Source organism: Brachymonas sp. KE5, assembly GCF_057773645.1.
This window is the reverse complement of record NZ_CM173463.1, coordinates 678,479-733,968: the sequence shown is the minus strand read 5'-3', so window position 1 is coordinate 733,968 and position 55,490 is coordinate 678,479. Positions and strand designations below refer to the sequence as shown.

The 55,490-nt window shown below is 64.1% G+C and carries 54 protein-coding genes, 1 other RNA gene and 1 pseudogene (2 of these 56 running past the window's edge); 23 read left to right on the top strand and 33 right to left on the bottom strand.

The annotated features are described in order from the left end of the window. Positions 1-844, top strand: the 3' portion of a protein-coding gene (locus tag ACX36O_RS03435; protein ID WP_213359437.1) for a sulfate/molybdate ABC transporter ATP-binding protein. Its footprint begins 188 nt before the window's first position; 844 of the gene's 1,032 nt are visible here — the last part of the coding sequence; its start codon lies off the left edge, out of view; its stop codon occupies positions 842-844. A gap of 248 nt (positions 845-1,092) precedes the next feature. Here ACX36O_RS03435 and ACX36O_RS03430 read toward each other — a convergent pair whose 3' ends face one another. Then, complete coding sequence (locus ACX36O_RS03430; RefSeq protein WP_488360062.1) at positions 1,093-2,376, bottom strand: phospholipase D-like domain-containing protein; 1,284 nt, start codon at positions 2,374-2,376, stop codon at positions 1,093-1,095. 175 nt (positions 2,377-2,551) lie between these two features. On the opposite strand from ACX36O_RS03430, the gene ACX36O_RS03425 reads away from it, so the two are divergent. Continuing rightward, positions 2,552-3,694: an iron-containing alcohol dehydrogenase gene (locus ACX36O_RS03425; protein ID WP_488360061.1), complete on the top strand. Its 1,143-nt coding sequence runs from the start codon at positions 2,552-2,554 to the stop codon at positions 3,692-3,694. Positions 3,695-3,718: 24 nt separating this feature from the next. Here the strand turns inward: ACX36O_RS03425 and ACX36O_RS03420 are convergent, their stop codons facing one another. Then, a complete protein-coding gene (locus tag ACX36O_RS03420) occupies positions 3,719-4,636 on the bottom strand; it encodes a DMT family transporter (RefSeq protein WP_213359423.1) in 918 nt (305 codons plus the stop codon). A 105-nt stretch (positions 4,637-4,741) separates the two neighbouring features. After that, positions 4,742-4,906 carry a hypothetical protein gene (locus ACX36O_RS03415; protein ID WP_488360060.1) on the bottom strand — a complete coding sequence of 55 codons (165 nt, stop codon included), beginning with the start codon at positions 4,904-4,906 and terminating at the stop codon, positions 4,742-4,744. Positions 4,907-5,061: 155 nt separating this feature from the next. On the opposite strand from ACX36O_RS03415, the gene ACX36O_RS03410 reads away from it, so the two are divergent. Continuing rightward, the gene (locus tag ACX36O_RS03410) at positions 5,062-5,298 is read left to right on the top strand and encodes a hypothetical protein (RefSeq protein WP_488360059.1); all 237 of its coding nucleotides are present in this window, start codon (positions 5,062-5,064) and stop codon (positions 5,296-5,298) included. Between the two features lie 12 nt (positions 5,299-5,310). On the opposite strand, the gene ACX36O_RS03405 is transcribed toward ACX36O_RS03410, so the two are convergent. The 11 genes from ACX36O_RS03405 to ACX36O_RS03355 all read right to left on the bottom strand — a co-directional run bounded on the left by ACX36O_RS03405 (position 5,311) and on the right by ACX36O_RS03355 (position 17,277). Continuing rightward, positions 5,311-5,535 carry an N-acetyltransferase gene (locus tag ACX36O_RS03405; RefSeq protein ID WP_488360058.1) on the bottom strand — a complete coding sequence of 75 codons (225 nt, stop codon included), beginning with the start codon at positions 5,533-5,535 and terminating at the stop codon, positions 5,311-5,313. A gap of 274 nt (positions 5,536-5,809) precedes the next feature. Next, entirely contained in the window at positions 5,810-6,088 is a 279-nt protein-coding gene (locus ACX36O_RS03400) for a type II toxin-antitoxin system TacA family antitoxin (protein WP_488360057.1), read from the bottom strand. Positions 6,089-6,288: 200 nt separating this feature from the next. After that, positions 6,289-6,606: a helix-turn-helix domain-containing protein gene (locus tag ACX36O_RS03395; protein ID WP_251708680.1), complete on the bottom strand. Its 318-nt coding sequence runs from the start codon at positions 6,604-6,606 to the stop codon at positions 6,289-6,291. Next, positions 6,603-6,974 carry a type II toxin-antitoxin system RelE/ParE family toxin gene (locus ACX36O_RS03390; RefSeq protein ID WP_285886656.1) on the bottom strand — a complete coding sequence of 124 codons (372 nt, stop codon included), beginning with the start codon at positions 6,972-6,974 and terminating at the stop codon, positions 6,603-6,605. The genes ACX36O_RS03395 and ACX36O_RS03390 overlap by 4 nt, the downstream gene beginning before the upstream one ends. 69 nt (positions 6,975-7,043) lie before the next feature. Further along, complete coding sequence (locus ACX36O_RS03385) at positions 7,044-9,422, bottom strand: TOTE conflict system archaeo-eukaryotic primase domain-containing protein (protein WP_488360056.1); 2,379 nt, start codon at positions 9,420-9,422, stop codon at positions 7,044-7,046. Continuing rightward, the gene (locus tag ACX36O_RS03380) at positions 9,419-10,471 is read right to left on the bottom strand and encodes a virulence RhuM family protein (protein WP_371698294.1); all 1,053 of its coding nucleotides are present in this window, start codon (positions 10,469-10,471) and stop codon (positions 9,419-9,421) included. Before ACX36O_RS03380 ends, ACX36O_RS03385 begins: the two co-directional genes overlap by 4 nt. Position 10,472: 1 nt before the next feature. Then, positions 10,473-10,874: a hypothetical protein gene (locus ACX36O_RS03375; RefSeq protein WP_371698292.1), complete on the bottom strand. Its 402-nt coding sequence runs from the start codon at positions 10,872-10,874 to the stop codon at positions 10,473-10,475. Next, positions 10,874-12,667, bottom strand: a complete 1,794-nt coding sequence (locus ACX36O_RS03370) for an ATP-dependent nuclease (protein WP_488360055.1) — start codon at positions 12,665-12,667, stop codon at positions 10,874-10,876. The genes ACX36O_RS03375 and ACX36O_RS03370 overlap by 1 nt, the downstream gene beginning before the upstream one ends. Positions 12,668-12,710: 43 nt before the next feature. Continuing rightward, positions 12,711-15,422: a DEAD/DEAH box helicase gene (locus ACX36O_RS03365; protein ID WP_488360054.1), complete on the bottom strand. Its 2,712-nt coding sequence runs from the start codon at positions 15,420-15,422 to the stop codon at positions 12,711-12,713. A 3-nt stretch (positions 15,423-15,425) separates the two neighbouring features. Then, on the bottom strand, positions 15,426-17,045 hold the full coding sequence (locus tag ACX36O_RS03360; protein ID WP_488360053.1) for a site-specific DNA-methyltransferase: 1,620 nt from the start codon (positions 17,043-17,045) through the stop codon (positions 15,426-15,428). Between the two features lie 13 nt (positions 17,046-17,058). Continuing rightward, positions 17,059-17,277 carry a helix-turn-helix domain-containing protein gene (locus ACX36O_RS03355; RefSeq protein WP_371698284.1) on the bottom strand — a complete coding sequence of 73 codons (219 nt, stop codon included), beginning with the start codon at positions 17,275-17,277 and terminating at the stop codon, positions 17,059-17,061. 182 nt (positions 17,278-17,459) lie between these two features. On the opposite strand from ACX36O_RS03355, the gene ACX36O_RS03350 reads away from it, so the two are divergent. From ACX36O_RS03350 to ACX36O_RS03335, 4 genes and pseudogenes are all read left to right on the top strand, one after another. Further along, positions 17,460-17,663, top strand: a complete 204-nt coding sequence (locus ACX36O_RS03350; RefSeq protein ID WP_488360052.1) for a hypothetical protein — start codon at positions 17,460-17,462, stop codon at positions 17,661-17,663. Positions 17,664-17,674: 11 nt separating this feature from the next. Beyond that, positions 17,675-17,884 carry a hypothetical protein gene (locus ACX36O_RS03345; protein ID WP_488360051.1) on the top strand — a complete coding sequence of 70 codons (210 nt, stop codon included), beginning with the start codon at positions 17,675-17,677 and terminating at the stop codon, positions 17,882-17,884. Positions 17,885-17,940: 56 nt separating this feature from the next. Next, complete coding sequence (locus tag ACX36O_RS03340; protein WP_488360050.1) at positions 17,941-18,789, top strand: recombinase family protein; 849 nt, start codon at positions 17,941-17,943, stop codon at positions 18,787-18,789. An 89-nt stretch (positions 18,790-18,878) separates the two neighbouring features. Continuing rightward, positions 18,879-19,237: pseudogene (locus ACX36O_RS03335) on the top strand (hypothetical protein). A gap of 18 nt (positions 19,238-19,255) precedes the next feature. Here ACX36O_RS03335 and ACX36O_RS03330 read toward each other — a convergent pair. The 7 genes from ACX36O_RS03330 to ompA all read right to left on the bottom strand — a co-directional run bounded on the left by ACX36O_RS03330 (position 19,256) and on the right by ompA (position 24,617). Further along, positions 19,256-19,918: a hypothetical protein gene (locus ACX36O_RS03330; protein WP_488360049.1), complete on the bottom strand. Its 663-nt coding sequence runs from the start codon at positions 19,916-19,918 to the stop codon at positions 19,256-19,258. A gap of 36 nt (positions 19,919-19,954) precedes the next feature. After that, positions 19,955-20,341, bottom strand: a transfer-messenger RNA (tmRNA) gene (ssrA, locus tag ACX36O_RS03325). Positions 20,342-20,442: 101 nt separating this feature from the next. Continuing rightward, positions 20,443-21,666 (bottom strand): hypothetical protein, encoded by a 1,224-nt coding sequence (locus ACX36O_RS03320; RefSeq protein WP_488360048.1) that lies wholly within the window; start codon positions 21,664-21,666, stop codon positions 20,443-20,445. Between the two features lie 66 nt (positions 21,667-21,732). Beyond that, the gene (locus ACX36O_RS03315) at positions 21,733-22,218 is read right to left on the bottom strand and encodes a hypothetical protein (RefSeq protein WP_213359408.1); all 486 of its coding nucleotides are present in this window, start codon (positions 22,216-22,218) and stop codon (positions 21,733-21,735) included. A gap of 179 nt (positions 22,219-22,397) precedes the next feature. Continuing rightward, positions 22,398-23,090, bottom strand: coding sequence for a phosphoglycolate phosphatase (gene gph / locus ACX36O_RS03310; RefSeq protein ID WP_488360047.1), 693 nt, complete (start codon positions 23,088-23,090; stop codon positions 22,398-22,400). Positions 23,091-23,192: 102 nt separating this feature from the next. Then, complete coding sequence (gene ubiG, locus ACX36O_RS03305) at positions 23,193-23,930, bottom strand: bifunctional 2-polyprenyl-6-hydroxyphenol methylase/3-demethylubiquinol 3-O-methyltransferase UbiG (protein WP_213359403.1); 738 nt, start codon at positions 23,928-23,930, stop codon at positions 23,193-23,195. A gap of 99 nt (positions 23,931-24,029) precedes the next feature. Next, entirely contained in the window at positions 24,030-24,617 is a 588-nt protein-coding gene (gene ompA / locus ACX36O_RS03300; RefSeq protein ID WP_213359400.1) for an outer membrane protein OmpA, read from the bottom strand. Positions 24,618-24,879: 262 nt separating this feature from the next. Between ompA and gyrA the strand changes: the two genes are divergently transcribed. The 10 genes from gyrA (at position 24,880) to lapB (ending at position 37,574) form a co-directional block, all read left to right on the top strand. Further along, positions 24,880-27,555, top strand: coding sequence for a DNA gyrase subunit A (gene gyrA / locus ACX36O_RS03295; RefSeq protein ID WP_488360046.1), 2,676 nt, complete (start codon positions 24,880-24,882; stop codon positions 27,553-27,555). A gap of 77 nt (positions 27,556-27,632) precedes the next feature. Further along, complete coding sequence (locus ACX36O_RS03290; protein ID WP_371686476.1) at positions 27,633-28,202, top strand: DUF2059 domain-containing protein; 570 nt, start codon at positions 27,633-27,635, stop codon at positions 28,200-28,202. A gap of 21 nt (positions 28,203-28,223) precedes the next feature. After that, entirely contained in the window at positions 28,224-29,360 is a 1,137-nt protein-coding gene (gene serC / locus ACX36O_RS03285; RefSeq protein ID WP_371686475.1) for a 3-phosphoserine/phosphohydroxythreonine transaminase, read from the top strand. Between the two features lie 33 nt (positions 29,361-29,393). Next, positions 29,394-30,482 (top strand): prephenate dehydratase, encoded by a 1,089-nt coding sequence (gene pheA, locus ACX36O_RS03280; protein WP_213359390.1) that lies wholly within the window; start codon positions 29,394-29,396, stop codon positions 30,480-30,482. A 23-nt stretch (positions 30,483-30,505) separates the two neighbouring features. Next, positions 30,506-31,390, top strand: a complete 885-nt coding sequence (locus tag ACX36O_RS03275) for a prephenate dehydrogenase (RefSeq protein WP_488360045.1) — start codon at positions 30,506-30,508, stop codon at positions 31,388-31,390. A gap of 10 nt (positions 31,391-31,400) precedes the next feature. Next, a complete protein-coding gene (locus ACX36O_RS03270; RefSeq protein ID WP_488360044.1) occupies positions 31,401-33,503 on the top strand; it encodes a bifunctional 3-phosphoshikimate 1-carboxyvinyltransferase/cytidylate kinase in 2,103 nt (700 codons plus the stop codon). A gap of 221 nt (positions 33,504-33,724) precedes the next feature. After that, a complete protein-coding gene (gene rpsA, locus ACX36O_RS03265) occupies positions 33,725-35,410 on the top strand; it encodes a 30S ribosomal protein S1 (RefSeq protein WP_091816122.1) in 1,686 nt (561 codons plus the stop codon). 170 nt (positions 35,411-35,580) lie between these two features. Beyond that, positions 35,581-35,898 (top strand): integration host factor subunit beta, encoded by a 318-nt coding sequence (locus tag ACX36O_RS03260; RefSeq protein WP_488360043.1) that lies wholly within the window; start codon positions 35,581-35,583, stop codon positions 35,896-35,898. 155 nt (positions 35,899-36,053) lie between these two features. Then, positions 36,054-36,410 carry a LapA family protein gene (locus ACX36O_RS03255; protein ID WP_213359359.1) on the top strand — a complete coding sequence of 119 codons (357 nt, stop codon included), beginning with the start codon at positions 36,054-36,056 and terminating at the stop codon, positions 36,408-36,410. Between the two features lie 3 nt (positions 36,411-36,413). Beyond that, a complete protein-coding gene (gene lapB / locus ACX36O_RS03250) occupies positions 36,414-37,574 on the top strand; it encodes a lipopolysaccharide assembly protein LapB (RefSeq protein ID WP_371686474.1) in 1,161 nt (386 codons plus the stop codon). Positions 37,575-37,608: 34 nt separating this feature from the next. On the opposite strand, the gene ACX36O_RS03245 is transcribed toward lapB, so the two are convergent. Next, entirely contained in the window at positions 37,609-38,355 is a 747-nt protein-coding gene (locus ACX36O_RS03245) for an SIMPL domain-containing protein (RefSeq protein WP_250130962.1), read from the bottom strand. A 57-nt stretch (positions 38,356-38,412) separates the two neighbouring features. Further along, positions 38,413-38,760, bottom strand: a complete 348-nt coding sequence (locus ACX36O_RS03240) for a hypothetical protein (RefSeq protein WP_213359352.1) — start codon at positions 38,758-38,760, stop codon at positions 38,413-38,415. A gap of 262 nt (positions 38,761-39,022) precedes the next feature. Here ACX36O_RS03240 and ompR point away from each other — a divergent pair, with 262 nt between their 5' ends. Then, positions 39,023-39,760 (top strand): osmolarity response regulator transcription factor OmpR, encoded by a 738-nt coding sequence (ompR, locus tag ACX36O_RS03235; RefSeq protein ID WP_371686473.1) that lies wholly within the window; start codon positions 39,023-39,025, stop codon positions 39,758-39,760. A gap of 134 nt (positions 39,761-39,894) precedes the next feature. Next, positions 39,895-41,370: a sensor histidine kinase gene (locus ACX36O_RS03230; RefSeq protein ID WP_371686472.1), complete on the top strand. Its 1,476-nt coding sequence runs from the start codon at positions 39,895-39,897 to the stop codon at positions 41,368-41,370. 66 nt (positions 41,371-41,436) lie between these two features. On the opposite strand, the gene ispF is transcribed toward ACX36O_RS03230, so the two are convergent. Beyond that, complete coding sequence (gene ispF / locus ACX36O_RS03225; protein ID WP_371686471.1) at positions 41,437-41,940, bottom strand: 2-C-methyl-D-erythritol 2,4-cyclodiphosphate synthase; 504 nt, start codon at positions 41,938-41,940, stop codon at positions 41,437-41,439. 69 nt (positions 41,941-42,009) lie between these two features. Further along, on the bottom strand, positions 42,010-42,762 hold the full coding sequence (gene ispD / locus ACX36O_RS03220) for a 2-C-methyl-D-erythritol 4-phosphate cytidylyltransferase (protein ID WP_488360042.1): 753 nt from the start codon (positions 42,760-42,762) through the stop codon (positions 42,010-42,012). A 213-nt stretch (positions 42,763-42,975) separates the two neighbouring features. Between ispD and mfd the strand changes: the two genes are divergently transcribed. Then, positions 42,976-46,554 (top strand): transcription-repair coupling factor, encoded by a 3,579-nt coding sequence (mfd, locus tag ACX36O_RS03215; protein ID WP_488360041.1) that lies wholly within the window; start codon positions 42,976-42,978, stop codon positions 46,552-46,554. 2 nt (positions 46,555-46,556) lie between these two features. Here the strand turns inward: mfd and ACX36O_RS03210 are convergent, their stop codons facing one another. From ACX36O_RS03210 to ACX36O_RS03175, 8 genes are all read right to left on the bottom strand, one after another. Continuing rightward, positions 46,557-47,084, bottom strand: a complete 528-nt coding sequence (locus ACX36O_RS03210; RefSeq protein WP_488360040.1) for a nitrous oxide reductase accessory protein NosL — start codon at positions 47,082-47,084, stop codon at positions 46,557-46,559. Between the two features lie 5 nt (positions 47,085-47,089). Then, a complete protein-coding gene (locus tag ACX36O_RS03205; protein ID WP_488360039.1) occupies positions 47,090-47,716 on the bottom strand; it encodes a nitrous oxide reductase accessory protein NosL in 627 nt (208 codons plus the stop codon). Between the two features lie 72 nt (positions 47,717-47,788). Next, positions 47,789-48,796, bottom strand: coding sequence for a hypothetical protein (locus ACX36O_RS03200; RefSeq protein WP_488360038.1), 1,008 nt, complete (start codon positions 48,794-48,796; stop codon positions 47,789-47,791). Further along, positions 48,797-49,474, bottom strand: a complete 678-nt coding sequence (locus ACX36O_RS03195) for an ABC transporter ATP-binding protein (RefSeq protein WP_371686924.1) — start codon at positions 49,472-49,474, stop codon at positions 48,797-48,799. 10 nt (positions 49,475-49,484) lie between these two features. Beyond that, entirely contained in the window at positions 49,485-50,621 is a 1,137-nt protein-coding gene (locus ACX36O_RS03190) for an ABC transporter permease (protein ID WP_371686925.1), read from the bottom strand. Continuing rightward, positions 50,618-50,902 (bottom strand): hypothetical protein, encoded by a 285-nt coding sequence (locus ACX36O_RS03185; RefSeq protein WP_488360037.1) that lies wholly within the window; start codon positions 50,900-50,902, stop codon positions 50,618-50,620. Before ACX36O_RS03185 ends, ACX36O_RS03190 begins: the two co-directional genes overlap by 4 nt. Next, positions 50,902-51,510 (bottom strand): SCO family protein, encoded by a 609-nt coding sequence (locus ACX36O_RS03180; protein ID WP_488360036.1) that lies wholly within the window; start codon positions 51,508-51,510, stop codon positions 50,902-50,904. Before ACX36O_RS03180 ends, ACX36O_RS03185 begins: the two co-directional genes overlap by 1 nt. Positions 51,511-51,693: 183 nt before the next feature. Next, positions 51,694-52,074 carry a DUF2946 family protein gene (locus ACX36O_RS03175; RefSeq protein WP_488360035.1) on the bottom strand — a complete coding sequence of 127 codons (381 nt, stop codon included), beginning with the start codon at positions 52,072-52,074 and terminating at the stop codon, positions 51,694-51,696. A 251-nt stretch (positions 52,075-52,325) separates the two neighbouring features. On the opposite strand from ACX36O_RS03175, the gene ACX36O_RS03170 reads away from it, so the two are divergent. The 3 genes from ACX36O_RS03170 to ACX36O_RS03160 all read left to right on the top strand — a co-directional run. After that, on the top strand, positions 52,326-53,453 hold the full coding sequence (locus ACX36O_RS03170; RefSeq protein ID WP_213359288.1) for an NAD(P)/FAD-dependent oxidoreductase: 1,128 nt from the start codon (positions 52,326-52,328) through the stop codon (positions 53,451-53,453). Between the two features lie 163 nt (positions 53,454-53,616). After that, positions 53,617-54,315: a phosphoserine phosphatase SerB gene (serB, locus tag ACX36O_RS03165; protein WP_213359284.1), complete on the top strand. Its 699-nt coding sequence runs from the start codon at positions 53,617-53,619 to the stop codon at positions 54,313-54,315. A gap of 247 nt (positions 54,316-54,562) precedes the next feature. Then, positions 54,563-55,490, top strand: the 5' portion of a protein-coding gene (locus ACX36O_RS03160; protein ID WP_213359281.1) for a mechanosensitive ion channel. The gene runs 638 nt beyond the window's last position; only the first 928 of its 1,566 coding nucleotides appear in the window; its start codon is at positions 54,563-54,565; the stop codon falls past the right edge of the window.

Here is a 55,490-nt window from a genome sequence, read left to right as displayed (position 1 = left end):
GCGCGACGTGACCTGGGCCGACGTGCGCAGCCGCAACATCGGCTTCGTGTTCCAGCACTATGCGCTGTTCGCCCACATGACGGTGGCGGACAACGTTGCCTTCGGCCTGACGGTGCTGCCTGCTTCGCAGCGCCCTTCGAAAAAGGAGATCGCCGAGCGCGTGGCCCATCTGCTGGAGAAAGTGCAGTTGGCCCCGCTGGCCAAGCGCTATCCGCACCAGCTCTCCGGTGGCCAGCGCCAGCGCGTGGCCCTGGCGCGGGCCCTCGCCACCCAGCCCAAGGTGCTGCTGCTGGACGAACCCTTCGGCGCACTCGATGCCAAGGTGCGCAAGGAACTGCGCCGCTGGCTGCGCCAGATCCACCACGACATGGGGGTGACCAGCATCTTCGTCACGCACGACCAGGAAGAGGCGCTAGAAGTGGCCGACCGCGTGGTGGTAATGAACGCCGGCCGCATCGAGCAAGTCGGCACGCCGAACGAGGTGTACGAGCACCCGGCCACGCCGTTCGTGATGGAGTTCCTCGGTGATGTGAACCCGCTGCACCCGCAGGGCAGCGCCACGCCCACCTACGTGCGCCCGCACCAGATCGAGGTGCTGCCGGCTCAGCCCGGTTCCCTCGCCCCACAGGATGGCATTGCCGCGGTCTGGAAACAGACGCAGGTGGTCGGTCCCTACACCTATATGGAGTTCGAACGCAGCGACAGCGCCCAGCTGATCGACGTGCAACTCACGCGCAGCGAGCATGAACAGCTGGCGCGCCGCATGGCCTTCGACGCCGGCACGCCGGTGTGGCTGCGGCCGACACGCATCACGGAGTTTGTCGAGGCGGGCGCCGGAATCTGACGCGATCCTTGTCGCTTGCGCGGGCATGCGCAAGCATCCGGACGGCGTCGGCCGGCCGCCGTAACAGGTGCACGAACCCGAGCCAGCTTCTATAATGCGCAACGCGGTCTTGGTATCGCGTTTATCGGTCCTTCGGTAGCCCGCAAGACCACGCTGCTCTCCGTCATCGGCACCGTGCACCGGCGCCACCCCTGCGTGCGGTACGTGCAGTGTGGCTGCGCGCATGAGCAACAGCCCTCTACCAGGCCTTACAGCTGCGACTTGATCGGCAACACGAAGCGTTCAATCAGCTTTTCCTTCAGCGGCCGGTTCAACCAGTCCTGGTGGGTGTAGGGGCGCGAGTGCTTCAGGTCCTCCTCGAACACGCCCGTCATCTTCGCCGCAAATCCTTTGTCGTACACATTCAGGCTAGCTTCATCGTTCAGGCGGAAAGAGCGCGAGTCGAAGTTGGTCGATCCCACCGACACCAGTTCCCGGTCCACGATCAGCAGCTTGTTGTGCATCATCGTCGGCAGGTATTCGTGGATTTCCACGCCCTGCTCCAGCAGTGGCCCCCACGACGCCTTGGACGCCAGCCGCACCGTGTCCGAATCGATATGCTCGCCCGGCACCAGCACGCGCACGCGTACCCCGCGCTTGCGCGCCTCCTGCAATGATTTGATGATGAGCTCATCGGGAACAAAGTACGCAGCCTCCAGGTCGATACTGCGATCGGCTGCTGCAATCGCCATCAAATACATCAGGTGCATGCTCTCGCTGCCGCCGGAGGGCGAGCTGATGAACATGTGGGCATCCATCTCGCCCGCCACCGCCGTCGCCGGAAAATAGGCCTCGCCGTTCAGCACCTCGCCAGTGGCCTTGATCCAGTTGTCATTGAAGGCCGCCTGGAATTGCGTGACTGCCGGCCCGCGCAACTCGAAGTGCATATCGCGCCAGTGCTCCGGATCCTGCGCCTGCCCTTCCCACTGGTCGGCAATGCCGACGCCACCCGTGAAGGCTACCTGCCCGTCCACAATCAGCAGCTTGCGGTGCGTGCGGTTGTTCATGCGTGCGAGGTTGTACCAGTGCAGCGGGCGGTAGCGGTGCACCTTGACGCCCGCCTGCTGCATCAGGTCGAGCAGATCCTGTTCCATTTTCAGGCTGCCGACCCAGTCCAGCAGCACGTTCACGCGCACGCCGGCCCTGGCGCGTTCGGCCAGCAGTTCCGCCATCTTGCGGCCGATATCGCCGGACCAGTAGATATAGGTTTCGAAATTGATGGTGTGCCGGGCAGCGCCGATCGCCGCCAGCATGGCGGGGAAGATTTCGGCACCGTTCTGCAGATCACGCACCTGGTTGCCGGGCACGATGGCGGGGCCCAGCAACACGCCCATTTCGCGCCGGAACTGGGGATCAGACAGCACATAGCGATGTGCCAGCTTGCGCTCCAGTTTCTTTTCGGGCGTGGCAAAGTTCAGTGCCAGCACCCCGGCAAGCAGGGTCAGGACAATGGTGACAATGACGGCCCAGAACACTTTGCGTTTTTTCCACATGGCGAGGTGGCTGAAGGGATTTGCAGCGCAGTGTATGCCCGTCCGGCAAGCGGGTGTGTCGGAAAATATCCCGATGTAACGTAGATTGCCACATAGGGAAGTTGCGGAGGAGGATCAGGGCGGAAGCGGCTTACAGTGGCTTTCCCGAGCGCTTATCCGTTTTTTGCTGCCCCCCATGGCCCTGATCCAGTACATCACCCACATCCACCTGGCGCATGGCGCCCTATCCGAGCTCCCCGCCGAAATCGCCCGCATCGGCATGCACAAGCCACTGATCGTGACCGATCCCGGCGTGCGCGCCGCGGGCCTGCTCGACAAGGTGGAAGCCGTTCTGCGAGAGCAGCCATTTGCCGTGTTCGACCAGGTCAGCTCCAACCCCACCGAGGCCTCGGTGCTCGCCGGCACCGAGATGGCACGCACCCAGGGCTGCGACAGCCTGATCGCCGTCGGCGGCGGCTCGGCCATCGACTGTGCCAAGGGCATTGCCATTGCGGCCACGCACACCGGCCCGCTCACGCACTACGCCACCATCGAAGGCGGCTCGCCCCGCATTACCGACGCGGTGCTGCCGCTCATTGCCATCCCCACCACCAGCGGCACCGGCAGCGAAGTGGCGCGCGGCGCCATCCTGATCGTGCAGGACGGGCGCAAGCTGGGCTTTCATTCCTGGCATCTGGTGCCGCGTTCGGCCATTTGCGATCCCGCCCTCACGCTCGGCCTGCCGCCAGCACTGACGGCGGCGACCGGCATGGATGCGATTGCCCACTGCATCGAGACATTTCTCGCGCCCGCCTTCAATCCTGCGGCCGACGGCATTGCGCTGGAAGGCTTGCGTCGGGGCTGGTCACACATCGTGCGCGCTACCAGCGACGGGCTGGATCAGGATGCGCGCCTGAACATGATGACGGCCTCGATCCACGGCGCGCTGGCATTCCAGAAGGGGCTGGGCTGCGTGCATTCGCTCAGTCACAGTCTAGGCGGTATCAATCCGGGACTGCATCATGGCACGCTCAACGCGATCTTCCTGCCGGCAGTGGTGCGCTTCAACAGCACGGCGGAGTCCGTGCGCAACGAAAATCGCCTGGATCGGCTGGCCCAGGCGATGGGCCTGGCCAACGGCGATGCCGTCGCGCCGGCGCTTGCCGCCATGGTGCATACACTCCAGCTGCCGGCCGGACTGGCGGCACTGGGCGTGGCGCCAAGCCAGTTCGATGCCATCATCACCCACGCTCTGGCCGACCATTGCCACAAGACCAATCCGCGCGAAGCCAGCGCGCAGGATTACCGACAGATGCTGCAGGAATCGATACAGTTGTGAGTGCGCTTGCAGCCAGTGCGTGGCTCAGCCCCTGGTGAAGGCGCGCGGCAGCCAGGCCTGCCCGTTGACCAGCAGGATGCCCAGCAGCACCAGCACAGCGCCGAGCACAAAGCCCGGCTCGAGCGGGTCATTCAGCAGCCATACGCCCAGCGCGACGCCAAACAGCGGCGTCATGAACGAGAACACCCCGAGGCGCGAAGCCAGGTACTTGCGCAGCAGCCAGAACCACACCAGGTAGCTGGCAAACGACACCAGAATCCCCTGGAACAGCACACTGCCCCAGGCCAGCGGCGTATGGTGAATGGTGCCCAGCCCCATCAGCAGGCTGGCCGGCAACAGCACGACGAAGGCGCCCACCAGCTGGTACTGCAGCGTGCGTGTAGCCGGTGCATTGGCCAGACTGGTCAGGCGCACCGCCACGGTCGTGCCCGCCCAGCCCATGGCGCCCAGCACCACCAGAAAGTCGCCCAGCAGGCTCGCGCCATTTCCCGCCGCGTTGGCACCGCGCCAGAGAAACGCCAGCGCCACTCCGGCGAATGCCAGCAGGATGCCCACCCACTGCACCCGATTGAGCCGCTCCGACGGCAAACGCCAATGCAGGGCCAGGGCCACGAAAATGGGCGCGGTGTAGAGAAACACCGCCGCATGGGAAGCCGTGGTGTGCCGGATCCCCTCCGCCACGAACAGAAACTCCACCGCAAACAACAGCCCGACCAGCAGGCCGGGCTTCAGGTCACGTCCGCCAAGATCCAGCCGTTCGCCGCGCCAGCGCATCAGCAGCCAGACCAGCACTGCCGACATGCCCGAGCGCAGCGCCACCTGCATCATCGGCGTGATATCCACCGCTGCCGCCTTGAGCAGCACCTGCTGCAAGGCCCAGATCGAGCAGAGCAGCAGCATCAGGCCGGCGGCCTGGGTATCAATCGGTTTGCGTGGATCCATGGGGGGCTGTCAGAGCGATGCGTGAAAAATCGAACACGCATCATAGCCTGCAGCCGGTACCGACAGGGTCGGCTTCAAAAGCAACCCTGTCACTGATTACGCATTTCAGACCGGCGCGTTGCCGTCGGGCGGTATCGCCACATCGGTATCTGGGGAGGTCTTGGTCTTGTCCTTCTTGCAGCACAGGGACGGGCACATCGCCCTGCATTCGTCGCGGAAGACATACCCGACTGCCGCCAGCACGGCGGCGAGGATGGTGAGCTTCTTCATGGTCGTTTCTCCTTTGGGAAACAGGGAATGGATCATCCATTGTCCCGGTCTGAGCAAAACCTTCCCGTCGGCATTGGGACTTGGCGTTTGTAGGCCCAGGCCTTTTCTCGCCGCGGGCGCGGCTATTGGGACAAGGGCCGCTACCTCGAAGGCAGGTGATCGAAGGCTCCTACGTCCCGGCCCTCACGCCCGACGCCATGAGCGAGCGTGGCTGGACCAAGGAACACCTCGTGCAGTTCTTCCGCACCGGCATGGCACCCCAGGGCTCGATGACCTTCCGCATGTACCCCGTGCTGGAACACTCCACCTCGCGCATGCCCGAAGCATACTTGAAGGCCATGGCCGGCCATGCACCGGTACGCCAAGCGCTGTGTGCAACAAGAAAGGCTTGACCGCCCCCTCTGTCAGCCCAATAGTTCCTTCAGATCCTTGAGCATCAGGAACAGGTGATAGGGATCCGTCGGGCTGGGCTCGAATTCCCACGACGCGTACCAGCGCCGCGCCGCATCATCCTTCGCATGCACCAACAGGCAACGAATTCCCGCAATATCGGCGGCCTGGGCCGCACGCAGCAGCGCATCCTTCAGCAAGGCCTGGCCCAATGCTTTGCGCTGATGCTCCTTGTCCACCGCCAGCCGTGCCAGATCATGACCGGAACCGGATGGCGTGCAAGCCCCTTCATCACGCGTGCAGGGGCAGTATGCGGATCAACGCTGCCAACGGCGAGACTGTAGAAGCCAACCACCACCTCCCCTTGACAGCAAACGCACGTCTGCGCGCTACTGGCTTTCTGGTTCACCAAGGCATAGCGCTGCAGAAACTGGTTCAGTGCAGCCTGCCCACAATCGAAAGCATCGACCTGATCCGTTGCAAGCAGTTTACGAACGGGCGCGTAGCCGTGACTCAATCAAGTACCCCGGGCTCACGCAGCAATTTCTTCAGACGCGGCTTGGCCGCAACCGGGCGATCCAGCGCTTCGTGGAACGCAGCCCAACCTGCTTCATCAAGCACGAACTGGCGACGATCCGCCAGCGTCTGCGCAGCCGCCGTCACCCCGGCATCCAGCAGAAATTCGCTGACGCTCTTGTGATAGGCACGTGCCGCATCCTGCAGCAGCTGTTTGACTGGGGCACTTGCGCGCACGTCGATGCGTTCGGTCTTGGAAAAATTCAGGGTGCTCATGATGTCCCTCCGCAATGGCATGGGGCCCCTAGACTATATTTGTCCGGACATTGTCATGACAAGCTCTTTTCCAGAAAACAAAAGGCCTCCGCCGATTTTCAGCGGAGGCCTTTGAATGTATGGTGGCGGACGGACGCCGGTTCAATTCCGTCTCCGTCGCTTGAATAGCAATGCAGCGGGCGTGAGCGGCAATGGGCGGATCAAAGAACCGCTTCCAGTCCCTTGCGCTCGAGGATGTCCAGCAGCTTTTGCGACGGACCGCTGGGGCGCTTGTCGCCCACCTCCCACTTGCGGACAGTGGACGTGCTGGTGTTCAGCACGCTGGCCAGCACGGCCTGACTCAGGTGCAATCGCTCGCGCAGCGCCTTGACCTTTTCGGCGTCGTAGTCCCGCACCGGTTCCAGGCACAGCGCGTCGTATTTCTGCATCTTGCGCTTGTCGATGAATCCCAGGCGATGCAGATCGCTGGCCGATTCGTGAACGGCCTCGAGGATGCGACTCTTGGTCTTGGTGGTCATTGGCAAATCTCCTGCAAAGCGCCGTCGGCAACGGCTTCATCCAGTTGCGGGCCTGTTCGAGCCAGCAGGTCGGCGGCGATGGTCTGCAAGCCTTCGAGTTCCTCGTCGCTGACGTTCGCCCGTTCGTTCTTCTCGAAGCCGAACACGAAAAACCAACGGTTGCCCTTGTTGGTGGCGACCAGCGTGCGCACGCCGCCACGCTTGCCACGCCCCGCCAACCCGACGCGTTTCTTCACCACGCTGCCGCCGAGGTCAGCGTCGATCAGGCCGGCCGCCATCTCCTGAACGGCCCTGCACAGGACGGCATCGGTGAGCTCCGTCTTGCGCATCCATCGTTGGAAGTGGCGAGTTTTGAATACTCGCGTCATTGGAAATATTGTGCCACCGAGTGGCATAGATTGTCTACACGGCTGTTCAGGCACCCTGCCCAGCCGACATCACCATTCGAAACGGCCTACGGACGGCGCACCCGAATCGACGCGATACCCCATCGCCCGATAGCCACGCTGGCGCTTGTCCCACATCCGCAGCAAGGCCGGATGCCCCGTGTCGACGAAGTCGATGATGCGCACGTCGGTCTTGCTGGCGTGTTCCCGGTGCAGGCGCCCGGCGTATTGCTGCAGCGTGCCTTTCCACGAGACGGGCATCGCCAGCACCAAGGTGTCCAGTGGTGGATGGTCGAAGCCTTCGCCAACCAGCTTGCCGGTGGCCAGCAGCACGCGCGGCGCGTCCGGCGACAAGGCATCGAGCGCGGCGATCAACGCGGCGCGCTGCTTTTTTGACATCCGGCCGTGCAACACGAACGGCTCCGGCACCTGATCGGCCAACGCGGCGCGAATGGCGTCGATGTGCTCGGTGCGTTCGGTCAGCGCCAGCACCTTGCGGCCTTGCCGGAAGGCGTTGGTGATCGCACTGGCGATGGCTGCCGTGCGGGCCGCGTCTTGTGCCAGATGCCGGAACACATCCTGGATGCCCGCCTCCGCTGGCAGAGCGATCAGCGACTCGATGAACTGCGGCATCACCGCCAGATCGTGCGGCGCGTCAAGCGGCTGCGCCGCCTTGTGCCGGATCGGTCCGCATTGCATGAAGATGATGGGCTGTTGCCCGTCGCGGCGAATCGGCGTTGCCGTCAGGCCGACCACGTGTTTCGCCCCTGCACGCCGCAGGATGGCATCGAAGGACGCCGCGCCGACATGGTGGCATTCGTCCACGATCACCTGTCCATAGCTTTCCACCAGTGGATCGACCTCGCCTTGACGCGAAAGCGATTGCATCACCGCGATGTCGATCTGGCTGGTGGGCCTGTTCTTGCCGCCGCCGATGACGCCGATCACATCCTTGCCTGCATCCAGGAATGCGGCAAGGCGCACCTGCCACTGCTTGAGCAGTTCCGTGCGGTGCACCAGAACCAAGGTGTTGACGCCGCGCCGGGCGATGATCGCTGCGGCCGTCACCGTTTTGCCGAAGGCCGTTGGCGCGCACAGCACACCAGCATCGTGACCCAGCATCGCCGCCACGGCGGCTTCCTGGTCTGGGCGCAGCGTGCCGCTGAAGCCAACGGCGATGGGTGTTCCGGCGTGGCGCTCATCGCGCTGGTCGAGGCGAATGCCGTTGTCCGCCAACAGGTCACGCGCGGCGTCGAAACACCCGCGCGGCAGCGCGATGTGCTGCGGAAAATTTTCGGCGCAGCCGATGATGCGCGGCTTGTCCCACACCGACATCCGCATCGCCTGCGCCCGATAGAACTCCGGATTCTGAAAGGCTGCCAGTCGGATCAGGCGATTGGCCAGCGCCTGCGGCAGTTGCGCCTTCTCGAAATAGATCTGATTGGCCAGGATGACGGTCAGCGATTTGGGCATCAGACCGGCCAGCTTGGCTGGCTTGTTTTCCCGCTTCCACGGCGTGGCCAGATCCTCGTCGTCGATGAAGGTCACGTCCAGCGGATGCGCGCCGCCCGTGGCGCGCAGGATGGTCGGTTCGATGTCGTGCGCTGGCATCCGCGCAACGGATGCGAGAAACGTCCACTGGTCGGGATACGGCTGCAGACTGGCATCCACGAATACGCTGAACCCCCGCTCGCGCGGATGCTTCTGCAAGGGCAAGGCAATCAGATTGCCAAAGCCGCCCTTGGGCATCGTGTCCTGATTCGGGAACAGCCGGTCGTAGGACGTCAGTTGTAGTTGGCGGGTGCGCGTGCAGGCGTGGCTGATGATGGCCGTACCCAGACGACGCGCATCGCGCGCCGATACCGCACCGGCGAAGAACACCCAGGCGTGCGCGCCCTGGCCGGAGCGGGATATCTCCAGCGCCGCCGACACGCCCAGTTCGGTGCAAGACTGGCTGAAGGCCTGGGCATCCTCGCGCCAATCAGCCTCATCGAAATCGACGGCCAGGAAATGGCAGGTGTCGCCTTCCAGCAGCGGATAGACGCCGATGGTGTGTTCACCGGCCAGATGGTCGTAGATCACCGCATCGGTCAGCGGCTGCAAGACGCGGTGAGCGCAGTCGCCACACTTGATGCGCGGCTTTTCGCAGACGCCCGCTCGCCACTCGTTGGCGCAGGCCGGGGCGTAGCCAGACTTGCCGCTGGTCTTGCCTTCCCAGCGGATCGGATACACATCCGTGCGACCACGAAACAACGTTCGGAACAGTGCCACCTTCTCAGCAGTGGACAACCGGGATAGTTCTGACTCCTGCACGGCAACAACTGGCTGTGCCGGCACCCGCCATTCGATTCCGTGAGATTCGAGCAGCGCGATCAGGCGCGCGTTCTCGGCTCGCAATCCAGATAGTTCATCGCAATCCAGCACCCTCATTTCCTTGTCTTGTCGGGCTTCGGTAATGCCTTTGCTGCTGCCTCCAAGGCTCGTACATTGACCTCGGCCCCTTCCGCCTCAAGGAATGCCCGACGCTGAGCTGCAAACTGCTCGTACTCGCCCTCTGCATGGGCGTCGGCTTGTTTCTTGGAAACCCGGCCCGCACCATCCAATACGTTGCGATCGTTGAACTTCAAAAATGCATCAAGTTTTCCGGCCCAATCCTTGAGAAATACTTCTTTCCGCCGCCGCGCCTGATCTTCTGCGAAGTCCAGCCACATCGTGACGATGCGATTAAGCTCGTTGATCTCTGGTTCGTGCAGGTAGTTTTTGGCCACAGTCACGTCGGCCTTCTGTACGCTGCCCGATTTCCAGGTGGTCAGGCCCATGTTCGGACGGTTGCTGTCAGCGCGCTCGGCAATCAGCTCGGCGGCGGTCTTGCCGGTCACGGCGAAGTGCAGCTTGTTCTGGATGAATCGGAAGAATTTGGTGGTTTCCGGCAGCGATGGAGAATAGTCTGCCGCCATCGCAAAAATCTCGCGCACGCGCAGGTACATCCGGCGCTCGCTGGCCCGGATGTCGCGGATGCGATCCAGCAACTCGTCGAAGCGGTCCGGTACCGCCGAGCCAGCGACGGGCGGGCTTTTCAGGCGTTCATCATCCAGGGTGAAACCCTTGACCAGATACTCGCGCAGCCGTTCGGTGGCCCAGCGACGAAACTGCGTACCGCGCGGCGAGCGGACCCGGTAGCCCACGGCCAGGATAGCGTCGAGATTGTAGAATTTCACCGTGCGCCGGACCTGCCGATCTCCCTCCGACCGAACTTGTAAGTAACTCTTACAGGTTGCCTCAGTGGCAATTTCCCCTTCCGAGTAGAGCGCCTTGAGGTGCAGCGTAATGTTCTGCGGTGAGGTCTGAAACAGCTCTGCCATCATGGCCTGAGACAGCCAAAGGGTATCCTCAGCGAAACGGCATTCGACCCGGGTGCGACCGTCCTCGGTTTCGTAAAGTAAGAATTCTCCGGGGTTAGGTGCTTGTATTTCGGTCATATCAGGGCCACATCCGCTTTCGCATCACGTACGGCCTGTCTGCCCAGGCAAACTGGAAGAACTCCTTCATATCAGGTACGTCAGGCATACCCGACCTGCCAGCAGGGCTTGCTTTCCAGGCACTATCACACAGTGAATCGATCACTTCGCGCAGGGCAGCGATCAATGTCACCAGCGCATAGATGGCATGCCGAGCCGCCGAATCCAGTTCCGAAGCGCGAGTGAACAAGCGAGCGACATCCATCTGCTGTTGATTCATATCACTGATCAGGCTGGCAGCGGCGTCACCGAAGGCTGCGGATGCCAGCTGTCCGTTCAACTCAGCACGTTTGCGCTGACCCGGCGTGGCTTGGGCCAGTAGCCCCTCTTGCTCCAAAAGAAACCAAGTGGCGCTGAAGACCATCAAACTGCCCTCCCGGGATTCAGGAAAGCGGGAAGTGGGCTGCCGAGCGGCGCATCGGGAGCACCAGTCTTGCTGGCGAGCGCCAACGCCTCGCAGAACTTGGCCTTCAGCGCTGTGAGTTTGTCACCCGTCAGGCCACCTGATTCAAGCTCACGGAGGACCTGCACTGGCTTTTGGTCATTGCGCCCCGGCAATGCCTTGCCAAGGAAGGACTCCATATGCGTCGGGATGAACACGGCTGGCGCAAGGCGATGCTGCCCAGTCTGATTGCGCAGCATTTCGTTGACCGCCTTGTGGTGCTGCTTGTCCAGATCGTCGTCAAGCATCAGACCGTAGGGAATGCCGAACTGCTCCAGCAGCGCCGTGTAGCGGTGGAAGTTGAACTTGCCCATCACATCGACCACGACGATGCGGTATCGGGTCAGTTCATGCCAGTCCCGCGCCAGCAGCCAACCGAACAGCGCTTTTTCCGTGGCCCCTTCGACCAGCAGAACGCGATCGGCAAAGAACATCGAGGCGCGTTCGGAATCCAGCCACAACTGATACCGGAAGCGTTCCTCCTGTGTGGCGATTTCCTCATCGGGTTGCGCTGCTTTCAGGAGATCCCGGGCATCCTTCTTCTGATCGTCATGAATTGCAGTGTCATTCACAAAGCCTTCCAAGCACTTCCGAAACGCCAGCCCTTCTGCAAAGACGTCCTTGGCGATCACCCTACCGATCTGCCCCAAGGCCGTGATTCCACCTTCGCGCCGCGCCCGGACGATCTGGCAAAGATCATCGGCTACCTTGCCAACAAAAATTGGAGAGTGACTGGTGATGACAACCTGCTGTCCAGCTCCCGCACCCAGGCGGCGCAGGTGGAAAGCCATGTTTTCCTGCTGGGCCGGATGCAGGAAGGCTTCTGGTTCCTCAAACAGAATCAGCGTGAAGTCCGGATCAAATTCTTTCTTCTCGCTTGTTTTGGTGTCCGCGAATGACGGCGCGAGTTTGATCAGCTCATATAAAAATGAGCGTTGGAAACCGTGCCCATAGCGATCCAGCGCAAACGCGGTATCGCCCAGCATGGCATCGGCAAACGCGTGCTTGACCAGATTTTTTGTGATGTCATCCGGCGATACTGCATTGACCGACATATCAAAGCGCACGCCCCAGTGGCCGATGGCTTCGTTGATCGGTTTTGCGATTTTGGCAAGGAAACCATCGTCGCCACGGGCCTCTTCATTGAGTTTGCCGAAAGCTTCCTCCACAGCCTTATAGGCCACGCTTTCCGACACCACACGCTTGAGCATGAAATTGAGCATGTCGCGCAGCGGTGACGGGCCGGAGGTTTTCATCTGATCGGCGGCCGTCGTCTGCGCAGGGATGTAGATGACGCGCCCCACCTTGGCCGTGCCGATATTCTTGGCACCGTAAAAATAAGAATCTTCCGGCTCACCTTTGACCAAACCATAGATGTTGCTCTGATTTGCCTTGACGCGATCCTTAGAAACAAAGTAGCGCCGCACCGTCAGGGTCTGGTCCGTCACACCCTCCTTGTACTTGTCCGCCAGGCTGATCCATTCCGCATCGGTCAGCGCAAATGCCAATTCGATCCAAGTCTCGTCGGAACTCTTGCCCACTTTGGGAACGTCCTCGGCGGACCATTTGACGTCTTCGTAAAACGCCCGCAGCGCCGCCAGTACATTACTTTTGCCTGCGTTGTTGGCACCGACGATCATCGTATAGTCGTGAATCTCAATGTCCGCCTCGATAATCGAGCGGAAATTGTGAATGCGCAGGCGGCGTAGCTTCATCAGATGCTCCTGATTTGGATTTTCTGCGTGCTGGTTTTCGGTTTCACTTCAGCACCTCCTCAACCCAATCCCAGCGCTTGTCCTTGACCATCACGAATCGGCAACGGCCTTCCGACAGATTGGCCCACAGGCCACCGATCAAACGATCATCTTCAGCACCGTTCCAGCGATCAGCCCCCTTGTACTCCACCGCCAAAATCACTCCGGGCTTGTCTGCACTGCCTGGCAACTGGCACAGAAAGTCCGGGTAGAAACGGCCATCTGCCTTCTGCAAGAAGAAGGAACTGCCTTCGCGCCGAACCAGGTTGCGCACCCAGAACTGGATACGGCCCTGCTGCGCCCACATATCCAACTGGCAGGCGCATTCGAACTCTTCCTTGCTGTCGAAGTCGCCCATCCGTCCGTAGAAGTGCTTGCGGAAATCGAAGTGCCCGAAGCGCCCGTCGTAGTCACGGCTGGGCGCGTAGGCCTGGGCGTGGAACTCGAAGGCGTATTGATCGGTCACCGCCACGCGCGTGGCCGCATCGTCACCAAATAGTGCCTGCTGGAAAGCCTTGCCGACGGCCTGCTTGCGCAGTTCACGAATGCGCGCCTCGACCAGATTGCGGATCAAGAACTTCTGCAAGTTGGCGCGTGCCAGCGTGAAGCCTTCCCGGCGCAGCAAATCGGTGAGCCACGCGGCGACAAACGTCTGCTTGCTGGCGTGGGTCAGCGACGGCTCGGGCAGGTTGCGGCACAGCCAGGTGGCAATGCGGACTTCATCCCAGTTTTCTGGTTGATAGACGAGGCCCAGATCGCGCTGCAAATCGGGCAAGAAGCGCGACACCACGTGACCGCCAGCATCGATGTCGATCTCGCCACCTTCCGACACTTTCAGCGCCGCACCCAATGCGGTCAGGTCGTCGGCTGTCGGTGCAGCATCGTAGGGCGAAAGGTCCCATGGATACTCCAGCACCTCCGGGTCATCAAACAGCGCCAATTCACCTTGACTGCCCTGCACGCGCAAGGCCAGTTGGGGCACACGGAAGCGCTCGCCCAATTCGGCGGGTGTCTGGAAGAATTCAATCGCTGTGGTGCGGCTGACTTCGGCGGCCTCCACAATGGCCGCTGCCGCTGTTTCGGAGGTCACCGAGGCCTTGAGCACCTCGGCTTCATCTTCGGTCAGTGGGGTGCTGATCGTCAGGGTGTTGAGCTTGCCGTCCCAGCTGACCTTGTCACGCACCGGCTTCGGTACGCTCTTCAGGTCGGGCTTTTCGGATAACGTAATCGCAACTGGCCGAACGATGACGCGCCCGGCGTGGCCCTCCAGGTCCAGCCGTGCCTGCTCTGCCTTGGCGGCAGTAACGAACTCCGTGACTTCGCGCCGCTCGAAACCCGCACCGGCTACCAGACGGTCGCGCAAAGCACCCGCCGTTTCGGCAAAGTTGCGCGACACCACAAAGGCGTAGGACTGGTTCAAGGCCTTCGCCTGACGATGGCTGGCACCGGGCTGCCGCAGCACGCGCCCCAGCAACTGCTCCACCGCCGTGGCCGATGACAGCGAAGCCATGCTCACCAGAATGTAGGCAAAGGGGCAGTCCCAGCCCTCGGCCAGCGCCTTCTGGGTGATGACAAACTTCACCGGGCAGGTCGGGTCGGCTATGCCCAGCTTGTAATCGGCGTCGATCTGCTCCAGCCCTTTTTCTTCGCCCGTGGCCACCACAATTTCGCTGGCCGGGATGCCGTGGTTGGTGATCAGCTCGTTCTTCACCTTCTCGAAATCCAGCGTCTCGATTCCGGCGCGGCGTGGTTCCGACTGAATCAATACCAGCGGGCGCAAATACGCAGCCCCGGCACGTCGTTCCTCATCGGCCAACTTGTGCAAGGCATCGCGTCGACCAATGGCATCGGCCAGGCACTGTTGCCAGTTCGGCTCGGTTTCCAGGACAACGGGCAGCTTGATCATTTCCTCCGCCTTCAACTCGGCGGCGGACACGCTGTGCAGCACATTGCTGGGTGTCCGCTCTAGGTCGGGTGTGGCGGTTAGCTCCATCACGCCGCTGGGGCGGAAGCGCGCCAGCATGTCAAAAGCCAGTTCGGTGCGGCTGTTGTGCGCCTCGTCCACCACCACGAACGGTCGGCGCAGACGCAACACGTTGGCCAGCGAATACGGGGTCGTGCGCTCGCTGCCCTCACCATCGGTCAGCAATTCATCACGCTGGCTGGGGGACAGATTGTCGAAGTGGTGCATCAGCGCGCCGCTGGACTGGTACACCTTGCGGCACTCTTCGTCTTCCACCTGAAACGCCTGCCGCGTGGCAACGATGACGGTAGTCGAGGTATCCAACGTGGCGCGGGTGACGCTCTTGGCTTCCTCCAAATCCAGCACCGTGATCGGGCCAGCCTCGCGCAGTGCGGCGTGATACGGGTGACTGCGATCCTTCAGCGCCTTGATGGTCTGCTCACGAATCGGCTTGCTGGGCACCAGCCACAGAATCACGCTGTGTTCGCAGCGCAGCAGGTGGGTGTTGACTCGTGCCACGCTCTTGGCCGCCAACCAGGTCTTGCCGCCACCGGTGGGTACGCGCAAGCAGAAGTACGGCATGTCAGCCGGAAAGCCAGACAGCGGGTTGTAAGACAAACCGCGCCCCCACAGGCGTTCGGTGGTGGCGGTGAAGGCAATTGACGGTGACGGCAGTTCGTGGCAGGCCTTGAAATAGGCTTCCACGCTGTCGAGCACTTGCTGTTGATAGATTTTCGGTGCGAATCCGGACATGGCTTACACCTCCAACGCGTAAGGGGTTTGCTTGAAGGTGACGCCCTCGCGTGCAGCGCGGGCACCCATGCGGTTGGCGGCGGCGTAGATCACTTTCGGGCCAGCGAATTTAGGCAACACCTCAAACACCGGGCCGGTCAGCACATTGCCACCGCCCACAGATTTGTCCTTGAGGATGCCGTTGTAGAGCAGATAGATGGCACGGCCCTCGTGCACGCCCAGTAGCGGCGAATCAGCAGTGCCAGTGAAGCCTGTGCCGGTTTCGGCGAACCAGACAAATTCGGCCAGTTGCGCGAACTTCACATCGCTGCGGATTTGGCCGTCGGCGTCGAACAGCGGTTCGGCAGACAGGCGGCAGAACTGGAAGCCGCCGCCGAGGCCCTCTACTGTTTGGCCTTTGGCGTTACTGTAGCCCTCAGCCACCCGTTTAACACGCTCGCGGGTGACGTCCTGGGCGATGTTTTCATCCATTTCCACCAGGATGAAGCGGCGATTGCCGCCGTCCTCGTCGTTTTGTTTCAGTACGGCGTGGGCCGTGGTTCCAGAGCCTGCGAAGCTGTCGAGGATCAGCGATTCTTTGTCGGTGGCAATTTGCAGAACGCGCTGAATGAGCAAAGACGGCTTTGGCGTTGCAAAATCTGAGACAGAAGGAATGTCGTGCAGGACTTCGCGCAGTTCTTTACGCGAACCATCCGTGTGGCCAGCAAATTCGTGCGGCCACAGCGTTTGCGGCACCACCCCATCATTGCGGAGCAAGTGTTTGTAGCGCTTATAGGCAGGCACTTTGCCCTTGCCGTCCTTGCCCCAGTAGATCAAACCCTCTGCCACATGGCGTTGGTGTTCCTCTTGCGAGTAGGCCCAGACACGGGTGCGTTTGGGCCAGATTTCCTCGCCCGTATTGGGGTTGGTGACTGGGTAGTACAGATTGGGGCGCTCTTCGGCTGTCTTGGCGCATGTGTAGTCGCTACTGCGAAATTGACCCTTCTGGTCTTCAAATTTGTACTGACTGTCTTTTTCCTCCCCACGAGGAAGCAGATTGCGCTGCCAACTCGGGGAGCGCTGATAGACCAGCACAAAGTCGTGCATTGGAGCAATGGTTTTGTGGTCGTTAGCTACTGCGTACTTCTTTTGCCAGATAACTGTGCCCACAAAATTACGGGCTTCAAAAATCTCATCCATCAACAACCGTAGCGTCGCCACCTCGTTGTCATCGATGGACACAAAGATCGCACCGTCCTCACGCAGAAACTGCTTCAGCAGCACCAAGCGCGGGTACATCATCGACAGCCAGCGGTCGTGCCGATCCAGCGTCTCGCCTTCCTTGCCGACCACTTCGCCCAGCCAGCGGCGAATCTCCGGGCTGTTGACGTTGTCGTTGTAAACCCAGCCTTCGTTGCCGGTGTTGTACGGCGGGTCGATGTAGATGCATTTGACCTGCCCGGCGTAACGCGGCAGCAGTGCTTTCAGTGCGTGCAGGTTGTCGCCCTGAACGATGAGGTTGCCCGAGTCTTTGCCTTGCGCCGGGCCGCAGGAAAGATCGGCCACCGGCTCCAGCAGTCGAAACGGCACGTCCTTGTGGTGTTTAACGACGGCTTCTTTGCCGATCCAGTTCAATGTTGGCATTCAGCCCATCCCCTCAAGCTTTGCGCGATGGCGCTTGGCCATCGCTGCGTTGTTCTTCATCTGCGCCCCCGGCGCGCACCCAGTCATCGACCTCAGACACCTGGAATTTCCACAGCCGCCCAACCCGGTGCGCGGGCAGGTTCTTGCGGTCGATCCAGCGGTAGATCGAGTCGCGCGTCACGCCCAGATGCTCGGCAATCTGGTCCACGGACACCCAAGGTTCAGCAGTCATCGCAGCACTCCGGCAGCAGGGGTTCGGGTGGCATAAAGTCGGTTTGAATAGCAAAGGTTGCAATTTATCAGGTTGAATGCCTCCAGACGAGGGAGTGATGCTGTGGGCATGATCTTTTTCTTGGCTTCCTGATCGTTCAGCGCGTGAATGGTGACGTCATCCACCAACCAAGGAGCCCCGCGATGAACACCCAGCCCACCGCCCTCGATGCCTATCTCGCCCGCGCCGCTGCCATCCACATCAAGTTGGCCCGGCTGCAGCAACTGGCCGACGACCACTTCGACCACGACCCGGACGCCATCCACTGGGGCCACGTCGGTGACCTCGGGCGGGTCGATCAGGCGCTGGATGACCTGCTGGCGATCTTCGACAGCCAGGCCAACTGAGGGAGGCGTCGATGGACACACTGCCCAAACTCTCCCCAGCGCAAAACCTGCTATTGCGCACCGCTGGCCGCCGTGCCGATGGGCGCGTCAGACCGCCCGACACCCTGCGTGGCGGTGGGCGTGCCAAGGTGCTGACCGCACTACTGCAGCGGGGTTGGATTGAGCCTGCAGGTGATGACCTGGTGCTGACGGACGCGGGCTACGCAGCCATCGGACAGTAGCGCCCCGCACCGGCGAGCGCATCCGCGACAAGATTGCGGCGTCGAAGAAGAAAGGGATGTGGATGGGCGGACCGCTACCGCTGGGCTACGACGTGGTCGAGCGCAAGCTCGTCGTCAACGAGAAAGAAGCGGCGCTGGTACGGCGCATCTTCAACGACTTCGTGAACGTCGGCTCCACCACGTCGATGGCAAAAACCTACGCCGCCGAAGGGCTGTTGAGCAAGGTGGGCAAGCCGTTGACCAAGCAGACGATGTACAAGCTGCTGCACAACCGGATGTACCTGGGCGAGATCAATCACCGGGGCCAGAGCTATCCCGGCGAGCATCAGGCCCTGATCACGCAGGCGCAGTGGGATGCCGTCCACGCGCTGATCGAAACGGACGCACGGCAACGCAAGTGGGTGGCGCGCGGCGAGGTCGAACCCTTGCTGTCGGGGCTGCTGTTCACCGACGACGGCGAGAAGCTGATGCCGACCTACACCAACAAGAAAGGCAAACGGTACGCCTACTACACGCCGGTGCTGCACCGGCGCATGGGTGCTTGGGCCAGTCGGCACGGGTCGTTGCCCGCCGAACCCATCGAAGCACTGGTTATCGAGCAGATCGTGATGGCGCTGCAGGCCCCGCACATCGTGCAGCGGGTTGTGGATCGGATGCACGTCATTCGACCTGACCTGGACGAGCCCCAGGTGGTGCTGCCGATGCGCAACCTCGCGGCGATGTGGCCCACGCTCTATCCCGCCGAGCAGCGGCGGCTGGCGCAGTTGCTGATCGAGCGGGTGGTGCTGGGTGATGCCGGGCTGGAAATCGTCTGGCGTGACCTTGGTTGGCAGGATCTGGCGATGGATCTGCTGCCCGGCACCGTCGGCGCGGAGTTGCAGGAACTGGAAGCGGAGGCGGAGTGAAGAACAAACCCAAGATCGAGGCCACCGGGTTGGCGGTAAGACGCGAGCGGCGCGACGGCGATGAAATCCGGCTGACGACCTTCATCCCGATGAAGATCAGGAAGCGTGGCGGCCGGGCCGTGGTGGTGCGGCCTGCGGTGGCGCAGGTGCAGGCCAAGACGGCCGCCGTGCACGACCAGCCCTTGCTGACGGCGCTGTCACGGGCGTTCTACTGGCAGCAATTGCTCGACGACGGCGTGGTCGAAACCGGCAGTGAGATCGCCAAGCGCGAAGGCTTGCACCATTCCACGGTCAACGAACTGCTGCGGCTGACGCTACTGGAGCCGGACATCGTGAAGGCGATCTATGCCGGGCAGCAGCCCCGGTGCATGAGCCTGCTGTGGTTCCAGCGCAACCCGTTGCCGGTGGACTGGCGCAACGTGCGGTGGTGGCGCGGTTCGATGCGTAACCAGGATCGTCGTTCGCTTCAATCGCTGGATGCGGGCAGCCACTTGATGCCTGCCACACCCAGGTTTTTCTGGCTGATGTGATCACTGAGGATGGGCACGAGGGTCTGCACGTTGGTATCAAAGCTCTGCCGCCACATGGCTTGCAGCTTCTTCAATGCGTTTTCGTTCCGGTAGATGCTGCCGTCCCAGTCGATGACCATCATCGCCACGTCACCGTCGTCCGCCAGCATGCACAGCAGGGCGTCATCAGCGTCCTTGTCGAGCGAGGTCTTGAGTTCGTCCTCGTAGTCGGCCAAAACTTCCACGTACAGATCGATGCTCAGTGGGCTCTGCCCAGATAGGGCTGACTGCAGATCAGCAGCGATTTTCTTTTTGCTTGTCATCGTCGACATTTTCGCCGCCAGGATCCTGCTTGCTCGCAGCCGACCAAATGGGCCACCCAGTGGGAGGTCGTGGCGCGGTTCGATGTTTAACCGGCGGGCGCGGTTGACAGCGAACCAGGGCGCGTAAGTGGTTGATTTTTTGGGCTTCAGGCTGCGACTACCCGCAAGCCAAACAGAGACAGAGACGACTCTGAGCGGGAAAAGTGCCCGAAAAACGCCGATTTTGGAGCCGAGCGGCAGGATGGCTTCCGCAAGCCCTTCGGCCGGAACCCCACGTGGCGCGGGGATTTCAGGCAAGAAAAAGGGCCCGGAGACTATCCGAGCCCTTGTAGATGGTGGAGCTGGCGGGATTTGAACCCGCGTCCACAAGCCTTCTTCGTCCGGTTCTACATGCGTAGCCAGCTGATTTGATCTCGCCCGTCATGCCGCGCAGTGGCACGCTGCACAACAGGCCAGTCCCCTTAGGTCTCGCCACACGTCAAGGAACACGACGCATGGCCAGTCAATGTGAATTAACCTTGCAGCCGGGATCGGTCAGCTTGCGCCAACCAACCCTTGCCCAGCCCATTGACCGACTGTTGCAAGGCCCGCTGGATTAAGCAGCGAGTGCGAAACGTTCGTCGTTTGCAGTTACTTTTTTGAATCGAGATTAACGAGCGTGACCCAAGCTCGACATGCTCCGCAACGCTTCCGAACCCATGTCGAAACCAATGCAGCCCCAAGAGCGTGAATTGTACGTGACACTGTCGCTGCTGTCATCCCCGCCCTGACAGTTGCTTGCAAGCCTTGCATTCTGTCATCAAGCAGCGCAACATCCCCGATCAGGGAGTCAACCCATGCATCCCCGCAAAGCCGGCACGCTCGCGCAGCACATCCTGCCGCTGCACGCAACGCAGCAAGTCGGCCGCCTGCCCCGGATGCTGCTGGCGCCAGGCCCGCACCCCGGCGCTCTGGTACGGGTCGGCAATCGTGTAGCCCACCCGGTCCGTGCAGTTGCCTCCCGCTGCGTCGCACTGCCGCAGCGTGCTGGCATAGATCACCCGCCCGTCGCGCGTGATGCCCGGAAAAGCACTGGCCATCAGCCGCTCGCCCGCGCCCGCCGGCGGTGGCGCCAGATTGAAGGCCTGCTTCAGCGCCCGGCTGTACCACCAGATCTGCCCGCGATATTCGTAGGCCAGATCCGCGCCCTCCCCATTCTGGTGCGGAAAACCGAACACCGTCTTGCCGCTCGCATGCGCAAACGCATCGCGCAGCTCGCACCCCTTGCCGCTCTCGCCAAAGCCGAACACGCGCATGGTCGGCTTGCCCTGCACCGGCATCTGCGGCATCGCCGCATACTCGGTGCCGTCCACCGAAATCATGGGCAGCGCATACATGTTGCCGTCTACCCGCACCCGATCCCGGCACAGGTACTGGATGCCCGTATCGCCGGTCACCCGGTGCTGCTGCGTATCCACCGTGAGCGTGCGCACTGACAGTGCCCCCTGACCCTGCGTCTCGTCATCGCCGCCCGCGTTGGGCCAGCTGAAGGAGCGGATGCGGATCTCGTCCGGACGGTTGCCCGGCAGCTCGGCCGCCGCCGCATAAAAGCCCGTCATGCCACCCCGGAACAGCGGGCGTGCCTTGCCTTGCAGCTGCAGGATATCGGCCAGCCGGTAATGCTCGCCCGTCATGTCCACCAGATAGCGCCAACTGCCCTGCACCGGAAACGCCTCGTTGGACAACGGCGTGCGATAGCCCCGCACCACGGTGCCGGCAAACGCCGGCAATTCCATCAAGCTCACATTGCCCAGCTGCGCGCCGGAATAGGAGCGCAGCACAAAGCGCCCGTCCGGACTGATGCGCTCGTAGCTGCCCAGCGCCGCCACCGTCCTGCCAGCCGCATCGCGCGACGTACCGGCCACCTGGCCCGTCAGTTCGACAAAGGTACTGGGCGCAATGCAGGCCTGGGGCGAGTCCGCCGCCACAGCCAGCGCCAGTCCGGGCGAGCCAGCCCCCAGTACCAGCCCTATGGCGCCGGCACAGCGCGCAAGGCAGCGCTTCATGCTGCTGCCCGCAGCGTCACGCAAAGTCCCTTGAAACAGTCCGGCAACAAGATGCATGCGCATGGATCAATCCGCTTTCGGTTTTCCGGCCTGTACCATGCGCAGGCGGATGCCCTGTCGCCAGTACGGCATCGGCATGGCCGCCACCAGCGGCCGGGGATGGGCACTGCCCTTGCGCACCACCCACGCCGTGGGAAAGTGGCGATAGGCATCCTGCTGCACCAGGTCTTCGTTGCACAGCGGCACGCTGCCGGCCAGCGCATCGGCTGCCGCCGCATTCTGCTGCCGCAAACGCTGCAACGCCTGCGAAACCTCTTCCGCCGGCACGCGATGGTCATGCACCGGCACCATGCGCAGCCCTTCCTGACGCGCCACGGTCTGCACCTGGTCCGCATGCACGGCCGACAGCACCATGCGCGGCGACCACACATACAGCAAGGCGGGCTGCACTTCGGATTGCTGCTGCAACGTCTGCCATTGCGCCTCGTCAAGGCAGGCCGCAGCCCACGCGGCAGGCGCACTCAATACCAGCAGAGCACTTGCGGCAAGCATGCGCCACAGGCGAAGCGCCCGGCCCATTGCCCGCTTTGCCCCCGTTGGCCTCCCTGTCCCCAATGCCCTCTTTGCACCAGGTGCACCACCTGCGCCCCAGGCGTCTCGTGCACTCCCGGCGCCCTTTGTGTCAGCCGCACTGCGCCGGTCACCCATGCCATGGATGCGGTCCATGCCATTCATGCCGCCTGCCCGGCGCATACCATGCCCAGCACGTCCAGCGGCTGCGCCGCTTCGGCACTGGCGCCCCAGCTGGAAATATCATGCTCGCCCAGATAGCCCCAGGCCGCAGCCACGCAGGGCATGCCGGCCGCATGTGCCGCCACCATGTCCCGCAGGTCATCCCCCACATACAGGCACTGCGCCGGCTCCAGCGCCAGACGCCGCGCAGCTTCCAGCAGCGGCTCCGGATGCGGCTTGGCATGTGGCGTGGTATCGCCACAGATCACCACCGCTGCCGATTGCAACACCGGCATCTGCCGGCACAGCGGCACGGCAAAACGCTCCGTCTTGTTGGTCACCACGCCCCAGGCCAGCCCCTGCTGCTGCAATTGCCCCAGCAGCGCTTCGATCCCATGAAAGGCGTACGTCCTGTCCAGCAAATGCGTCTCGTAGTTGCGAAAAAACTCCTCGCGCATCTCGGGAAACAGCGGGTCCTCGGGCGTCATGCCAAAGGCCACACCCAGCATGCCACGTGCGCCGGCGCCCGCCATGGGCCGGTAGTCATCCAGCGGCAGCGAGGGCAATCCACGCGCCGTGCGCATGCGATCCACGGCTCCGCCGAGGTCAGGGGCACTGTCGACGAGCGTGCCATCCAGGTCGAAAAGAACGGCCCGAATACCGGGAAAAAACGCAGTGCCGGATTTATCCATGGATTAACTATCGAATATCAAAACCAGAGTGAATCAGGATATTCCCTGCCCAAAACGGTAATTTGCCACACCCTCATGAAAATCATGACGTGGGCCGCTGATTCAGGCCGGCTTGCGGCAGGCCAGCATGTAGTTCACATCGATGTTGTCGCTCAGCCAGTAGCGCTGCGTGAGCGGGTTGTAGTGAAGGCCACGCGTGGCCTCGGGCACCAGCCCGGCCAGACGGCACTCGCGCATCAACTCGCTCGGCTGGATCATGCGCGCATACTCGTGCGTGCCACGCGGCACCAGGTTGAGCAGGTACTCCGCCGCCACGATCGCCAGCAGGAATGCTTTCGGATTACGGTGGATGGTGGAAAAGAACACCCAGCCACCCGGTTTCACGGCCTCGGCACAGGCGCGCACGACAGAGCCTGGATCGGGCACATGCTCCAGCAGTTCCATGCAGGTCACCACATCGAACTGTCCCGGCTGCTCGCGCGCCAGATCCTCGGCGCTGATCTGGCGGTAGTTCACGTTGTTCACGCCGGCTTCCAGCGCATGCAGTTGCGCCACGCGCAAGGATTCTTCCGCCAGGTCGATGCCCGTCACCTGCGCCCCGACCTGCGCCATGGATTCGGACAGGATGCCGCCACCACAACCCACGTCGAGCACGCGCAGATCCTTCAGACGCTGGAATTCCTGCACCCAGCCCAGCCGCAGCGGGTTGATGGCGTGCAGGGTACGCAGCACCCCGTCACGATCCCACCATTGATGGGCGAGCTCGCCGAATTTGGAGATCTCGGCCTGGTCCACGTTGGCGGCAGGCGCGGCAGAAGAAGTGATGTCCGTGTTTTCCATGAGGCCGATTGTGCCTCAAAAGCTGGCGCGCCCGTGTCCGGTACAGGCAATAAAAAAGCCCCGCAAGCGGGGCTTTTTGCGTCTGCGGAAGCAGAAGGATTAGCGGGTGCCAACCACTTCGATTTCCACGCGACGGTTCTTGGCGCGGCCTTCGGCAGTCTTGTTGGTGGCAACAGGCTGCTTCTCGCCCTTGCCTTCCACGTACACGCGCTCGGCGGCGATGCCCTTGGACACCAGGTAGTTCTTCACGGCGTTGGCACGACGGATGGACAGAGCCTGGTTGTAGGCGTCGGAACCGATGGAGTCGGTGTGGCCGGTAGAGATGATGGCTTCGATGTTCAGGCCCTGGATCTTGGAAACCAGGTCATCCAGCGTGGCCTTGCCAGCCGGCTTCAGCACGGACTTGTCGAAGTCGAAGAAAGCGTCAGCAGCGTAGGTCACCTTGGCAGCAACTGCCTCGGGAGCCTTGGGAGCCTGGGCAACCGGAGCGCCGCAAGCCGGGGAGGCAGCGGTAGCGGGAGTCCAGTAGTTGTCTTGCCAGCACAGTTCGTTCGTGCCGTTCATCCAGATCAGGTTGCCGTGGTTGTTGCGCCAGTTGTCACCGGTCACGGTGGAGGGGGAAGCCACAGCAGCACCTGCCATGGCGACAGTTGCGAACAACACAGCTACTTTATTCAGTTTCTTCATGTTTATCCTCTTGATAAATACCACAGCAGGAGCTGCACGATTATGCGAGTTTCGGATGCGTTTGAGCGTAACCCGTCGAGCCGATTGTGCCACAGCACGCATTCACTGTAACCGCACTCCACGCGCTCGGCACGGGGCCCTTCCGGAAATCACGTTCTTTGTTGCATCATTGCCACATGGGCCGCAGCAATGCCCCCAAATATACAGCATCTGCGGTGAAGCTAAAATGTCATATTCCCACGAATAATCGGCCCTTCTACGCATGACTGAATTCGCCAAAGAAACGCTGCCCATCAGCCTCGAAGAGGAGATGCGCCGCAGCTACCTGGATTACGCCATGAGCGTGATCGTGGGGCGTGCCCTACCCGACGCACGCGATGGTCTCAAACCGGTGCACCGCCGCGTCCTGTTCGCGATGCACGAACTCAACAACGACTGGAACCGGCCCTACAAGAAGTCGGCCCGTATCGTCGGTGACGTCATCGGTAAATACCACCCGCACGGCGACAGCGCGGTGTACGACACCATCGTGCGCATGGCGCAGGACTTCTCGCTGCGCCACATGCTGGTCGACGGCCAGGGCAACTTCGGTTCGGTCGACGGCGACAGCGCCGCGGCCATGCGCTACACCGAGATCCGCCTGGCCAAGATCGCGCACGAAATGCTGGCCGACATCGAGAAGGAAACGGTCGATTTCGGCCCCAACTACGACGGCAGCGAGCAGGAACCGCTGGTTCTGCCGAGCAAGCTGCCCAACCTGCTGATCAACGGCTCGGCCGGTATCGCGGTGGGCATGGCCACCAACATTCCGCCGCACAACCTCAACGAGGTGGTGGATGCCTGCCTGCACATGCTGGCGCACCCGGATGCCAGCATCGACGACCTGATCGAAATCATCCCGGCCCCTGACTTCCCCACCGCCGGCATCATCTACGGCATTCAGGGCGTGCGCGAAGGCTACCGCACCGGCCGCGGCCGCGTGGTGATGCGCGCCAAGTGCCATTTCGAGGACATCGACAAGGGCCAGCGCCAGGCCATCATCGTCGACGAGCTGCCCTACCAGGTCAACAAGAAGACGCTGCAGGAACGCATTGCCGAGCTGGTGCACGAGAAGAAGATCGAGGGCATCAGCCACATTCAGGACGAGTCCGACAAGTCGGGCATGCGCCTGGTGATCGAGCTCAAGCGCGGCGAGCTGCCCGAGGTGGTGCTGAACAACCTGTACAAGCAGACGCAGTTGCAGGATACCTTCGGCATCAACATGGTGGCGCTGGTCGACGGCCAGCCCAAGCTGTGCAACATCCGCGACCTGGTCAGCATCTTCCTGCAGCATCGCCGCGAGGTGGTCACGCGCAGGACCATCTTCAATCTGCGCAAGGCGCGCGACCGCGGCCATGTACTGGAAGGCCTGGCCGTTGCGTTGGCCAACATCGACGAATTCATCCGCATCATCCGCGAGTCCCCCACCCCGCCGGTGGCCAAGGCCGAACTGATGGCGCGCAGCTGGGACAGCTCGCTGGTGCGCGAGATGCTCACCCGTGCGCGCGAGGATGGCAGCGTCGTCAGCGCGGACGATTATCGCCCCGAAGGCCTGGGCCGCCAGTTCGGCCTGCAGGGCGACGGCCTGTACCGCCTGAGCGAAGTGCAGGCGCAAGAGATCCTGCAGATGCGTCTGCAGCGCCTGACCGGCCTGGAGCAGGACAAGATCGTGGCCGAATACAAGGACGTGATGGCCGAGATCGAGGACCTGCTCGACATCCTGGCCAAGCCCGAGCGCGTCAGCACGATCATCAGCGACGAACTGACCGCGCTGAAGAACGAGTTCGGCCAGACCAAGGTCGGCGCGCGCCGCAGCCAGATCGAGCACAACGCGCAGGAACTGGGCACCGAAGACCTGATCACCCCGACCGACATGGTGGTGACGCTTTCGCACACCGGCTATATCAAGAGCCAGCCGCTGTCCGAGTACCGCTCCCAGAAGCGTGGCGGCCGCGGCAAGCAGGCCACCACCACCAAGGACAACGACTGGATCGACCAGCTGTTCATCGCCAACACGCACGACTACATCCTGTGCTTCAGCAACCGTGGCCGCCTGTACTGGCTCAAGGTGTGGGAAGTGCCTACCGGCAGCCGCGGCTCGCGCGGTCGCCCCATCGTCAACATGTTCCCGCTGGAAGACGGCGAGAAGATCACCGTGGTGCTGCCGCTTACCGGCGAGATGCGCACCTTCCCGGCCGACCGCTATGTGTTCATGGCCACCGCCCAGGGCACGGTCAAGAAGACCGCGCTGGACGAGTTCAGCAACCCGCGCAAGGCCGGCATCATCGCCGTGGGCCTGGATGACGGCGACTACCTGATCGGCGCCGCCCTCACCGACGGCGAGCACGACGTGATGCTGTTCAGCGACGGCGGCAAGGCCGTGCGCTTCGACGAGAACGACGTGCGCCCCATGGGCCGCCAGGCACGCGGCGTGCGCGGCATGATGCTGGAAGAAGGCCAGAACGTGATCGCCATGCTGGTGGCCGAGGATGAGTCGCAAAGCGTGCTCACCGCCACCGAGAACGGCTACGGCAAGCGCACCAGCATCGTCGAATACACCCGCCACGGTCGCGGCACCAAGGGCATGATCGCCATCCAGCAGAGCGAGCGCAACGGCAAGGTCGTGGCCGCCACGCTGGTGCACGCCGACGACGAGATCATGCTGATCACCGACCGGGGCGTGCTGGTGCGCACGCGCGTGGCCGAGATCCGCGAGATGGGCCGTGCCACGCAGGGCGTGACGCTGATCGCGCTGGATGACGGTGCCGAACTGATCGGCCTGCAGCGCATCGTCGAGAACGACGCCGGCGAGGAGCAGAACGGCTCCGACGCGGAGGATTCCACCGCCAGCGACAGCCCCGATACCACAGCGGACGACAGCACTACGCCGGACGCATGACAATGCTATGCTGAGAGCCAAAGAGGGTTGTCAGCCGGCAGCCCTGCCAGAGTACTTTTGAACGAAAGCCCGATTTCATGAAACAAGCCCGTTTCCTGTCCCTCCGTTCCACTGCCGCCGGCTGTGCCCTGGCCCTGGCTGCGCTGGCCGTCAGCGCGCCCGTCCAGGCGCAGGACGCCACGCGCAAGGAACTGGCCACGCGCATCGTCAACCTGCAAAAGGCGCACGACATGGATGCGCTGATCGCGCAACTGGCCAGCTCGGCCACGCAGACCGTGGTCTCCACCTGGCTGCCCAAGCTCGACCAGGTGCCGCAGGCACGCCAGAAGGCCGCAGCCGACCTGCTCGACGCCGAGCTGAAGAAGTTCAACGACGACAACGTACGCACCATCAAGGCCAGGAACGAGCGCGTCAGTCTCGACGTGCTGGTGCCGGCCTACGCCGAGCGCTTCACCGCCGACGAGTTGCGCCAGCTGGTCGCCTTCATGGAGTCGCCCGTGATCAAGAAATACTACGCGGCCAACCCGCAGCTGGCCAACATGCTGGCGCAGAAGCTGGTGGATGCCACGCGCGCCGATGTGGAAGCCCGCATCAAGGCGTTCGACACGCGCGCCGCGCAGATCATCGGCACCGCCTCCAAGAAGTAATTTCCGCCCTGCTCCCGCTCCATGACTGATTCCGCGCTTCGTCCCTACAACTTCTCCGCCGGCCCGGCCGCCATCCCCGAGCCGGTGCTGCAGCGCGCCGCTGCCGAAATGCTGGACTGGCCCTTCCCCGATGGCCGCCACAGCGGCATGGGCGTGATGGAGATGAGCCACCGCGGCGAAGCCTTCGGCATCATCCTGCAGCAGGCGCAGGACACGCTGCGCGAATTGCTGGCGATTCCGGACCATTTCCGCATCCTGTTCATGCAGGGTGGCGGTCTGGCCGAAAACGCCATCGTGCCGCTCAACCTGAGCCGCGGCGAAGCGGCCAGCTTTGTGGTGACTGGCGGCTGGAGCCAGAAAAGCCATGCCGAAGCGGCCAAGTTCTGCGAGGCGCGCCTCGCCGCCAATGCCGCAGTGCAGAACCCCTCGGGCGGTCTTTCTTACACGCACATTCCCGCGCCCGCAAGCTGGCAACTCGACAGTGGCAGCCGCTATGTGCATATCTGCAGCAATGAAACCATCCACGGCGTGGAGTTCCAGCAGTTGCCCGATCTGGCGGCGCTCGGCTGTGATGCCCCGCTGGTGGTCGATTTCTCATCCAACGTGGCCTCCCGCGCCATGGACTGGAGCAAGGTCGGCCTGGCCTTCGGCGGCGCGCAGAAGAACCTCGGCCCGGCCGGCCTGACGCTGGTAGTGGTACGAGATGACCTGCTCGGCCATGCCATGCAGCACTGCCCGAGCGCCTTCGACTACAGCCTGGTGGCCAGGAACAACTCGATGTACAACACGCCGCCCACCTACGGCATCTACATCGCCGGCCTGACCTTTCAGTGGATCAAGGCGCAAGGCGGCGTGGCGGCGCTGGAGGCGCAGAACATCGCCAAGGCGCAGCTGCTGTACGACTTCCTCGACAACTCCAGCTTCTTCCGCAACACGGTCGACAAGTCCTGCCGCTCGCGCATGAACGTGCCCTTCTTCCTGGCGGACGAAAGCCGCAATGCCGATTTCCTCGCCGGCGCGCAGGAGCGCGGCCTGCTGCAGCTCAAGGGCCACAAATCCGTCGGTGGCATGCGCGCCAGCATCTACAACGCCATGCCGATGGCCGGCGTGCAGGCGCTGGTCGACTACCTGCGCGAGTTCGAAGCCCGCCACGCCTGATCCCCCTGTTCCACTCCTTTAGCCGTACCTTTCATGACCCGCTCCATCGCCGACCTGCGCGTCGCCATCGACGCTGTTGACCAACAACTGCTGCAACTGCTGAACGACCGCGCGGCGCTGGCCAACGAGGTTGGCGACATCAAGCGCAAGGAAGGCTCGCAGGTGTTTCGCCCCGAGCGCGAGGCGCAGGTGATCCACACCCTGCAGCAGGGCAATCCCGGGCCGCTCAAGGGCAACAACATCGCCAACATCTGGCGCGAGATCATGTCGGCCTGCCGTGCGCTCGAGGCGCCGCAGCGCGTGGCCTACCTGGGCCCGGCCGGCACCTTCAGCGAGCAGGCCGCCGAAGCCTTCTTCGGCGTCAGCATCGACCATGTGCCCTGCGCCAGCTTCGATGAAGTGTTCGATGCCACCACTTCCGGCCGTGCCGACTTCGGCGTGGTGCCGATGGAAAACTCCACTGAAGGCGCCGTCACGCGCTCGCTCGACCTGTTCCTGACCTCGCCGCTGCACATGATCGGCGAAACCAGTCTGCTGGTGCGCCACAACCTGCTGTGCAGCCAGCAGACGCCGCTGGACCAGATCGAAGCCGTCTATGCCCATCCTCAGGCCTTGGCGCAGTGCCAGAACTGGCTGAGCGTGCATGCTCCCCAAGCCGAACGGCATGCAGCATCCAGCAACGCTGAGGGCGCCCGGATCGCTGCCAGCAATCCGAAGTGGGCCGCTATCGCCAGCCTGCGCGCCGCCTCGCAATTCGGCCTGCACGTGGTGGCCCCTGCAATCCAGGATGAAGCCTATAACCGCACCCGCTTTGCCGTGATGTGCCTGCCGCAAACGCTGGCCATGCCCGAAGCCTCCGGCAATGACTGCACCAGCCTGGTGCTGTCGGTCGTCAACCGCCCCGGCGCCGTGTACGAACTGCTGGAGCCGCTCAAGCGCCACAACGTGTCCATGACGCGCTTCGAATCGCGTCCGGCGCGCAGCGGCCAGCAGTGGGAATACTTCTTCTACATCGACCTGGTCGGTCACATCAGCGAGCCGCATGTGGCCGCCGCGCTGGCCGACCTGCGCCCGATCTGCGCCTACTACAAGGTGCTCGGGTCCTACGCCATCAACGGCTGACGCCACAGATACGGAGCAGTGCAATGTTTCACCGACTGGCCCTGATCGGTTGCGGACTCATGGGCGGATCGCTGTCGCTGGCCATGCAGCGCGCCGGCCTGGTACAGCATGTGATCGGCTACAGCCCCAATCCCGCCACCGTGCAGGAAGCGCTGCGCCGCGGCGTGCTGACGGAAACCGCCGGCACTGCCGGCCAGGCCGTGGCCCATGCCGACCTGGTGGTGCTGGCCGTGCCGGTGGCCGCCACCGGCAGCGTGCTGCAGCAGATTGCCGGCCACCTGCGCCCCGATGCCATCGTCACCGACGTGGGCTCGACCAAGCAGAACGTGATCGCCGATGCCGAACAGGCCCTCGGCGGCCGTGTCGGCCAGTTCGTGCCGGCGCATCCGATTGCCGGCAAGGAAGTGGCCGGCATCGCCCACGCCGATCCCGATCTGTACCGTGACCGGCTGGTGATCCTCACGCCGGCGCGCCATACCCGCATCGGCCCCTTGCAGCACATTACCCAGCTGTGGGAAGCGCTCGGCTGCAAGGTGCAGACCATGACGCCGCAGGAGCATGACGCCGCCTTCGCCGCCGTCAGCCACCTGCCGCACATGACGGCCTTTGCGCTGATGCACAGCATCCTGCACCAGGACGATTCCGCCGACACGCTGGCCCTGGGCGGCTCCGGCTTCCGCGACTTCACCCGCATTGCCGCGGGCGATCCGGCCATGTGGCGCGACATCTTCCTGTGCAACCGCGAGGAAATGCTGCGCCAGACCGAGCAGCTGATAGCCTCGCTGCATACCTTCACCGACGCCATCGCCGCCGGCGACGGCGCAGCCCTGCATGCCCTGATCAGCGAAGCCAGCGAGGCACGCAGCCAGTGGCGCATGATCACGCGCGACGAAAACGCGCGGCTCTGAGAACATCCCCATGAGCAAGTCTCCCTTCCTCGACATTCCGCCGCTCGTGGCCGCCAATGGTACGGTGCACCTGCCGGGCTCCAAGAGCATCAGCAACCGCGTGCTGCTGCTGGCCGGCCTGTGCAGCGGCAGCACCACGCTGCACGGCGTGCTCGACTCCGACGACACCCGCGTGATGCTGGCGGCGCTGGAGCGCATCGGCTGCAGCGTCTCGCGCCAGGGCACCACGGCCCGCATCACCGGCATTGGCGGCGCCCTGCCGGCGCAGGCCGAGCAGGAGGAGCCGATCGAGCTGTTCCTGGGCAATGCCGGCACCGCCATGCGCCCGCTCACCGCCGCCTTGGCCATGCTGCAGGGCCGCTTCCTGATGACCGGCGTGCCGCGCATGTACGAGCGCCCCATCGGCGACCTGGTGGACGGCCTGCGCCAGCTCGGCTGCGATGTGGAATATGCCGGCACGGAAGGTTATCCGCCGCTGCGCATCGGCCCGCGCGCCAGGCCTGCGGACGGCCGCAACGATAGCGGCAACAACAGCAACTCCAGCCCCGCAGCAGACGCGCAGGCCAGCCTGGTCCGCGTGCGCGGCGATGTCTCCAGCCAGTTCCTCACCGCCCTGCTGATGGCTGCGCCGCTGGCCGGCCACACCATCACCTTCGAGATCGAGGGCGAGCTGATCTCCAAACCCTACATCGCCATCACGCTCAACCTGCTGCAGCGTTTCGGCGTGACGGTGCAGCGCGACGGCGACACCGGCTGGAAGCAGTTCACCATCGCTGCCGGCGCCGCCTACCAGTCGCCCGGCGAATTGCATATCGAGGCCGATGCCTCCTCCGCCAGCTACTTCATCGCGCTCGGCGCCATCGCTGCCGATCCGGCACAGGGCCACAGCATCACGGTGCAGGGCGTGGGTGCCGACTCCATCCAGGGCGATATCCGCTTCATCGAGGCGGCCGAAGCCATGGGCGCCAAGGTCAGCAGCACGCCCGACAGCATCACCATCCAGCGCGGCCAGTGGCCGCTGCGCGCCATCGACCTGGACTGCAACCACATTCCCGATGCCGCCATGACGCTGGCCGTGATGGCGCTGTATGCCGACGGCACCACCATGCTGCGTAACATCGCCAGCTGGCGCGTGAAGGAAACCGACCGCATCGCCGCCATGGCGCGCGAGTTGCGCAAGCTCGGCGCCAGCGTGGAGGAAGGCAACGACTTCATCCGCGTCACGCCGCCAGCCAGCGCAACCGACTGGCGCCACGCCAGCATCCATACCTACGACGACCACCGCATGGCCATGTGCCTCTCGCTGGCCGCCTTCAACCCTGCTGCGCTGCCGGTGCGCATCGAGGATCCGGCCTGCGTGGGCAAGACCTTCCCGCACTATTTCGACGCCTACTTCGGCGTCTGCCAGGCCGATGCCGCGCACATCCCCGTGCTGTGCGTCGACGGCCCCAGCGCCAGCGGCAAGGGCACCCTGTCCACGCACCTGGCCAGGCAGCTGGGCTATCACCTGCTCGACTCGGGCGCCCTGTACCGCATCGTCGGCCTGGCCGCGCGCCGCACCGGCCTGCTGCAGGACGAGGCAGAGCCGGATGCCGAGGCCATTGCCCGCCTGGCTGCCAGCCTGCCGATCCGCTTTGCGGATGGCTGCGTCTGGCTCGATGGCGAAGACATCTCCGACGCCATCCGCACCGAGCAAGGCGGCATGGACGCCTCCACCGTCTCGGCCATGCCGCCGGTGCGCAGCGCGCTGGTGCAGCTGCAGCACAGCTTCCGCAAGGCGCCCGGACTGGTTGCCGACGGCCGCGACATGGGCACGGTGATTTTCCCGGAAGCAACACTCAAGGTGTTTTTGACGGCCAGCGCCGAAAAACGTGCCCAGCGCCGTTATAACCAATTGATTTCCAAAGGATTCGCCGCTAGAATGGATGACCTTCGCGCGGACCTGCAGGCGCGCGATGCGCGTGACAGTTCGCGCGCAGTCGCTCCACTGCAGCCCGCGCAGGATGCCCTGCCCCTCGACAACTCCGACATGGACGTGAAAACCTCCGTTCAGCTGGTGCTGGACTGGTGGCAGGACAGACAGCCTTTTCCGGCTCCCGAGGCGCACGGCTAAACCGCGCTGCTCCCGGGCCGCAGGGCTGCCCTCACCCGGCAGCCCTGTTGCCATTCAAAGGCTGTCTTTTTCGTACCGCCGGTGCAGCTGCAGCGCCAGCCGGCGGATTGTGTCAGTACCCAACCCCCGCGATGTTTTCCGCATCGCAACGCAACCCCTGCGAGCGACAGTCGGCCTGCAATGGTGCAGCCCGCATTCCCGCCCGCAGATCAGGAACCTACATGTCTGAATCCTTTGCTGAACTCTTTGAAGAATCGTTGAAGCGCGCCGAAATGCGTACCGGTGAAGTGATCACCGCCGAAGTCGTGCGCGTCGAGCACAACCACGTCGTGGTGAACGCCGGCCTCAAGTCCGAAGCCTACGTGCCGATCGAAGAGTTCAAGAACGACCAGGGCGAAGTCGAAGTGCAAGCTGGCGACTTCGTGTCCGTGGCCATCAGCAGCGCCGAGAACGGCTTTGGCGAAACCATCCTGTCCCGCGACACCGCCAAGCGCCTGGCCTCCTGGCTGGCCCTGGAAAAAGCGCTGGAATCCGGCGACTTCGTCACCGGCACCACCAGCGGCAAGGTCAAGGGCGGCCTGACCGTGCTGGTCAACGGCATCCGCGCCTTCCTGCCCGGCTCCCTGGTTGACACCCGTCCCACCAAGGACCTGACTCCCTACGAGAACAAGACCCTGGAGTTCAAGGTCATCAAGCTGGACCGCAAGCGCAACAACGTGGTGCTGAGCCGCCGCGCCGTGCTGGAAGCTTCCATGGGCGAAGAGCGCGAGAAGCTGCTGGCCACCCTGAAGGAAGGCGCCATCGTCAATGGCGTGGTCAAGAACATCACCGAATACGGTGCATTCGTTGACCTGGGCGGCATCGACGGCCTGCTGCACATCACCGACATGGCATGGCGCCGTGTCCGCCACCCGAGCGAAGTCGTTCAGGCTGGCCAGGAACTGACCGCCAAGGTCCTGAAGTTCGACGCCGAGAAGAACCGCGTCTCCCTGGGCCTGAAGCAGCTGGGCGAAGACCCGTGGCTGGGCGTGTCCCGCCGCTACCCGCAAGGCACCCGCCTGTTCGGAAAGGTCACGAACATCGCCGACTACGGCGCGTTCGTCGAGCTGGAGCCGGGCATCGAAGGCCTGGTGCACGTGTCCGAGATGGACTGGACCAACAAGAACGCCGCTCCGAACAAGATCGTCTCCATGGGCGACGAAGTCGAAGTCATGGTGCTGGAAATCGACGAGGACAAGCGCCGCATCAGCCTGGGCATGAAGCAGTGCAAGGCCAACCCGTGGCAAGAGTTCGCGCAGAACGTCAAGCGCGGCGACAAGGTTACCGGCCCGATCAAGTCCATTACCGATTTCGGTATCTTCGTGGGCCTGCCCTCCGGTATCGACGGTCTGGTGCACCTGTCCGACCTGTCCTGGAACGAGACTGGCGAAGCTGCCGTGCGCAACTACAAGAAGGGCCAGGAAGTCGAGGCCGTGGTGCTGGGCGTGGACGTCGAGCGCGAGCGCATCTCCCTGGGCATCAAGCAGCTGGATTCCGACCCGTTCACGACCTTCGTGTCCGTGAATGACAAGGGCCAGTCCGTGACCGGCAAGGTCAAGAGCGTGGATGCCCGTGGCGCCGAAATCGATCTGGGCGAAGACGTGGTAGGCTACCTGCGCGCCAGCGAAATCAGCCAGGATCGCGTGGAAGACGCCAGCCAGGTGCTGAAGGTAGGCGACGAAGTCACCGCCGTGATCACCAACATCGACCGCAAGAGCCGCAACGTGTCCCTGTCCATCAAGGCCAAGGACGCTGCCGACCAGCAACAGGCCATGGCCGAGCTGAACCAGGGCGCTTCTGCCACCCACGCCGGCACCACCAGCCTGGGCGCCCTGCTGCGCGCCAAGCTGGACAACAGCAACAACTGATCCGCGTGATCCCCGCAAGGTGCCTTCGGGCGCCCTGCGGGAGTCCGTGCCGCCTCGTGCTGCGCGGACTGCTGTTTCCTGCAACCCTCCCGTTTTCCTTAACCCGAGGGCTTGCACAACCTGACGGTCACCGCCCGGTTCTGCAAGCCTTTGATTTTCCACCGGACCTCATGACCCGCTCTGACCTCGTTGACGAACTGGCTGCCCGCTTTCACCAGCTCCCCCACCGCGATGCCGAAATAGCGGTGAAGACCGTGCTCGACACCATGGCCGATGCGTTGGCGCGCGGTCACCGCATCGAGATCCGCGGTTTCGGCAGCTTCTCGATCAACCACCGTCCGGCCCGCATCGGCCGCAACCCGCGCAGCGGCGAGAGCGTCGAGATCCCGGAAAAGCGCGTGCCCCACTTCAAGCCGGGGAAGGCGCTGCGCGAGGCGGTGGACCAGCCGTTCCGGGAAGCGGCCGGCGGCAGCACGCCCGAGGCCTGATCCGGCGCTGGCGCACAACTGCAGCCACACCGGCCGGCAAGGCAAGTCCGCCAACGCACGACCTCCGTCTCCCCGGCAGGCAGCGCATACAATGCAGACATTGCCCTTGCACCTCCACTGCGGAGCTGCAACGGCGCGCTGACCAGGACCCCGGCATGAAATACCTGCTCTGGCTGCTCAAGGCGGCCATCTTCTTTGCTCTGTTCGCCTTTGCGCTGAACAACCAGCAGAACGCAACCGTCAACTTCCTGTTTGGCTACGCCCTCACCCTGCCGCTGGTACTGGTGATCCTGGCGAGCTTCGCCCTGGGCGCCCTGCTGGGCGTGCTGGTGATGGTGCCGCGCTGGTGGCGTCGCCGCCGCGATGCCCAGGTGGCACAGAAGCAGGTGCGTGACGTGGAACAGGCGCTGGCCTCCGGCACGCCGCGCAACGATGCCCCGGCCGAGGTTCCAGCCCCCGATCTGGAGCGGCACAAGACCGATCCTTCCCTGCCGATCCACTACGGACCCTGACGCATGGAACAGGAATTTCCCGTCTGGCTGCTGCTGGCCCTGCCCGTCGCCTTCGGCTTGGGCTGGCTGGCCTCGCGCCTGGACCTGCGCCAGTTGCGCGCCGAAAACCGCAGCGCCCCCAAGGCCTACTTCAAGGGCCTGAACTATCTGCTCAACGAGCAGCAGGACCAGGCTATCGATGCCTTTATCGAGGCCGTGCAGAAGGATCCCGACACCTCGGAACTGCACTTTGCGCTCGGCAACCTGTTTCGCCGCCGCGGCGAATACGAACGCGCCGTGCGCGTGCACCAGCACCTGCTGGGCCGTGCCGACCTGAGCACGGTCGACCGCGACCGCGCCCAGTACGCACTCGCCATGGACTTCCTGAAGGCCGGTCTGCTCGACCATGCGGAAACTGCCCTGCGCGTACTGGAAAACAGTCCCACGCGCCGCAACCAGGCGCAGATGGCGCTGCTGGGCATCTACGAGCGTTCGCGTGACTGGGAACAGGCCGGCAAGGCCGCCGAGGCGCTGGAGCAGGACGGCGAAAACGATTTCAGCAAGCGCCGCTCGCACTTCCTGTGCGAACGTGCCGATTCCGCCCGCAAGCAGGGAGATGTGGAGGGCGCGCGCGCGCTGCTGCAGCAGGCCCTGCAAACCGCGCCCGACGCCGCCCGCCCGCGCCTGCTGCAGGCCGAACTCGAGTTGCAGCAAGGCCAGGCCGAACAGGCCTATGCCACCCTGCAGGCCACCATGCAGCAGCTGCCCGCCTTCGCGCCGCTGATGGCCGGCGGCCTGGCGCGGCTGGCAATCGAAACCGGGCAAATCGACGCCGCCCGCGCCCAGCTGGAAGCCTCGCAGAAGCAGACTCCCTCCATCGATCTGGTGGAAGCACTGGTTCAGCTGGACCAGGCTGCCAACTCTGAATCCGATTCGTCCCCGCGCTACCTGACGCACCTGCAGGAGCACCCGTCCCTGATTGCAGCCACGCGCTGGCTGGATCAGGAAAAGCTCAAGGGAGATGCCGCCAAACCCTGCGTGGATCGTGCGCTGCAGCATGCCATCCGGCCGCTTGCGCGCTATCGCTGCGCCGCCTGCGGCTTCGAGGCACAGCACCATTACTGGCATTGCCCCGGCTGCCAGAGCTGGGACAGCTACCCGCCGCGCCGGATCGAGGAGCTCTGAGCGGAGTCCCGCGCATTCAGGCCGGCCCCTGCACTCAGCGCATCTGCACTGACCCGTTCACCACCATCCGCACGGTGGACTTGCCCGGCTCCACCGGCACCGGTGCGCTTTCCATATCCGCACGCCCGGCCTTCATCGCCATCATGCGCGGGCCGCCGTAGCCGCCTTCGGCATTGACCGATACTTCGCGCAGCGTGTAGCTGCCGAAGCCGAAACTGCGCGTGATGGACTGCGCCTTCTCGCGGAAAGCCTGGATGGCCAGTTCCTGCGCCCTGGTCTCGCTGCTGCGACGTAGCTCCTTGCTGATGTCGAAGCCGACATCCGACACCGTCATGCTGCCGATCCTGCCGGCGGTGCTGCTGATGCGCCCCATGTCCTTGCCGCTGAGCACCACCTCGGCACGGCCCTGCCACTGGCTGATCTTGCCGTTGCGGTCATGGCTGGGATAGAGGCTGAAATTGCCGGTGTGCACTTCCATGGCGTCCGGGCGCGCCTGCGCCTTGGCGACCTGCAGCGCGGCGTCGACGGCCTGCTTGAGCTGGCTCTGCACCGCCTGCGCGTCGCTGCCCTGGCGCGTGGTGCTCAGCACCATGCGCAGCACGTCCTGCTGCACCTCGACGCTGCCTTCGGCAGACAGTTGCGCCACATTGCTGGGAACGTAATTGCTGCCCACGCCCTGGGCTGCTGCCGCCAGCGGCAAGGCGGCGAGTGCCGCCGCCACAAGCAGCTGCTTGCGCTGCCGCGTCATTCTGCCCAGGGAGCCAGTGGAAATATTGGCCATGAAAAACGTCCTTCCTCAAAGTTACAAGGCCCGCAGACGCGGGCCGGAAAAATCCTGTCAGCGCGAGCGCAGCTTGCGCCCGTTGGCAGTGGCATGGTCACGGATGGCCTTGCGCAGCTCCTGCAATTCGCGCGGGCTCATGCGCTTGGGCTGGATGGTATTCATGCAATCCCTGGACGTGGTGAGCGTCTGGCGCAAGTCGTCCCGCACCGGCGGGCCCGGAAACTGCTTGCCAACCTCATTGGGAGACGGACAATCCGCCCACGCAGCCGGGCTGAACAGCCCTGCCGCCAGCAGCGCCGGCAAGGCAATCCATTTGCCCCCCCAGGCGCGCTTGCCCGGGACACTCTCGCCTCCCGCAAGCATGGCCGGGTTGAACGTGATGTCTGCCTTGTCTGATTTCATTGCTTACTGCCTTGTTCCTGCATTCTGGACGCCAGCTTCCGCCATGCCAGCAAATCCTTGCGACATGCTTGCAGGGCAGACCAGAACGCCTTGTCAATTCCCCAAGCTTAACGGTCTGCCGCGAGGATACTAGGCACCATCCGGTCAGAAAGGCAATCCCCCCGCAAGATGTGTAACAGTGTGAAAAGGCAATGAAAAATGGGTGGTTTTTTGGCGAATGCGGCCTAACATCCGTCTGTGTTACAAATTCACGGAGGACAAGATGACTCAGGCCAACACCCGTGCCGACAAGATCGTGGTAGTGGATGACGATGCCCGCATCCGCGATCTGCTGCGCCGCTACCTGAGCCAGGAAGGCTTTGAAGTGATGGTGGCCGAAGATGGCAAGAACCTCAACCGCATCCTGCTGCGCGAAGCGGTCGACCTGATCGTGCTCGACCTGATGCTTCCCGGCGAAGACGGCCTGTCCATCTGCCGCCGTCTGCGCGCCGCCAACGACAAGACGCCCATCATCATGCTCACTGCCAAGGGCGAGGACGTGGACCGCATCGTCGGCCTCGAAATCGGCGCCGACGACTATCTGGGCAAGCCCTTCAACCCGCGCGAGCTGCTGGCCCGCGTGCACGCCGTGCTGCGCCGCCGCCCGGCCGTCGAGGCGCCCGGCGCTCCTTCCACCGAGACCGAGGTCGTGAGCTTCGGCAACTTCGTGTTCGACCTGAGCGCGCGCACCCTGAAAAAGGATGGCGAAGACCTGCCGCTGACCACGGGCGAATTCGCCATGCTCAAGGCTCTGGTGCGCCACCCGCGCCAGCCGCTGTCGCGCGAAAAGCTGGCCCAGCTGGCACGCGGCCGCGAGTTCGAGCCCTTCGACCGCAGTCTGGACGTGCAGGTCTCGCGCCTGCGCAAGCTGATCGAAACGGATCCGGCCTCGCCACGCTACATCCAGACTGTGTGGGGCGTGGGTTACGTGTTCGTACCGGATGGCGGCGGCAACACCTGAGACGCCATCACGATGACGCGGGCATGCCTGTCCCTGCCGGATAGTCGCCCCGCACATCGCATGACGCCAACCCCTGCGGCACGCCTGTGCCGCCCTCCATTCCCGCTGCGGCCCGCAGCGCCTGTTCGCTGTTCATGAGCAAAGACACGTTCTCTTCCCTGACCCGTCTGCTGGCGCCGCGCTGGTCGGCCCAGCACGAAGCTGCTGCAGACGGCCAGGAAGAGCCATCCGTCCAGACGCCGGTACCTGTTGTCGCAGGCGAGCCGGGAGCCGTGCCCTACGTCGTGCCGCGCTGGGGCCTGAACCTGTTCTGGCGCACCTTCATCATGATCGGCCTGCTGCTCACCATGAGCACCATCGGCTGGCTGATGACGATCCGCTCGCTCGACTTTGAGCCGCGCGCCACGCAGACGGCCCAGCAGATTGCCTCGCTGGTCAACCTGAGCCGGGCCGCGCTGGTGTATTCCGATTCGATCACGCGGCTGGCGCTGATGAAGACGCTGGCCGAAGAAGAAGGCGTGCGCATCCTGCCACGCGAGCAGGAAGACAGAATCGAGATCATCAACCGCGACCAGCTGGATGAACGCGTGACGGAAGAGCTGGAGCTGCGCCTGGGCCCCCGAACGGTGGTAGCAAGCTCCGTCAACGGCGAAGAAGGCCTGTGGATCGGCTTCGACATCGACGGCGATGCCTACTGGCTGCTGACCGACCAGTCACGCGTGACGCCGGTGGGCGGCACCACCTGGCTGGTGTGGATGCTGATGGCAGCCGGCCTGTCGCTGGCGGGCGCTGCGCTGATGGCGGGCCTGGTCAACCGGCCGCTCAAGCAGCTGTCCATCGCCATCGGCAAGATCCGCCAGGGCGACTTCAATGCCGGCCACCTGGACGAGGCAGTATCGACCAAGGAGCTGCGCGAGGTGAACATCGGCTTCAACCGCATGGCCGAGCAGATGGCCAAGGTGGAGCAGGAGCGCGCCGTGATGCTGGCCGGCATCTCGCACGATTTGCGCACCCCGCTGGCGCGCCTGCGGCTGGAAGTGGAAATGAGCGTATCCGACGAAGAAGCCCAGAAGTACATGGCTGCCGACATTGAGCAGGTCGACTCGATCATCAACAAGTTCATGGACTACGCTCGCCCGGACTCCATGCAACTGACCACGGTGCAGCTGAAGGAGGTGGTGCAGACCAGTGCCTATCCCTACCTGAATGCCGATGACATGCGCCTGAACATCCAGGTACCGAACAACCTGCGCGTGAAGGCGGACGAGATCGAGCTGGCGCGGGTCGTCTCCAACCTGCTGGAGAATGCACGGCGCTACGGCAAGACCCCGAATGCGGACTACACGGAAGTGGATGTGATTGCGCGCGCCGAAGCCGGCTATGTGCACCTGCAGATTTCCGACCGTGGCGCGGGAGTGCCCGAAGCCATGCTGCACCGGCTGACGCAGCCCTTCTACCGGGCCGATGAGGCGCGCACCTCGGCGGCGGGCAGCGGCCTGGGCCTTTCCATCGTGAAGAAGGTGGTGCAGTACATGGGCGGCACGCTGATGCTGAGCAACCGCAAGGAAGGCGGTCTGCAGGCGGACCTGCGGCTGCCGCGGGTCAAATAGACATCTGGTCCACCAAGAGTGATTGCACTGTAACCCGCAGCCCTGCCTGCAGGCGTGCCCCGCGTTTCAGGCAGGAAACAGCAGCACCACCGCGCGTGCTTCCATGCTGCGCTCCTCACCCACTGGGCCGAGCTTCTCCGACGTCTTGGCCTTGACGTTGACCTGCGCGGCCGTCACACCCAGGCAGTCCGCCACCGACTGCGCCATGGCGGCCTTGTAGGGCGCCAGCTTGGGCTTTTGCGCGATGATGGTGCAGTCCGCATTGCCGACTTGCCAGCCGCTGGCGCGCACACGCTGCATCGCCTCGCGCAGCAGCACGCGCGAGTCGGCGCCCTTGAAGGCAGGGTCGGTGTCGGGGAAGAGCGTGCCGATATCGCCCATGCCGGCAGCGCCCAGGATGGCGTCGGTGATGGCATGCAGCAGCACATCGGCATCGGAGTGGCCCAGCAGGCCCATGGGATGCGGGATCTGCACGCCGCCCAGCCAGAGCGGTCGGCCTTCAACCAGCTGGTGCGTGTCCCAGCCTTCGCCGATGCGGAATGGGGGGAAAAGCGGTGTCGAGGTAGTCATGCACCGGATTGTCGCATTGCCTGCAAGAACGGGGGCCGCAAACCGCTCCGGCTGCCTCTCCGACCGGCCTCAGTCTACCTTCTGGTGCTGTTGCCGTGCCAGCAGCACGGCCTCGGCCAGGGTGAAGTCTTCCGGATAGGTGACCTTGAAGTTCCAGCCACTGCCCTGCACCAGCAGCGGCTGCAGGCCAAGGCGCTCGATGGCGCTGGCTTCGTCGGTGATGTGCTCGGGCGCGTGCTGCAGGCCAGCCTCCAGCGCCTGCAACAGCACGCCAAGGCGGAACATCTGCGGCGTCTGCGCCAGCCATTTGTCGCTGCGCGGCACAGTCGCTGCGACGCGCGCGGGCACGTCGTCCGGCAGGCCGTTGCGCGGCAACTCGCACTTGAGCGTGTCCGGCAGCGGCACGGCCAGCAGGCCGCCGGTTTCGTCCGGTTTGCAGGCGGCGATCAGGTGCTCGATCTGCTCCCGGGTAATCAGGCAACGGGCAGCGTCATGCACCAGCACCCAGTCTTCGGGCTGGGCGCCCTGCGCGCGCAGGGCCTGCAGGCCGTTGCGCACGCTTTCGGCGCGGCTGGCGCCGCCTGCGGGCGTGGTCATGAAGCGGCGGGCCGGCACTTCAGGCGGCGCCTGGTGGCTGGCAAACCAGTTGTCATCAGGAGCAAGCACCAGCAGCGTTTCGGTGATGGCCGGGCAGGCCGCAAAGGCAGCCAGCGTGTGCCAGAGCATGGCCTTGCCGGCGATCGGCTGATATTGCTTGGGGATGGCCGTGCCGGCGCGGCTGCCGGTGCCGGCGCAGGGGATCACGGCATAGATATCGGGCATGGACAGGCTCTCTCATTCTGTTCTGCATGACAGTGTGCCAGAGCCCGGGCGGCGGGATGGCGGGCTGCCCGTTCTTTGCATTTTCTTACCCCGAAAGAAAGCCTGCGGCAGTCGTACAAGCCCTGCGGGCAGCCCCCGCGTTTTACAATGAAGGCCATTCACCCCGCGCCCTGTACAGGCCGCGGGTATTGGTGTTTTGTTCCCCCGCCTCCCATGCAATTGCCCAAGCTCACCCCCGGCCAGCGCTACACGCTGCCCCGCCCCATCGCCTCCGCCGATGCCGCCCTGCTGGCGCAGCTGGCGGCACGGGACAAGGCCGGGGGACGGTGTACTGCCATCGTCACCTCCGATGCCAGCGATGCGCAACGGCTGCTGGACGAACTCCCCTTCTTCGAACCGGGCTTGCGCTGCGTGCTGTTTCCCGATTGGGAAACCCTGCCCTACGACAGCTTCTCGCCGCATCAGGACCTGATCAGCGAGCGGCTGGCAACACTGTGGCGCATCAGCCAGCACAGCGCGGAAGATGGCGCGGATGTGGTGCTGATTCCGGCCACCACGGCGCTGTACCGGCTGGGGCCGCCCTCCTTCCTGGCGGGCTACACTTTCCGTTTCCGTACCGGCCAGATGCTGGACGAGGCTGCGCTGAAGAGCCAGCTCACCATGGCCGGCTATGCGCATGTGAGCCAGGTGGTGAGCCCTGGCGAATACGCCGTGCGCGGCGGCCTGATCGACCTGTTCCCGATGGGCTCGCCGCAGCCCTTCCGCATCGACCTGTTCGATGACGAGATCGACAGCATCCGCACCTTCGATCCGGACTCGCAGCGCAGCCTGCAGCCGGTGCCGGAGGTGCGCCTGCTGCCGGGGCGCGAGTTTCCGATGGACGATGCGGCACGCTCGCGCTTTCGGCAGCACTGGCGCGAGTTGCTGGAAGGTGACCCGACGCGCAGCCGCATCTACAAGGACATGGGGGCAGGAATTGCCACGGCAGGCATCGAGTATTACCTGCCGCTGTTCTTCGATGACACGGCCACGGTGTTCGACTATCTGCCGGCACACAGCACGGTGGTGTTGCATGATGATCTGGAAACGCCGTTCCAGCGCTTCTGGGAGGATACGCGCGAGCGCTACCGGCTGCTGCAGGGCGATCCCGAGCGGCCGGCGCTGCCGCCCGAAACGCTGTTTCTGAGCGTCGAGCAGTTTTACAACGAGGGCAAGCGCTTTGCGCAGCTGGCGTTGCGACCGGCACGTGCCATCAGCCTGCCATCGGAAACAGCCGAGGCCGCCCGCGCAAAGACTTCTGCCTCCGATGGCGGCAATGGCGCAGAAGCAGCTGGAGAGGCAGTCAGTCATTACGCCGAATTCTCGCTGCTGCCCGACGTCGCTGCCATGCGTGGCACGGACGACCCGCTGCTGCGCCTGCAGGCGCATATCCGCAGCACGCCACACCGCGTGCTGCTGCTGGCGGAGAGTGCCGGCCGGCGCGAAAGCCTGCTGGATTTCCTGCGCGCCAGCGGCGTGCAGCCGGTGGCGATGGATACACTGGCGGAGTTCCAGCAGAGCGACGAAAAAGTCGGTCTGGCCACGTCCAGTCTGGTGCAGGGCTTTGCCTGGAACGAGTCCGCCATCGACCTGATCACCGAAGCCGAGCTGTTTGCCGGCAGTGGTGGCGTGCAGCACAGGCGCCGCCGGCGTCAGGAGCATGCGAGCGACGTCGAAGCGCTGATCAAGGACTTGAGCGAGCTGAAGGTGGGCGATCCGGTGGTGCACAGCGCACACGGCATTGGTCGCTACCAGGGCCTGGTCAACATGGACGTGGGCCAGAAGAATCCGGATGGCACGGCGGCGCTGCAGGAGTTTCTGCATCTGGAATACGCGTCTGACGCGACACTGTACGTGCCGGTGAGCCAGCTGCACCTGATCAGCCGCTACACCGGCGTGAGTCCGGATGAGGCGCCGCTGCACAAGCTGGGAGGTTCCCAATGGGAAAAGGCCAAGCGCAAGGCGGCCGAGCAGGTGCGCGACAGTGCGGCCGAACTGCTCAACATTTACGCACGCCGGGCGGCGCGCGAGGGCCATCCGTTCCGCTTCTCGATGGCGGATTACGAGGTGTTTGCCAACGACTTCGGCTTTGACGAAACAGCCGACCAGCTAGCTGCCATCCATGCAGTGATCCAGGACATGATCTCGCCGCGCCCGATGGACCGGCTGGTGTGCGGCGACGTGGGCTTCGGCAAGACCGAGGTGGCCTTGCGTGCGGCTTTCGTGGCCGTGACTGGCGGCAAGCAGGTCGCCTTCCTGGCCCCCACCACGCTCTTGGCCGAGCAGCATTACCAGACGCTGAAGGACCGCTTTGCCAAGTGGCCGATCAAGGTGGCGGAGATCTCGCGCTTCCGTTCCGGCAAGGAGGTGACGGCGGCGGTAAAAGGCATCACCGAAGGCACGGTGGATATCGTGGTGGGCACGCACAAGCTGTTGTCAAGCGAGGTGCAATTCAAGAATCTGGGCCTGCTGATCATCGACGAGGAGCACCGTTTTGGCGTGCGCCACAAGGAACAGATGAAGCAGTTGCGCGCCGAGGTCGACGTGCTGACGCTGACCGCCACGCCGATCCCGCGCACCATGGGCATGGCGCTGGAAGGCCTGCGCGATCTGAGTGTGATCGCCACCGCGCCGCAACGCCGCCTGGCCATCAAGACCTTTGTGCGCAGCGAGAACAGCGGCGTGATCCGCGAGGCCGTGCTGCGCGAATTGAAGCGCGGCGGGCAGGTGTACTTCCTGCACAACGAGGTGGAAACGATCGAGAACCGGCGCCAGAAGCTGGAAGAGATCCTGCCCGAGGCGCGCATTGCGGTGGCGCATGGCCAGATGCCCGAGCGCGAGCTGGAGCGCGTGATGCGCGAGTTCGTGGCGCAGCGCCACAACATCTTGCTGTGCTCGACCATCATCGAGACCGGCATCGACGTGCCCAGCGCCAACACCATTCTGATCAGCCGCGCCGACAAGTTCGGCCTGGCGCAGTTGCATCAGTTGCGCGGCCGCGTCGGCCGCAGCCACCACCAGGCCTATGCCTACCTGATGGTGCCCGATATCGAAGGGCTGACCAAGCAGGCGGCGCAGCGGCTCGATGCCATCCAGCAGATGGAGGAACTGGGCAGCGGCTTCTATCTGGCCATGCACGACCTGGAAATCCGCGGCGCCGGCGAGGTGCTGGGCGAGAACCAGAGCGGCAACATGATGGAAATCGGCTTCCAGCTCTACAACGAGATGCTGGCCGAGGCAGTCAAGCAGCTCAAGGCCGGCAAGGAGCCGGATCTGCTGTCGCCGCTGCAGGCCGTGACCGAGATCAACCTGCACGCCCCGGCCCTGCTTCCGGACGATTATTGTGGCGACGTGCATCTGCGCCTGAGCTTCTACAAGAAGCTGGCCACGGCCAAGACCAGCGAGCAGGTGGACCGCCTGCTGGAAGAGCTGGTGGACCGCTTTGGCAAGCTGCCGCCGCAGGCCGAAACGCTGGTGAACGTGCACCGCCTGCGCGTGCTGTCACAGCCCTATGGCGTGCTCAAGGTGGAGGCGGCGCCGACGGTGATCACCATCACCTTCAAGCCGAATCCGCCGATCGATCCGATGGCCATCATCCAGCTGATCCAGAAGAACAAGCACGTGAAACTGGCCGGCAACGAAAAGCTGCGCATCGAGCGTGCGCTGGAGAAGCCGCTGGACCGGGCTATGCTGGTGCGGGATATTCTGCGCAGCCTGGGGCAGCCGCTGACCGAGGAGGCCAGCGCTGCCTGAGATCAGGCGAACTGACCCTTGTCCAGTTGCACCGGCCACGGCGCGGTGATGTCGGCAAAGCGCATGATCTTCTTGCCCTTGTGGTCCTTGAGGAAGTCACGTGCATCGGCTTCGGTAGCAAGCGGCACGAATTCATGGCCCATGGGGCCGAGCACGTCCGAGCCGATCACATACCAGGCCTTGCGTGCATCGACCTTGTCGAGGTTGTAGTACTCGGTCACGGCGATGGTGACGATGTCCTGCGCCTGCTGGCGCGGGGCGTACTTGGCCAGGTTGTGCAGGAACTTGAACATGTCCTTGGCACCGTCGAAGTGGTGCGTCTGGCCGTTCTTCCAGAGCACGGTCGCGACCCAGTTCGGGTACTTGGACACCACCATGCCGCACACCGGGCAAAGGTCCATCGGTGCCGGTTTGGGCACCTTCACCACGGGAGCAGCCACGCCCGGCTGCCCCGCCGCATGCACGGGAGCAAGGGCCACGGCAGCCAGCAGACCCAGCGTGGCGCGGCGGTTCAGTCGAACGTAGGACATGGTGCTTACCCTTTCTTCTGCTGTTCGGCCATGCGCTTGCGGCGCTCTTCACGGTTCTTGCGGATCATGCTGACGTCTGCCGACAGGTCGGCGTAGGCAGCGGCCAGAGCCTGGTCGAAACCGGTGATCTCGCCACCGTTGGCCTTCTTCGATGCTTCGGCAGCAGCCAGAGTTCCGTAGGCCACCTTGCTGCGCTTGGTCATCACGCCCTTGATGCTGCTGCCCACCAGGAACGCGGCCTTGTCCACTTCCACCAGCGGCTTGACCTCGGCGTTGGAGGCGTTGTCGCCGACCCAGATCATCTTGGGCTGGCGGTCGATGTTCAGGCCCAGGCTCAGCGCCGAACAGTGGATGGAGCAGGTGCCGTCCACCAGATCGTCGCCATACTGGATCAGCATGCGGCTATGGCTGTACTGGGTGCGGTCCATGCCGCAGTAGGGGCACTTGGGATACTTGGCCAGCTCGTTCTGCAGGGGATTGGCATCCGCCGCTTTCTTGGGGATGAACTGGTTGGGCGTGCCATCGGTCGGGCAGGCTGCCTTCTGGGCAACGGCAGGCGTCTGGGCGCAGGCCGTGGCCATGACGCCGGCACCGCCCAGCATGGAAAGTTCAACGAAGCTGCGACGTTTCATGGTGTTCTCCTTGAAGATACAAGTTGTGCGCCGGTTTTGAACGGGAACCGGCTTCCCGTGAAATGCAATGCCTCATGCCGCCTCCAGCAGAATCAGTCCCGAGTGCCAGACCAGCCCCAGCGACAGCAGCAGGAAGAAGCCAAAGCCCAGCAGCGCCACCCAGGCCAGCCGCCGCGCCAGCAGGGGCGCCACCGCCTGCAGGCTGGGCAAGTGCGCCACGCGGCCCAGAATGCCCACGCCGATGCCGGCCGCCGAAGCGGCAAACAACGGGATGTAAAGCAGATAGCCGCGATAGCCGTATTCGGGCTTGAGAATGCAGAACGGGCAGTGGTGGTGCGGGTGTTCGTAGATGTAGAGCGACAAAAAGGAGATGATCCCGGCAATGGCCACCACGAAGGCCGTCGCGCTCAATACGCCCACAAGCGCAGACGCCCTGCCCCGCCACACCTGCACGGCCGCCGCCACCGTAGCGGCCAGCAAGGTGCCGGTAAACGCCCACAGTGCCGGCCCCGGCGGCAGGCCGGCCAGATCGCCGCCCAGATCGGTCGCCTCCACCGAGAACAGGCTGCCGCAGCACGAGGTGATCACGTCCGCGCTGAGGTTGCCGAAATACAGCCACTGCAGCCCGAAACTCAGCGCCACCGCCGGCAGCAGCACCGCCACCAGCAGCACGAACTTGATGCGTGTGAGCGGATAGTCCGGCGCACGTGCATCGGCCGCATGCAGCACCAGCCAGCCACTGGCCAGAAAGAACACCGCCAGCTGCGCATACAGTGCCGGAAAGCCGTAGCTGTTGGCCTGCAGCGTGCCTACTGCGCACATGGCGCCGACAAACTGCACCGCCATGCGATCGGCATTGAACACAAACAGCAGCAACGCCGCCATCTGCACCACCAGCACGAAGCCGACCAGCGTGGAAAGCAGATAGGTGCGCCGTTCCAGCACCAGTTGCAGCCGGCTGCCGCTTTGCAGATCCCAGTGCCGCACCAGTTGCAGCACCCAGGGCGATGCCACCAGCAGCGCAGCCAGCCCCAGGCCGGAAGCCAGCAACAAGGCAAGGATGGCCGGCTGGAAGAACATTCAGCGCACCTCCTGCACCTGGCCGTCGCGCAGGCCCACGCGCTGCTGCACCAGCGGGCTGTCCAGCACCAGCGGATCGTGGCTGGAGAGGATCACCGTGGTGCCCTGCGCATTCAAGCGGCCCAGGATGTCCAGACACTCCTTCGCCAGCGCACTGTCGAGGTTGGCGGTGGGCTCGTCGGCAATCAGGATGTCCGGCTGGTTGATGAGCGCACGGGCAATCGCCACGCGCTGCTGCTCGCCGCCCGAGAGCGTCTGCACCAGCGCGCCACTGCGGTGCGACAGGTTGAGCTGCGCCAGCAATTCTTCGGCACGGTCAAGCAACTGCCTGAATGGCAGCCCGGTCGGATAGGCCGGCACCATCACGTTGTCGCGCGCGCTCATGCCGGCGATCAGGTTGAATTGCTGGAACACGAAGCCGAAACGCTCGCGCCGCAGCGCCGTCAGGAAGCGCTCGGGCAGCGAGGAAATGTCCTGCCCGTCCAGCCGCACGCGGCCGCTGGTGGGGCGCGCCAGGCAGCCGATCAGCGTCAGCAGCGTGGTCTTGCCGGAGCCGCTCGGTCCGTGCAGCGCGATCACCTTGCCGCGCTCCAGCGTGAGCGACACATTCTTCAGCGCCGTGTAGGCATTGGGCTGGCCTTCGTGGAAGGACTTGGTGATGTCGACGAGTTCAAGCATGGCAATGTCCTCAGGCCCGCATCACGGCGTCGGGGTCGGTGATGGCGGCACGCCAACTGGGCACCAGCACCGCCGCAGTGAACGGCACCACGGTAAAGAACAGCAGCGTGAACAGCTGCAGACCATCCACCTCGGGGCGCAGCGCAAACTCCGGATAGAGCACCGCCCAGCCCTGCAGCACAGGCCGGAACAGCGCCCCGCCTGCGTGGAACACATGCCAGTAAGCCAGCAGATAGCCGGCCAGGAAGGCGGTGAAGGACACCAGCAGCCCTTCCCACAGCTTCATGCGCAGCACGTCGCCGGTTTCCCAGCCGACGGCTTTCAGGATGCCGATTTCGCGCCGCTCCTGCGCGGACAAGCCGGAGGCCTTGTCCCAGGCCAGGATGGCAAAGGCCAGCAGCGCACCCGACAGCACCGCCAGCACCATGCCCTCGCGCCAGTCGAACACCGAAGCGTAGGTGCGCAGAATTTCCTCGCGCAGGATCGGGCGTGCATCCGGCAACGCCTCGGTCACCTTGGTGGCGACGTTGCGCACTTCCCTGGGGTTGGCCACGGTCAGGGCAATGTCGGTGTAATACCCTTCCGGAAAGTTGAACAGGCTGCGGAAGTCCTGCTCGGACAGCAGCACCAGATCGGCACTCATCAGTTCGGTCGGCTGTGGCAGCACCTGCGCCACCTGGTAGCTGATGATGGTGCCGGCGTAGTTGCGGAAGGCGATCGGATCGCCGGCCTTGATGCCGCGCGTACGTGCCATGGCCGGGCCGACGATGATGGTGCCCGGCTCGGGAGCGGCCACCGGCGGCACCATGAAGGTGTAGTTGGCCTTGACCACGCTGTCGTAGTAGTAGCCCCACAGGCGCAGCTGCTTCTCGCGCACGCCGCGGATGCGGCCCATCTTTTCCAGATAGTCCGGCGGAATCAGGTCGGTGCGGCCGGCTACGAGCTTCTGCACCACCACTTCAGGCGCATGCTGCAGCACGCGCGCGCTTTCCTGGCGCAGCGCGTGGGTGAACAGCATCACCGAAGCCAGCACGAACACGAGCAGCGTGTACACCACCCACAGGCCGATGGCGCGTCCCTTCTGGCGCGCCATGGCGGCGAGCACATAGTCGATCAGATAGCGTTGTCGGGCGAGCCAGGCAGTCATGGGCGGGGTGGCGGCAGCATGGAGCCGGTGGGGAAATGGTCAAAGGCCAGGGGATGGTCCTGGAACGGGGTGTGGCGGTCGGCCTGCGAGAGGTGGCGGCCGTAGCGCGCCTCGGTCATCAGGGCGGGGTCGGTCAGGCCGAGCTGGCGGGTGAGCGCCTGCGTCTGCTGCAGGCCGCTGGCTTGCTCGTGATCGGCCAGCATCACCTCCACCAGGCTGGCCACCATAGCGATCAGGCCTGCTGCCAGCAGGCCGAGTGCCAGGCTGGAGGGGCGCTGCACTACAGCACCTCGCGCAGGTTCTTGCGCATGGCTTCGGCCTGGGTGCCGTAGGGGATCAGCTTGACCAGCCGGCCCTTGGCATTGACCAGGCCCGTGTGGGCCGTGTGGTCGACCGCGTACACGTCGCTGGCAGCGCCCGCGGCGGGCGGCTGCAGCACGTAATACACGCGGAAGGCCTTGGCGATTTCCTTGAGTTTGGGCTCGGTGCTGCGCAGGGCCAGCACATCGGGATGGAACAGCTTGACGTAGTTGCGCAGCACTTCGGGCTGGTCGCGGTTGGGGTCGAGCGTGACGAACACGGCGCGCATGCTGGCGCGCTCTTCAGGAGACAGGCCGGTGAGCACCTGGGCCACCACCGACAGGCTGGTGGGGCAGATATCCGGGCAGCGTACGTAGCCGAAAAAGACCAGCAGGGCCTTGCCTTCCAGCGTCTGGAGCGGCAGCTCGCCCTGGGACCCGTAGAGCCTGGCAGCCGGATCGGTCTGCCACAGCGTCTTGCCGCTCTCGGCGGCATCGGTCTGGCCATCGCCACAGCCGGTAGCCAGTGCGGTCAAGCCAGGCACGGCCAGCAGAAAGCCGCGACGGGAAAATTCGGTATGAACAAGCATCACACCCCCAAAACAACCCGCAGCCGAGCACAGCTCTGCGCAGGGGGCAAACAAAGGGAATAAGGGGCGATGAAAACCTCGCATCCAGTGCGAGAGGCATCCATCAAGGAGGGCCTGACATGCGCGGCAGGCTGTGCGCCCAGGCAGGTGGCACACAGTTAGAAAGAGGGTTGAAAGCGCAGATCAGGCCAGCAGGGCCTGTGCAGGGGGCGCTCGCGTGGGCGCATGCTTTCGGAAGGCAGAAGTGCCTGTTGGTGGCGTATCCTGCGCAATCCAGCTCTGGCTGACCACAACCCGGGGCAGGAGCATACCCTGGGAGACCGGCTCGCCTGGCAGTGGAGGAGCGCTTGCCAGCACGCAATACGGGCAGGAGCCCATCATGCCGGATGCTGGCGCGCCGTCGTCGTCCGGGGAATTCTGTGCGTTGAAGGGCACGGAATACATGCCCTCGACGGTACAGATGACGATGTCGGCGGGATTCAGGGCCACCCCCGCCTGCCGTGCCATGAAGCCGGCGCTGAACACGCTCGACATCACTTGCACGAACATGGCCAAGGCCATCATCCAGAGAGCCAGACGATGGGCCTTGTTCTTTCGGCAGAGAGGGGAATACCGGAAACCTTGCACCACGAAAGCATTCTAAACACAAGTATTGAAAGTGTCATAGCGATTACCGCGCCTGAAAACGCTTTCTTGTCCACGATCAATCCGCCAGTGCTACCGCCGTTCCCCTGCACCGTGCAGGCCCTCATGCCGCAAGCTGGCAGACGCCGCTGACCAGTGCTATGGTGCACGTGCATCAGGAGGTGTTCACCATGACGCAAACGGCCGACATCATCATCATCGGCGCCGGCATTGCCGGCGCTGCTGCCGCCCACTGGCTGGCTCCGCACGCCCGCATTCTGATGCTGGAGCGCGAATCGCAGCCGGGTTACCACGCCACGGGCCGCTCGGCCGCGCTGTTCATGGAAAGCTATGGCCCGCCGCAGGTGCGCGCCCTCACGCGCGCCAGCCGCGCCTTTTTCGAGAGTCCTCCGCCCGGCTTTGCGGCCCACCCGCTGCTGACACCACGCGGCACGCTGACCGTGGCAGCACCTGGCCAGGAGACCGCGCTGCAGGCCGAATGGGACACCCTGCATGCCCAGTGCCCGCGTCTGCGACGCATAACGCCGGCTGAAGCGCTGCAGCTGTTGCCGGTTCTGCGCCCGGAGCAGATCGCTGGCGCCCTCCACGATCCGGACCCCGCCGATATCGATGTGCACACCCTGCATCAGGGCTATCTGCGCACGCTGCGGCAAGCGGGCGGCACGCTGCTGAACACAGCCGACGTAACGGCCCTGGCGCGCCAGGGCGATGTGTGGCGCCTGCAAACCAGCGCCGGTGCCTGCGAGGCACCGATCGTGGTCAATGCAGCCGGAGCCTGGGCGGACGTGGTGGCGCAACGGGCCGGCGTGGCGCCGCTCGGACTGCAGCCGCGCCGCCGCTCCGCCTTTACCTTTGCGCCGCCGGCCGGCGTCGATATCCATGCCTGGCCAATGGCGATCGGCGCCGAGGAAGACTGGTATCTCAAGCCCGACGCCGGACAGCTCCTGGGCTCGCCTGCCAACGCCGACCCGGTCGAGCCGCACGACGTGCAGGCCGAGGAACTGGACGTAGCCATCGGTATCGACCAGATCCAGCGCATGACCACGCTGGAAATCCGCCGCCCCAGCCACACCTGGGCCGGGCTGCGCACCTTTGCGCCGGACGGCGAACTGATCAACGGTTTTGACCCGGCAGTTCCGGGCTTCTTCTGGCTCGCCGGTCAGGGCGGCTACGGCATCCAGACCAGCGCGGCCATGGGCATGGCGGCGGCGGCCCTGGTGCAGGGGCAATCCTTGCCGCAGGCCTTGCAGGACGAGCAACTCTCGGCAGCGCTGCTTTCGCCGGCCCGTTTCAGCTAAGTCGGGCCGCGTCGGCCTGCAGGCACGCACGGAGCATGCCGTGCCGTTGCGCCACGCCCCTTACGCGTGCGCATCGGCATCCGAATGCGTTTTCCTGCGCCTTCCCGGGTTTCCCCCGCAGGCTTCTACAATGGAGGGCATTCCCATCTGTCCTGTGTCCACCATGCGCCAAGATTCCCTGGTCATCCGCGAGCAACCCGCCCTTCCCCGACTGTCCGATTACAAGCTGATTGCGTTCGACATGGATTCGACGCTGATCAACATCGAGTGCGTGGACGAGATTGCCGCCGCCGTGGGCAAGAAGGAGGAAGTGGCGGCCATTACCGAGGCTGCGATGCAGGGCCTGATCGCCGACTACAAGGAAAGCCTGCGCCAGCGCGTGGCCCTGCTCGAAGGCGTGCCGGAGAGCGCGCTGCAGCAGATCTACGACGAGCGCCTGCGCCTCAATCCCGGCGTGGAAACACTGATCCAGGCCTGCAAGCAGGCCGGCCTGAAGATCCTGCTGGTTTCTGGCGGTTTCACCTTCTTCACCGAACGCATCCGCCAGCGTCTGGGGATCGACTTCACGCGCGCCAACCTGCTGGAGATCACCGATGGCAAGCTCACCGGCCGCATGGTCGACCAGGCCTGGGGCGACATCTGCGATGGTGCCGAAAAGGCCCGCACGCTGCTGGAAGTGGCCACGCTGATGGGCATCCCGCCCGAGCAGACGATTGCCATGGGCGACGGTGCCAACGACCTGAAGATGATGGGCGTGGCCGGCCTGTCGGTGGCCTACCACGCCAAGCCTGCCGTGCGCAATCAGGCCATGGTGGCCATCAATGAAGGCGGGCTCGATCGCCTGCTGGAAGTGCTGGGCTGAGAAGCGGCACTGCCGGGCCCCAAACGGCCTGCCATTGACGCCCTTTTCCGCGAGGTTTTCCCCCCCGTCAAGCGGCGTGCAGCCGCTGCCGCAGGATTTTGCGCGGGGAAATCAGGGGCAATACGTCATATTGCTGTGCTATGGTGAACGCGAAGCTGCCCGGGACGGACGCTGATCCATCCCGCGGTGGTTTCAACTTCGCTGCGCACTTGCGCGCTCCGTCAAGCCACAGAGGAGGGAGTCATTCATGGATACCACCGCCTTCACCACGGCCATGCAGAATACGGTCGGCTCGCAGTTGCCCCAGATCCTGGGCGCACTGGCGATTTTTGCCGTCGGCTGGATCATCGCCATCCTTGCACGCGCCGGCGTGCGCCGCCTGCTGGGCATGAGCAAGCTCAACCAGCGCATCAACACCAGCACCGGCCGCCAGGTCGATGCCGAATCGCCAATCGCTATTGCGGTGTTCTGGCTGATCCTGCTGGCTGCCGTCGTGGCTGCGCTCAGTGCACTGAACCTGTCGACGGTGTCCGCGCCGCTGGCCGTGATGCTGACGGACGTGCTGCGCTACCTGCCGCGCATTTTTGCTGCGGGCGTGATCGGTCTGGTGGCCTGGGTCGTGGCCACGCTGATCAAGATCGGCGTGGGCAAGGCCCTGAACGCCACGCGCCTCGATGAACGCCTGAGCGCCGAAGCCGGCATGGCTCCGGTCAGCACCAATGCAGGCAACGTGGCCTTCTGGCTGGTAATCCTGCTGTTCCTGCCCGCCATCCTGGGCGCGCTGGAAATGACCGGCCTGCTGCAGCCCATGCAGGCCATGCTCGACAAGACGCTGGCCATGGCGCCGAACATTCTGGCGGCGCTGATGATCGGCGTGGTCGGCTGGATCGTGGCACGCATCCTGCGCGGCCTGGTGACCAATCTGCTGGCGGCAGTCGGTGCCGACAATCTGGGCAACAAGCTGGGCCACACCGCGGCCCAGGTAGCCGCCACCGAAGCGCCCGCCAACGGCCTGCGCCTGTCCAGCCTGGGCGGCACCATCGTCTACATCATGGTGCTGGTGCCCGCACTGATCGCCGCACTCGATGCCCTGAAGATCGAGGCCATCAGCCGCCCCGCCACCGACATGCTGCAGCAGTTCCTGACGGCCGTGCCGCATATCATCGCCGCCGTCG

Excerpts from the sequence above, each read along its gene's own strand:
- ACX36O_RS03380 (WP_371698294.1), bottom strand. The coding sequence starts at position 10,471 with ATGACCGAAATACAAGCACCTAACCCCGGAGAATTCTTACTTTACGAA.
- pheA (WP_213359390.1), top strand. The coding sequence starts at position 29,394 with ATGACCCGCTCCATCGCCGACCTGCGCGTCGCCATCGACGCTGTTGAC.
- ACX36O_RS03385 (WP_488360056.1), bottom strand. The coding sequence starts at position 9,422 with ATGAGGGTGCTGGATTGCGATGAACTATCTGGATTGCGAGCCGAGAAC.
- ACX36O_RS03365 (WP_488360054.1), bottom strand. The coding sequence starts at position 15,422 with ATGTCCGGATTCGCACCGAAAATCTATCAACAGCAAGTGCTCGACAGC.
- ACX36O_RS03170 (WP_213359288.1), top strand. The coding sequence starts at position 52,326 with ATGACGCAAACGGCCGACATCATCATCATCGGCGCCGGCATTGCCGGC.
- ACX36O_RS03375 (WP_371698292.1), bottom strand. The coding sequence starts at position 10,874 with ATGGTCTTCAGCGCCACTTGGTTTCTTTTGGAGCAAGAGGGGCTACTG.
- ACX36O_RS03205 (WP_488360039.1), bottom strand. The coding sequence starts at position 47,716 with ATGAAACGTCGCAGCTTCGTTGAACTTTCCATGCTGGGCGGTGCCGGC.
- ACX36O_RS03340 (WP_488360050.1), top strand. The coding sequence starts at position 17,941 with ATGTGGATGGGCGGACCGCTACCGCTGGGCTACGACGTGGTCGAGCGC.
- ACX36O_RS03430 (WP_488360062.1), bottom strand. The coding sequence starts at position 2,376 with ATGTGGAAAAAACGCAAAGTGTTCTGGGCCGTCATTGTCACCATTGTC.
- ACX36O_RS03315 (WP_213359408.1), bottom strand. The coding sequence starts at position 22,218 with ATGCTTGCCGCAAGTGCTCTGCTGGTATTGAGTGCGCCTGCCGCGTGG.
- serB (WP_213359284.1), top strand. The coding sequence starts at position 53,617 with ATGCGCCAAGATTCCCTGGTCATCCGCGAGCAACCCGCCCTTCCCCGA.
- ompR (WP_371686473.1), top strand. The coding sequence starts at position 39,023 with ATGACTCAGGCCAACACCCGTGCCGACAAGATCGTGGTAGTGGATGAC.
- ACX36O_RS03275 (WP_488360045.1), top strand. The coding sequence starts at position 30,506 with ATGTTTCACCGACTGGCCCTGATCGGTTGCGGACTCATGGGCGGATCG.
- ACX36O_RS03210 (WP_488360040.1), bottom strand. The coding sequence starts at position 47,084 with ATGTCCTACGTTCGACTGAACCGCCGCGCCACGCTGGGTCTGCTGGCT.
- ACX36O_RS03175 (WP_488360035.1), bottom strand. The coding sequence starts at position 52,074 with ATGATGGCCTTGGCCATGTTCGTGCAAGTGATGTCGAGCGTGTTCAGC.
- ACX36O_RS03255 (WP_213359359.1), top strand. The coding sequence starts at position 36,054 with ATGAAATACCTGCTCTGGCTGCTCAAGGCGGCCATCTTCTTTGCTCTG.
- rpsA (WP_091816122.1), top strand. The coding sequence starts at position 33,725 with ATGTCTGAATCCTTTGCTGAACTCTTTGAAGAATCGTTGAAGCGCGCC.
- ACX36O_RS03190 (WP_371686925.1), bottom strand. The coding sequence starts at position 50,621 with ATGACTGCCTGGCTCGCCCGACAACGCTATCTGATCGACTATGTGCTC.
- ACX36O_RS03395 (WP_251708680.1), bottom strand. The coding sequence starts at position 6,606 with ATGACCACCAAGACCAAGAGTCGCATCCTCGAGGCCGTTCACGAATCG.
- ACX36O_RS03390 (WP_285886656.1), bottom strand. The coding sequence starts at position 6,974 with ATGACGCGAGTATTCAAAACTCGCCACTTCCAACGATGGATGCGCAAG.
- ACX36O_RS03355 (WP_371698284.1), bottom strand. The coding sequence starts at position 17,277 with ATGACTGCTGAACCTTGGGTGTCCGTGGACCAGATTGCCGAGCATCTG.
- lapB (WP_371686474.1), top strand. The coding sequence starts at position 36,414 with ATGGAACAGGAATTTCCCGTCTGGCTGCTGCTGGCCCTGCCCGTCGCC.
- mfd (WP_488360041.1), top strand. The coding sequence starts at position 42,976 with ATGCAATTGCCCAAGCTCACCCCCGGCCAGCGCTACACGCTGCCCCGC.
- ACX36O_RS03420 (WP_213359423.1), bottom strand. The coding sequence starts at position 4,636 with ATGGATCCACGCAAACCGATTGATACCCAGGCCGCCGGCCTGATGCTG.
- ACX36O_RS03240 (WP_213359352.1), bottom strand. The coding sequence starts at position 38,760 with ATGAAATCAGACAAGGCAGACATCACGTTCAACCCGGCCATGCTTGCG.
- ACX36O_RS03400 (WP_488360057.1), bottom strand. The coding sequence starts at position 6,088 with ATGAGCACCCTGAATTTTTCCAAGACCGAACGCATCGACGTGCGCGCA.
- ispD (WP_488360042.1), bottom strand. The coding sequence starts at position 42,762 with ATGCCCGATATCTATGCCGTGATCCCCTGCGCCGGCACCGGCAGCCGC.
- gph (WP_488360047.1), bottom strand. The coding sequence starts at position 23,090 with ATGGATAAATCCGGCACTGCGTTTTTTCCCGGTATTCGGGCCGTTCTT.
- ACX36O_RS03230 (WP_371686472.1), top strand. The coding sequence starts at position 39,895 with ATGAGCAAAGACACGTTCTCTTCCCTGACCCGTCTGCTGGCGCCGCGC.
- ACX36O_RS03360 (WP_488360053.1), bottom strand. The coding sequence starts at position 17,045 with ATGCCAACATTGAACTGGATCGGCAAAGAAGCCGTCGTTAAACACCAC.
- ACX36O_RS03245 (WP_250130962.1), bottom strand. The coding sequence starts at position 38,355 with ATGGCCAATATTTCCACTGGCTCCCTGGGCAGAATGACGCGGCAGCGC.
- ACX36O_RS03350 (WP_488360052.1), top strand. The coding sequence starts at position 17,460 with ATGAACACCCAGCCCACCGCCCTCGATGCCTATCTCGCCCGCGCCGCT.
- ACX36O_RS03260 (WP_488360043.1), top strand. The coding sequence starts at position 35,581 with ATGACCCGCTCTGACCTCGTTGACGAACTGGCTGCCCGCTTTCACCAG.
- ubiG (WP_213359403.1), bottom strand. The coding sequence starts at position 23,930 with ATGGAAAACACGGACATCACTTCTTCTGCCGCGCCTGCCGCCAACGTG.
- ACX36O_RS03345 (WP_488360051.1), top strand. The coding sequence starts at position 17,675 with ATGGACACACTGCCCAAACTCTCCCCAGCGCAAAACCTGCTATTGCGC.
- ACX36O_RS03320 (WP_488360048.1), bottom strand. The coding sequence starts at position 21,666 with ATGAAGCGCTGCCTTGCGCGCTGTGCCGGCGCCATAGGGCTGGTACTG.
- ACX36O_RS03425 (WP_488360061.1), top strand. The coding sequence starts at position 2,552 with ATGGCCCTGATCCAGTACATCACCCACATCCACCTGGCGCATGGCGCC.
- ompA (WP_213359400.1), bottom strand. The coding sequence starts at position 24,617 with ATGAAGAAACTGAATAAAGTAGCTGTGTTGTTCGCAACTGTCGCCATG.
- ACX36O_RS03270 (WP_488360044.1), top strand. The coding sequence starts at position 31,401 with ATGAGCAAGTCTCCCTTCCTCGACATTCCGCCGCTCGTGGCCGCCAAT.
- ACX36O_RS03370 (WP_488360055.1), bottom strand. The coding sequence starts at position 12,667 with ATGAAGCTACGCCGCCTGCGCATTCACAATTTCCGCTCGATTATCGAG.
- ACX36O_RS03200 (WP_488360038.1), bottom strand. The coding sequence starts at position 48,796 with ATGTTCTTCCAGCCGGCCATCCTTGCCTTGTTGCTGGCTTCCGGCCTG.
- serC (WP_371686475.1), top strand. The coding sequence starts at position 28,224 with ATGACTGATTCCGCGCTTCGTCCCTACAACTTCTCCGCCGGCCCGGCC.
- ACX36O_RS03180 (WP_488360036.1), bottom strand. The coding sequence starts at position 51,510 with ATGCTTGTTCATACCGAATTTTCCCGTCGCGGCTTTCTGCTGGCCGTG.
- gyrA (WP_488360046.1), top strand. The coding sequence starts at position 24,880 with ATGACTGAATTCGCCAAAGAAACGCTGCCCATCAGCCTCGAAGAGGAG.
- ACX36O_RS03195 (WP_371686924.1), bottom strand. The coding sequence starts at position 49,474 with ATGCTTGAACTCGTCGACATCACCAAGTCCTTCCACGAAGGCCAGCCC.
- ispF (WP_371686471.1), bottom strand. The coding sequence starts at position 41,940 with ATGACTACCTCGACACCGCTTTTCCCCCCATTCCGCATCGGCGAAGGC.
- ACX36O_RS03415 (WP_488360060.1), bottom strand. The coding sequence starts at position 4,906 with ATGAAGAAGCTCACCATCCTCGCCGCCGTGCTGGCGGCAGTCGGGTAT.
- ACX36O_RS03290 (WP_371686476.1), top strand. The coding sequence starts at position 27,633 with ATGAAACAAGCCCGTTTCCTGTCCCTCCGTTCCACTGCCGCCGGCTGT.